Annotated in this window: 50 protein-coding genes and 4 tRNA genes (1 of these 54 only partly in view); 30 read left to right on the top strand and 24 right to left on the bottom strand. The window is 66.8% G+C overall.

Annotation, left to right across the window (positions count from 1 at the left end; genetic code table 11):
• On the top strand, positions 1–300 hold the 3' end of the coding sequence (gene msrA / locus ABQZ09_RS11395) for a peptide-methionine (S)-S-oxide reductase MsrA (protein ID WP_184552728.1). Its footprint begins 351 nt before the window's first position; only the last 300 of its 651 coding nucleotides appear in the window; its start codon lies off the left edge, out of view; its stop codon occupies positions 298–300.
• Positions 301–716: 416 nt separating this feature from the next.
• Here the strand turns inward: msrA and ABQZ09_RS11400 are convergent, their stop codons facing one another.
• The 6 genes from ABQZ09_RS11400 to ahpC form a co-directional block, all read right to left on the bottom strand.
• Entirely contained in the window at positions 717–1,286 is a 570-nt protein-coding gene (locus tag ABQZ09_RS11400) for a type 1 glutamine amidotransferase family protein (protein ID WP_184390488.1), read from the bottom strand.
• 350 nt (positions 1,287–1,636) lie between these two features.
• Positions 1,637–2,605 carry a transaldolase gene (gene tal / locus ABQZ09_RS11405; RefSeq protein WP_039410002.1) on the bottom strand — a complete coding sequence of 323 codons (969 nt, stop codon included), beginning with the start codon at positions 2,603–2,605 and terminating at the stop codon, positions 1,637–1,639.
• Between the two features lie 51 nt (positions 2,606–2,656).
• Positions 2,657–3,097: a nucleoside diphosphate kinase regulator gene (rnk, locus tag ABQZ09_RS11410; protein WP_039410079.1), complete on the bottom strand. Its 441-nt coding sequence runs from the start codon at positions 3,095–3,097 to the stop codon at positions 2,657–2,659.
• A gap of 522 nt (positions 3,098–3,619) precedes the next feature.
• Positions 3,620–4,561: a LysR substrate-binding domain-containing protein gene (locus ABQZ09_RS11415; RefSeq protein ID WP_349776912.1), complete on the bottom strand. Its 942-nt coding sequence runs from the start codon at positions 4,559–4,561 to the stop codon at positions 3,620–3,622.
• A 91-nt stretch (positions 4,562–4,652) separates the two neighbouring features.
• Complete coding sequence (gene ahpF / locus ABQZ09_RS11420; protein WP_005988859.1) at positions 4,653–6,245, bottom strand: alkyl hydroperoxide reductase subunit F; 1,593 nt, start codon at positions 6,243–6,245, stop codon at positions 4,653–4,655.
• A 213-nt stretch (positions 6,246–6,458) separates the two neighbouring features.
• Entirely contained in the window at positions 6,459–7,022 is a 564-nt protein-coding gene (ahpC, locus tag ABQZ09_RS11425; protein WP_349776913.1) for an alkyl hydroperoxide reductase subunit C, read from the bottom strand.
• 203 nt (positions 7,023–7,225) lie between these two features.
• On the opposite strand from ahpC, the gene prmC reads away from it, so the two are divergent.
• A complete protein-coding gene (prmC, locus tag ABQZ09_RS11430) occupies positions 7,226–8,080 on the top strand; it encodes a peptide chain release factor N(5)-glutamine methyltransferase (RefSeq protein ID WP_349776914.1) in 855 nt (284 codons plus the stop codon).
• Positions 8,081–8,214: 134 nt separating this feature from the next.
• Positions 8,215–9,156, top strand: a complete 942-nt coding sequence (pip, locus tag ABQZ09_RS11435) for a prolyl aminopeptidase (RefSeq protein WP_184552719.1) — start codon at positions 8,215–8,217, stop codon at positions 9,154–9,156.
• 186 nt (positions 9,157–9,342) lie between these two features.
• On the opposite strand, the gene ABQZ09_RS11440 is transcribed toward pip, so the two are convergent.
• Genes ABQZ09_RS11440 through ABQZ09_RS11455 form a run of 4 tightly spaced genes read right to left on the bottom strand, consistent with a single transcriptional unit; the run spans position 9,343 to position 12,227 of the window.
• Complete coding sequence (locus ABQZ09_RS11440) at positions 9,343–10,140, bottom strand: N-formylglutamate amidohydrolase (protein ID WP_349776915.1); 798 nt, start codon at positions 10,138–10,140, stop codon at positions 9,343–9,345.
• Positions 10,121–10,672, bottom strand: a complete 552-nt coding sequence (locus ABQZ09_RS11445; RefSeq protein WP_166743971.1) for an NUDIX hydrolase — start codon at positions 10,670–10,672, stop codon at positions 10,121–10,123. The genes ABQZ09_RS11440 and ABQZ09_RS11445 overlap by 20 nt, the downstream gene beginning before the upstream one ends.
• Positions 10,669–11,655, bottom strand: coding sequence for a 5'-3' exonuclease (locus tag ABQZ09_RS11450; RefSeq protein WP_349776916.1), 987 nt, complete (start codon positions 11,653–11,655; stop codon positions 10,669–10,671). The genes ABQZ09_RS11445 and ABQZ09_RS11450 overlap by 4 nt, the downstream gene beginning before the upstream one ends.
• Positions 11,652–12,227, bottom strand: a complete 576-nt coding sequence (locus ABQZ09_RS11455; RefSeq protein WP_039410033.1) for a nitroreductase family protein — start codon at positions 12,225–12,227, stop codon at positions 11,652–11,654. The genes ABQZ09_RS11450 and ABQZ09_RS11455 overlap by 4 nt, the downstream gene beginning before the upstream one ends.
• Positions 12,228–12,352: 125 nt before the next feature.
• Between ABQZ09_RS11455 and ABQZ09_RS11460 the strand changes: the two genes are divergently transcribed.
• A complete protein-coding gene (locus tag ABQZ09_RS11460) occupies positions 12,353–12,529 on the top strand; it encodes a hypothetical protein (RefSeq protein WP_184552713.1) in 177 nt (58 codons plus the stop codon).
• A gap of 222 nt (positions 12,530–12,751) precedes the next feature.
• The gene (pacR, locus tag ABQZ09_RS11465) at positions 12,752–15,106 is read left to right on the top strand and encodes a PacR family protein (RefSeq protein WP_228314429.1); all 2,355 of its coding nucleotides are present in this window, start codon (positions 12,752–12,754) and stop codon (positions 15,104–15,106) included.
• 159 nt (positions 15,107–15,265) lie between these two features.
• Here the strand turns inward: pacR and ABQZ09_RS11470 are convergent, their stop codons facing one another.
• On the bottom strand, positions 15,266–16,129 hold the full coding sequence (locus ABQZ09_RS11470; RefSeq protein ID WP_349776917.1) for an alpha/beta hydrolase: 864 nt from the start codon (positions 16,127–16,129) through the stop codon (positions 15,266–15,268).
• 126 nt (positions 16,130–16,255) lie between these two features.
• Between ABQZ09_RS11470 and ABQZ09_RS11475 the strand changes: the two genes are divergently transcribed.
• Positions 16,256–16,855: a TetR/AcrR family transcriptional regulator gene (locus ABQZ09_RS11475; RefSeq protein ID WP_349776918.1), complete on the top strand. Its 600-nt coding sequence runs from the start codon at positions 16,256–16,258 to the stop codon at positions 16,853–16,855.
• A gap of 145 nt (positions 16,856–17,000) precedes the next feature.
• Entirely contained in the window at positions 17,001–18,092 is a 1,092-nt protein-coding gene (locus ABQZ09_RS11480) for an NAD(P) transhydrogenase subunit alpha (RefSeq protein WP_349776919.1), read from the top strand.
• Between the two features lie 187 nt (positions 18,093–18,279).
• On the opposite strand, the gene ABQZ09_RS11485 is transcribed toward ABQZ09_RS11480, so the two are convergent.
• The 3 genes from ABQZ09_RS11485 to ABQZ09_RS11495 are packed head-to-tail and all read right to left on the bottom strand — an operon-like array spanning position 18,280 to position 19,678.
• Positions 18,280–18,765 (bottom strand): DUF3106 domain-containing protein, encoded by a 486-nt coding sequence (locus ABQZ09_RS11485; protein ID WP_039410082.1) that lies wholly within the window; start codon positions 18,763–18,765, stop codon positions 18,280–18,282.
• Positions 18,766–18,770: 5 nt separating this feature from the next.
• Positions 18,771–19,118, bottom strand: coding sequence for a hypothetical protein (locus ABQZ09_RS11490; RefSeq protein WP_349776920.1), 348 nt, complete (start codon positions 19,116–19,118; stop codon positions 18,771–18,773).
• A complete protein-coding gene (locus ABQZ09_RS11495) occupies positions 19,115–19,678 on the bottom strand; it encodes an RNA polymerase sigma factor (RefSeq protein WP_047695354.1) in 564 nt (187 codons plus the stop codon). The genes ABQZ09_RS11490 and ABQZ09_RS11495 overlap by 4 nt, the downstream gene beginning before the upstream one ends.
• Positions 19,679–19,790: 112 nt before the next feature.
• On the opposite strand from ABQZ09_RS11495, the gene ABQZ09_RS11500 reads away from it, so the two are divergent.
• The gene (locus tag ABQZ09_RS11500) at positions 19,791–20,096 is read left to right on the top strand and encodes an NAD(P) transhydrogenase subunit alpha part 2 (RefSeq protein WP_179457004.1); all 306 of its coding nucleotides are present in this window, start codon (positions 19,791–19,793) and stop codon (positions 20,094–20,096) included.
• Positions 20,093–21,550 (top strand): NAD(P)(+) transhydrogenase (Re/Si-specific) subunit beta, encoded by a 1,458-nt coding sequence (locus ABQZ09_RS11505; protein WP_349776921.1) that lies wholly within the window; start codon positions 20,093–20,095, stop codon positions 21,548–21,550. Before ABQZ09_RS11500 ends, ABQZ09_RS11505 begins: the two co-directional genes overlap by 4 nt.
• A gap of 1,072 nt (positions 21,551–22,622) precedes the next feature.
• Here the strand turns inward: ABQZ09_RS11505 and ABQZ09_RS11510 are convergent.
• Positions 22,623–23,042 carry a hypothetical protein gene (locus tag ABQZ09_RS11510; RefSeq protein WP_039410062.1) on the bottom strand — a complete coding sequence of 140 codons (420 nt, stop codon included), beginning with the start codon at positions 23,040–23,042 and terminating at the stop codon, positions 22,623–22,625.
• Positions 23,043–23,226: 184 nt separating this feature from the next.
• On the opposite strand from ABQZ09_RS11510, the gene sufT reads away from it, so the two are divergent.
• From sufT to ABQZ09_RS11535, 5 genes are all read left to right on the top strand, one after another.
• Positions 23,227–23,781, top strand: a complete 555-nt coding sequence (sufT, locus tag ABQZ09_RS11515; protein WP_029219190.1) for a putative Fe-S cluster assembly protein SufT — start codon at positions 23,227–23,229, stop codon at positions 23,779–23,781.
• Between the two features lie 63 nt (positions 23,782–23,844).
• Entirely contained in the window at positions 23,845–24,930 is a 1,086-nt protein-coding gene (locus tag ABQZ09_RS11520; RefSeq protein WP_349776922.1) for a branched-chain amino acid aminotransferase, read from the top strand.
• 314 nt (positions 24,931–25,244) lie between these two features.
• Positions 25,245–26,984, top strand: a complete 1,740-nt coding sequence (locus ABQZ09_RS11525) for a S8 family peptidase (RefSeq protein ID WP_228314435.1) — start codon at positions 25,245–25,247, stop codon at positions 26,982–26,984.
• Between the two features lie 266 nt (positions 26,985–27,250).
• On the top strand, positions 27,251–28,660 hold the full coding sequence (locus ABQZ09_RS11530; RefSeq protein ID WP_228314436.1) for a S8 family peptidase: 1,410 nt from the start codon (positions 27,251–27,253) through the stop codon (positions 28,658–28,660).
• A gap of 328 nt (positions 28,661–28,988) precedes the next feature.
• Positions 28,989–30,686: a S8 family peptidase gene (locus tag ABQZ09_RS11535; protein ID WP_349776923.1), complete on the top strand. Its 1,698-nt coding sequence runs from the start codon at positions 28,989–28,991 to the stop codon at positions 30,684–30,686.
• 215 nt (positions 30,687–30,901) lie between these two features.
• Here ABQZ09_RS11535 and ybaK read toward each other — a convergent pair whose 3' ends face one another.
• The 4 genes from ybaK to wrbA form a co-directional block, all read right to left on the bottom strand.
• Entirely contained in the window at positions 30,902–31,375 is a 474-nt protein-coding gene (gene ybaK, locus ABQZ09_RS11540) for a Cys-tRNA(Pro) deacylase (protein ID WP_349776924.1), read from the bottom strand.
• A 4-nt stretch (positions 31,376–31,379) separates the two neighbouring features.
• Positions 31,380–31,865 (bottom strand): asparaginase domain-containing protein, encoded by a 486-nt coding sequence (locus ABQZ09_RS11545; RefSeq protein WP_039411242.1) that lies wholly within the window; start codon positions 31,863–31,865, stop codon positions 31,380–31,382.
• Between the two features lie 179 nt (positions 31,866–32,044).
• On the bottom strand, positions 32,045–32,389 hold the full coding sequence (locus tag ABQZ09_RS11550; RefSeq protein ID WP_184552696.1) for a DUF2069 domain-containing protein: 345 nt from the start codon (positions 32,387–32,389) through the stop codon (positions 32,045–32,047).
• Positions 32,386–32,982: an NAD(P)H:quinone oxidoreductase gene (wrbA, locus tag ABQZ09_RS11555; RefSeq protein WP_039411246.1), complete on the bottom strand. Its 597-nt coding sequence runs from the start codon at positions 32,980–32,982 to the stop codon at positions 32,386–32,388. Before wrbA ends, ABQZ09_RS11550 begins: the two co-directional genes overlap by 4 nt.
• A 109-nt stretch (positions 32,983–33,091) precedes the next feature.
• On the opposite strand from wrbA, the gene ABQZ09_RS11560 reads away from it, so the two are divergent.
• From ABQZ09_RS11560 to ABQZ09_RS11575, 4 genes are all read left to right on the top strand, one after another.
• Positions 33,092–34,369, top strand: a complete 1,278-nt coding sequence (locus ABQZ09_RS11560; RefSeq protein WP_039411248.1) for a YihY family inner membrane protein — start codon at positions 33,092–33,094, stop codon at positions 34,367–34,369.
• Complete coding sequence (locus ABQZ09_RS11565) at positions 34,366–34,974, top strand: TlpA family protein disulfide reductase (protein WP_349776925.1); 609 nt, start codon at positions 34,366–34,368, stop codon at positions 34,972–34,974. The genes ABQZ09_RS11560 and ABQZ09_RS11565 overlap by 4 nt, the downstream gene beginning before the upstream one ends.
• Entirely contained in the window at positions 34,974–35,240 is a 267-nt protein-coding gene (locus ABQZ09_RS11570) for an acylphosphatase (protein ID WP_349776926.1), read from the top strand. The genes ABQZ09_RS11565 and ABQZ09_RS11570 overlap by 1 nt, the downstream gene beginning before the upstream one ends.
• Positions 35,241–35,324: 84 nt before the next feature.
• Positions 35,325–36,551, top strand: a complete 1,227-nt coding sequence (locus ABQZ09_RS11575; RefSeq protein ID WP_349776927.1) for a hypothetical protein — start codon at positions 35,325–35,327, stop codon at positions 36,549–36,551.
• Here ABQZ09_RS11575 and ppk2 read toward each other — a convergent pair.
• The 5 genes from ppk2 to hemA all read right to left on the bottom strand — a co-directional run bounded on the left by ppk2 (position 36,533) and on the right by hemA (position 42,249).
• Positions 36,533–37,315, bottom strand: a complete 783-nt coding sequence (gene ppk2 / locus ABQZ09_RS11580; protein WP_349776928.1) for a polyphosphate kinase 2 — start codon at positions 37,313–37,315, stop codon at positions 36,533–36,535. The genes ABQZ09_RS11575 and ppk2 overlap by 19 nt on opposite strands.
• Before the next feature lie 30 nt (positions 37,316–37,345).
• Entirely contained in the window at positions 37,346–37,864 is a 519-nt protein-coding gene (gene moaB, locus ABQZ09_RS11585; protein ID WP_349776929.1) for a molybdenum cofactor biosynthesis protein B, read from the bottom strand.
• A 320-nt stretch (positions 37,865–38,184) separates the two neighbouring features.
• Positions 38,185–39,891, bottom strand: coding sequence for an O-linked N-acetylglucosamine transferase, SPINDLY family protein (locus ABQZ09_RS11590; protein ID WP_228314446.1), 1,707 nt, complete (start codon positions 39,889–39,891; stop codon positions 38,185–38,187).
• Positions 39,888–40,973, bottom strand: a complete 1,086-nt coding sequence (gene prfA, locus ABQZ09_RS11595) for a peptide chain release factor 1 (RefSeq protein WP_349776930.1) — start codon at positions 40,971–40,973, stop codon at positions 39,888–39,890. The genes ABQZ09_RS11590 and prfA overlap by 4 nt, the downstream gene beginning before the upstream one ends.
• A complete protein-coding gene (hemA, locus tag ABQZ09_RS11600; protein ID WP_039411265.1) occupies positions 40,951–42,249 on the bottom strand; it encodes a glutamyl-tRNA reductase in 1,299 nt (432 codons plus the stop codon). Before hemA ends, prfA begins: the two co-directional genes overlap by 23 nt.
• 65 nt (positions 42,250–42,314) lie before the next feature.
• On the opposite strand from hemA, the gene ABQZ09_RS11605 reads away from it, so the two are divergent.
• From ABQZ09_RS11605 to ABQZ09_RS11660, 12 genes are all read left to right on the top strand, one after another.
• The gene (locus ABQZ09_RS11605) at positions 42,315–44,003 is read left to right on the top strand and encodes a tetratricopeptide repeat protein (protein ID WP_349776931.1); all 1,689 of its coding nucleotides are present in this window, start codon (positions 42,315–42,317) and stop codon (positions 44,001–44,003) included.
• Positions 44,000–44,653, top strand: a complete 654-nt coding sequence (lolB, locus tag ABQZ09_RS11610) for a lipoprotein insertase outer membrane protein LolB (protein WP_228314447.1) — start codon at positions 44,000–44,002, stop codon at positions 44,651–44,653. The genes ABQZ09_RS11605 and lolB overlap by 4 nt, the downstream gene beginning before the upstream one ends.
• Positions 44,635–45,519, top strand: a complete 885-nt coding sequence (ispE, locus tag ABQZ09_RS11615) for a 4-(cytidine 5'-diphospho)-2-C-methyl-D-erythritol kinase (RefSeq protein ID WP_349776932.1) — start codon at positions 44,635–44,637, stop codon at positions 45,517–45,519. The genes lolB and ispE overlap by 19 nt, the downstream gene beginning before the upstream one ends.
• A 3-nt stretch (positions 45,520–45,522) precedes the next feature.
• Positions 45,523–45,599, top strand: a tRNA-Gln gene (locus ABQZ09_RS11620).
• A 159-nt stretch (positions 45,600–45,758) separates the two neighbouring features.
• Positions 45,759–46,718, top strand: coding sequence for a ribose-phosphate diphosphokinase (locus ABQZ09_RS11625; protein ID WP_039411276.1), 960 nt, complete (start codon positions 45,759–45,761; stop codon positions 46,716–46,718).
• Positions 46,719–46,829: 111 nt separating this feature from the next.
• Complete coding sequence (locus ABQZ09_RS11630) at positions 46,830–47,465, top strand: 50S ribosomal protein L25/general stress protein Ctc (protein WP_039411279.1); 636 nt, start codon at positions 46,830–46,832, stop codon at positions 47,463–47,465.
• Positions 47,466–47,516: 51 nt separating this feature from the next.
• Complete coding sequence (pth, locus tag ABQZ09_RS11635) at positions 47,517–48,101, top strand: aminoacyl-tRNA hydrolase (RefSeq protein ID WP_184390427.1); 585 nt, start codon at positions 47,517–47,519, stop codon at positions 48,099–48,101.
• Between the two features lie 74 nt (positions 48,102–48,175).
• On the top strand, positions 48,176–49,267 hold the full coding sequence (gene ychF, locus ABQZ09_RS11640) for a redox-regulated ATPase YchF (protein WP_184552672.1): 1,092 nt from the start codon (positions 48,176–48,178) through the stop codon (positions 49,265–49,267).
• Between the two features lie 153 nt (positions 49,268–49,420).
• Positions 49,421–49,506, top strand: a tRNA-Tyr gene (locus tag ABQZ09_RS11645).
• 29 nt (positions 49,507–49,535) lie between these two features.
• Positions 49,536–49,609, top strand: a tRNA-Gly gene (locus tag ABQZ09_RS11650).
• A gap of 33 nt (positions 49,610–49,642) precedes the next feature.
• Positions 49,643–49,718 (top strand) — tRNA-Thr (locus ABQZ09_RS11655).
• A 46-nt stretch (positions 49,719–49,764) separates the two neighbouring features.
• The coding region (locus tag ABQZ09_RS11660) for a GTP-binding protein (protein ID WP_234712337.1) at positions 49,765–49,991 on the top strand (227 nt) is incomplete at its 3' end.

Below are 49,991 nucleotides of genomic sequence, written 5' to 3' on the forward strand. Positions count from 1 at the left end.
TGGGAAAGCCACGACCCCACCCAGGGCATGCAGCAAGGCAACGATGTCGGTACGCAATACCGCTCGGCCATCTACTGCACGACGCAGGAGCAATACGACGCGGCACTGGCCAGCCGCGATGCCTACCAGCAGCAACTCACTGCAGCCGGGTATGGCGCGATCACCACGGAGATCCGTTTCCCGGCGCCCACGTTCTATTACGCCGAAGACGATCACCAGCAATATCTCGCCAAGCATCCCAACGGCTATTGCGGGCTTGGCGGAACGGGAGTGAGCTGCCCGATCGGGCTGGATGCCTGACGGAAAGGCGGGCCGGATTGAAGCGCTGTCATCCACGTGATCGTGGCAGTGCGCCGATGGCCGACAGTGACCGGCAGCGTTATCACGATCAGGCAGCGCATGGGAGTGCATGCCAGGCAACTTGAATGGCTACGTCGGAGACGACGTGGCCATCTTTTTTTGGGGGGTATTCGCCAGACAGCTTGGCGATGGCGCCGTGTGTGTAAACGGCGAATCGGCTGACGAAGCTGTGCCGCAATCAGTGTTGGTGAGTTGCTGCGGCGAGCAATGCAGAAAGTGGATGCACTCGCCGCAACGACGCGGTGGCGAATCACTGCTGGTGCATCGCTACAGCCAACCGTGCGCAGACCGGGTTCAGTGCATCGGCATGGCGCGTCGGTGCCAGGCATCAGCTGTGCGCGGCTGGATCCGCTGGATCACACGAATTCGCCGGCAAACATGCCGCGCAACTGCGCCAACGTGTCGGTGCGCTCCGGATGCAGCAAGCGCATGCACGCCAGGGCGAAGCCCACCGGGCTGGTGCCCGGTGCGGTGATGACCCCATCGGCGCTGACGACCTTTTCATGGCGGTAGTGCGCTGCGCCCGCATATGGCACGACGTGTTCCTGCAGGAACGCCAGCGCGTTGCTGGTGTGCGCGCGCTCATCGAGCAGGCCGGCATAGGCCAGGGCAATGGTGGCGCCGCAGATGGCCGCGACCGGGCGCTGTTGCTGCACGCGCTCGACCAGCAGGCCGCTCAGGCCGGGAATCTCGCCGGCTTGCCAGCGTTCGCTGCCGGGCAGAATCCACAGATCGGCCTCAAGCGGCGCCAGATCGGACAGCGCAAATTCCGGAGTGATGCGCAGGCCACCGATGGACTGGACCGGCTGCCCGTCGATGCTGGCGATGGCGATCTGATCGCCGAACCATTCGCGTGCCGCCGGTAGCACCACGCCGATTTCCCAATCGGCGACGCCGTCGACCATCACCACTGCAATGTTTGCCATTGTCCGTTACGCCAGTTGAGGGAATCCGGATTCTAGGCAGTGCGCGCGTGGCGGGTGTAAGCGGCGTGTGGAGAGCAGTGGCGGGCCGTGCTCGGCAATCATGTGGCGCGTTACCCACCGGGCCAGGGCGTATGCAGTGGCCAAGAGCGCAAGGTCGCAGCTGTCGTGGCACTGCCGATACGGGGCTTGAGGCCTGCGCAAATGGCGCGCCGTCGAGGATGGAAGGCGTCATGGTGTCGCATCCATCGCTGGTGCCTCGGTGGCAGGCGATGTTGCTGCCACCTCCACAAACGACAACGCCCGCAGCCATCGGGCTGCAGGCGTCTTATCGCAGAAGCACCCTGCCGCTATCAGCCGGCGAGCTTGTCGGCGATGGTCTTGCGCAGGGCCTGCAGATCCTTGGCAAAGGTGTCGATGCCGCCGGCGAGCTTTTCGGTGGCCATTGCATCGGCGGCCAGATCGGTGGCAAAGCTGTCGCTGTCGATCGGGGTGATCTGCGCGTCATTGGCTTTGGCCGGCGAGAGCTTGCGCGGCAGCTCGCCGTGTTCGGCGTCGAGCTTTTCCAGCAGGTCGGGCGAAATGGTCAGGCGGTCGCAACCGGCCAGCGCTTCGATCTGGGCGGTGGAGCGGAACGAGGCCCCCATCACCACGGTGGACGAGCCGCGCTGCTTGAACTCGTTGTAGACGGTGCGGACGAATACCACGCCCGGATCTTCATCGATCGTGGCCGGGGTCTGGCCCTGGGCGACGTAGTAATCCAGGATCCGGCCCACGAACGGGGAGATCAGGAACACGCCGGCCTCTGCGCAGGCCAGTGCCTGCGAGCGGTTGAAGATCAGCGTCAGGTTGCAGTCGATGCCTTCCTTCTGCAGCTGACGGGCGGCTTCGATGCCTTCCCAGGTCGCGGCGATCTTGATCAGGATCTTGTCCTTGGACACGCCGCGCTCGGCGTACATCGCAATGAACTTGCGCGCCTTGGCGATGGTGGCCTGGGTGTCGTGCGCCAGATCGGCGTCGACTTCGGTGGACACGCGCCCCGGCACCAGTTCGGCCAGCTTGACGCCCACGCCGATGGTCAGGCGGTCGGCGACTTCGTTGACGGTGGCAGTGCGGTCTTCGCCACCGTGCTCGCGGCCCCAGGCCAGCTCGCGTTCGATCAGGTCGGCATAGACCGGCAGGTCCAGCGCCTTCTTGACCAGGGTGGGGTTGGTGGTGCAATCGACCGGCTTCAGGCGCTTGATGGCGTCGTAATCGCCGGTGTCGGCGACAACAACGGACAGCTCACGCAGTTGGGCAAGCTTGGAGGGGGATGCAGTCATGCGGGTTCTCTCGAATCGTGGAACGGGTCGGGGATGACGCAGCGCGCTACGTTAGCGCGCCGCGCGCTGGAAGTCGCCCGCAACGGCGGGTTGATCGTGCACGGCGGTCACGCGCAGGCGCAGGTTGCGCCCGTCGGGCGTGCGCCAGTCGATGCTCTGGCCGACCGACAGGCCAAGCAGGGCACTGCCGACCGGCGCAAGCACCGAGATGCGGCTGTGCTGGACATCGGCCTCGTGCGGGTACACCAGGGTGAGCGTATGTCGTTCGCCATGCAGCTCATCTTCGCAGTCGATGCGGGAGTGCATGGTGACGACATCGCCGGGAATCTGATCGGGCGGCAGCACACGGGCGCGGCCCAGTTCGTCGCTCAGCGCGGTGGCGGCGGGATGCTTGTGGAAGGCGGGCGAATCGAGCAACGCCTCAAGCCGGGCGAGGTCGTGGCTGGACACAAGGATGGACGGCGGCAAGCCGCTGTGGTGTTGCGAAGTCATGGCGATCTCCTGACAGAAACGGCTCGCCGTCATGGCAAGCGGCACTGACAAGATGAGGGCGTCGGCGGCTGATCGCAATGCATGGACGTGTTGCGACCCCAAGCACCGGCACGTGCCGCCAGGCAGGCGCTGCAGGCCTGGTGCAGCGAGCAAGTGTTCCAGATGAACTAGCCGCAGGGGCAGGGCATGACAGCTGCTGTTGGACGAGCCCGCTCTGCCGACGCATGCTGCAAACGCCGCGCTCCGAGGCCCAAGCAAACGAATCAAGACGCCGTTTGCAAATCGCGGGGGTGGGCTGGCCGGGCTGCCGGCTCCAGCCAGCCCAGCACTCAGCGGCGAGTTGATGCGCAGCTAACCGTCAGGCAAGAGTGCTGCGCACACAGGCAAACAAAAAGCGACGCTCGCGCGCCGCCCAATTCAAACCTCCACCCGGCGATAAAAGCGACCGCAACCGCGCTACGCTTTCCCGATTCCCGATTCCCGATTCCCGAATCCCGAATCCCGAATCCCGAATCCCCGCCATCAGGCGGCCACTGCCTTCGGCCCTGTCGCAGGCTGATCCAGCGCAAACAGGGTGTCGGGCAGTTCCTTGAACAACTGCGACAGTTGCTCCAGAAACCCGGTCATGGCCGAGCTACGGCGCCATGCCATCGCAATCCGGCGGCTGGGCTGCTTGTCTTCGCGAAAGCGGATCAGACGGATGTTGTCCGAACGCGCCACCGGCGGCTTGACCGCCAGCAGTGGCAGCAAGGTCACGCCGACATTGGCCGCCACCATCTGGCGCAGGGTTTCCAGGCTGGTGGCCTGGAATTCGGATTTCTCCAGCGCGCCGGCCAGGTGGCAGACATCCAGTGCCTGCTCGCGCAGGCAATGGCCGTCTTCCAAAAGCAACAGGCGCTGCTCGGACAGATCGTCCAGGGTCATGCTGTCATGGCGCGACAGCGGGTGGCCTTCCGGCACGGCCAGTACGAAGGGTTCTTCGAACAGGAATTCGGCATGCAGCTGGTCGTCCTGCAATGGCAGCGCCAGCAAGGCAGCGTCCAGCCGCCCTTCGCGCAGCTGATGCGTCAGTTGATCGCTTTTCTCTTCGATCAACAGCAGTTCCAGGCGCGGGAACCGCTCGCGGATGCGCGGCACCACATGCGGCAACAGGTACGGTGCCAGGGTGGGAAAGATGCCCAGCCGCACGGTGCCCGCTTCCGGGTCCTGGCTGCGCCGTGCGGCTTCCTTCATCTGTTCCACTTCGGCGACGATGCTGCGCGCACGCACGGCAGCTTCGCGGCCGGCCGGGGTCAGCATGACCCTGCGCGGCGCGCGTTCCACCAGCGACACGCCGAGCTCGTCTTCGAGTTTCTTGATCTGGGTGGACAGCGTCGGCTGGCTGACGAAACATGCCGTCGCAGCACGACCGAAGTGCTTGTGGTCGGCCAGGGCTACCAGATATTTCAGGTCACGCAGATTCATGTGCAGCAGCCCTCATGGCGTTGACGATGGACGACGGACGCGTACAGCCAGCTTAGCGCCCGGCCGGGCCGGGCGTTGGCGGTCGCTGCGCTTATGCGGCCTGCGCGACGTTCTCGGGGCTGACCGGGGCGCTGGAGCGGATCAGGTAATCAAATGCGCTCAGGGCGGCCTTGGAACCTTCGCCCATCGCGATCACGATCTGCTTGTACGGCACCGTGGTGGCGTCGCCGGCGGCGAACACGCCCGGCACGCTGGTCTGGCCACGGTCATCGACGATGATCTCGCCGCGCGGAGACAGCTCCACCGTGCCACGCAGGAACTCGGTGTTGGGCAGCAGGCCGATCTGCACGAACACGCCTTCCAGTTCCACATGCTGGCTGTCGCCGCCGGTGCGGTCGGTGTAGACCAGTCCGGTGACCTTCTGCCCGTCGCCCAGCACTTCGGTGGTCTGCGCACTGGTGATGATGCGCACGTTGTGCAGGCTGCGCAGCTTGCGTTGCAGCACCTCGTCGGCGCGCAGCTTGTCGTCGAATTCCATCAGCGTGACATGCGCCACGATGCCGGCCAGATCGATCGCCGCTTCCACACCGGAGTTGCCGCCGCCGATCACCGCCACGCGCTTGCCCTTGAACAGCGGGCCGTCGCAATGCGGGCAATAGGCCACGCCCTTGTTCTTGTACTGGTCCTCGCCCGGCACGTTCATCTGCCTCCAGCGCGCACCGGTGGACAGGATCACGGTCTTGCTCTTGAGCGAGGCGCCATTGGCCAGCTTGATTTCGATCAGGCCATCGGCACCGGCCGGCACCAATTGCTCGGCACGCTGCAGGTTCATGATGTCCACGTCGTACTGGCGCACGTGCTGCTCCAGCGCGGCGGCCATCTTCGGGCCTTCGGTTTCCGGCACGGAGATGAAGTTTTCGATCGACATGGTGTCCAGCACCTGCCCGCCGAAGCGTTCGGCGGCCACGCCGGTGCGGATGCCCTTGCGTGCGGCATACACTGCCGCTGCCGAGCCGGCCGGGCCACCGCCCACCACCAGCACGTCGAAGGCATCCTTGGCGGCGATTTTTGCGGCATCGCGCTTGGCGGCATTGGTATCGAGCTTGGCGACGATCTGCTCCAGCGTCATGCGGCCCTGGTCGAACAGTTCGCCGTTCAAGTACACCGTCGGCACCGACATGATCTGGCGGGTTTCGACCTCATCCTGGAACAGCGCGCCATCGATGGCGACATGCTTGATGCGGGGATTGAGCACGGCGGCCAGGTTCAGCGCCTGCACCACGTCCGGGCAGTTCTGGCACGACAGCGAGAAATAGGTTTCGAACTGGTAATCGCCGTCCAGGTGCTGCACCTGCTCGATCAGCTCGGCAGTGGCCTTGGACGGGTGGCCGCCCACCTGCAGCAGCGCCAGCACCAGCGAGGTGAACTCGTGGCCCATCGGCAGGCCGGCAAAGCGCAGCGAGATGTCCTGGCCCGGCGTGGTCAGCGCGAACGACGGCTTGCGCTGGTTGTCGTCGCGGTGGACGTCCAGGCTGATCTTGTCCGAGAGCAGCACCAGGTCTTCGAGCAGGTCGAGCATCTCGCGCGCAGCCGGGCTGTCGTCGATGGACGCATTGATCTGGATCGGCCGCGTGACCCGTTCCAGGTAGGCGGTCAGCTGGGTCTTGAGGTTGGCATCCAACATGGAGAACTCCTGGGAATGGGCAAGGGGAGGGCGTGGCGTCGCTGCGCTGAGGCAGGTCGCCGGGAGAGGAAGGAGGTGAACCGCAGCCGGCGCAAGGTCGGAGTGCGTGCTGGCGATGGCTGGCGGGCAGCCCGGCACCGGCTCCGGTTCACCTCCGGCCCGTGCGGGCCGGAGATGCTCCGGCCTGATGACAGGTCGGAGGTGACAGCCGGCTTAGATCTTGCCGACCAGGTCCAGCGACGGAGCCAGGGTCTTGGCGCCTTCCTTCCACTTGGCCGGGCAGACCTGGCCAGGATTGTTGGCCACGAACTGCGCTGCGGTGAGCTTGCGCAGCGTCTCGGTGACGTCGCGGGCGATGGAGTTGTCGTGGATTTCCAGGGTCTTGATCACGCCTTCCGGATTGATGATGAAGGTGCCACGCAGGGCCAGGCCTTCTTCTTCAATGTGCACGCCGAAGGCGCGGGTCAGCTTGTGGGTCGGGTCGCCGATCAACGGGAACTGCGCCTTGCCCACGGCCGGGGAGGTTTCGTGCCACACCTTGTGCGAGAAGTGCGTGTCGGTGGTGACGATGTAGACCTCGGCGCCTGCCTTCTGGAAGGCGGCATAGTTATCGGCTGCGTCTTCCACTTCGGTCGGGCAGTTGAAGGTGAACGCGGCCGGCATGAAGATCAGCACCGACCACTTGCCCTTCAGGCTGGCCTCGGAGACTTCGATGAAGTTGCCGTTGTGGTACGCATTCGCCTTGAACGGCTGGACCTGAGTGTTGATGAGAGACATTGAGTTTCCTCGTGCGATGAAAGGGGGGCGGGGGATGGAACAGTCGCCATGGTAGGCAGGATCGATAGATTCCTCAAATCGATTGATGGAATTAGATAGATAGTTTTTGGCTATCGATTTTGCAGACGGCATCTGGTGCTGCAGCGGCGATGCTCCATCTCCGATAATGGTCAGCCGATGTTTCGCATGAGTGAACGATCCGTATGAGCCACGATCCTGCCGCCCTGTCCGGCGAACAGCTGCTGCGGCTGGCGGCGGCGCGGATCGAGCGCGGCGATGCCGAACCCCTGCTGCTGCACGCGCTGGGCCGCGACCGCGTCTGGCTCTTCGCCCATGGCCGCGACCCGGTGCCCAGCGCCGTCGCCGCTGCCTTCGACGCACTGGTGCAGCGGCGTCAGGCCGGTGAACCGGTGGCGTATCTGACCGGCTCGCGCGGGTTCTGGACGCTGGATCTGGAAGTCTCGCCGGCGACGCTGATCCCGCGCGCCGACACCGAGACCCTGGTGGAGCTGGCGCTGGAACGGCTGGACCACACGCCCGGCCGCCGCGTCGCCGACCTGGGCACCGGCAGCGGTGCCATCGCGCTGGCGATTGCCAGCGAGCGGCCGCAGGCCGCGGTGGTCGCCACCGATGCCAGTGCGGCCGCGCTCGTCATCGCCCGGCGCAATGCCGACAGGCATCGCCTATCGAATGTGCACTGCCGACACGGCAGCTGGTTTGCGCCGCTGGCCGGCGAGCAGTTCGACCTGATCGCCAGCAACCCGCCGTACATCGCGGCCGGCGACCCGCATCTGGAACGGGGCGACCTGCGCCATGAACCGGCCAGCGCACTGGCCTCCGGCAAGGACGGGCTGGATGACATCCGGTTGATTGTGGCGCAGGCGCCCGGCCATCTGCGTACCGGCGGCTGGCTGCTGCTCGAGCATGGCTGGGACCAGGGCGCGGCGGTGGGCGAGCTGCTGCGCGTGCAGGGATTTGCGCAGGTGGCCACGCATCAGGACCTGGAACAGCGCAACCGGGTGACCCTGGGCCGCTGGGAGGCAGCGGCCACGCGCTGAGCCGCGTTGCCGCCACAGGTGCTCAACACCGGCCGCTCGGCGCCGGCATGCGCAGCGGTGCTGCGCCACAGAAGGGGCAGGCGGCAGCGGTGCCGCCGGTCGATACACTATGCGTTTTCGCCCAGGACCGACGCATGCGCACGCTCTATCCCGAGATCACGCCCTACGAGCAGGGCAGCCTGAAGGTCGATGACCGCCACACGCTGTATTTCGAGCAGTGCGGCAACCCGCAGGGCAAGCCGGTGGTCATGCTGCACGGCGGCCCGGGTGGCGGCTGCAACGCCAAGATGCGTCGCTTCCATGACCCGGCCAAGTACCGCATCGTGCTGTTCGACCAGCGTGGCTCGGGGCGCTCCACCCCGCATGCAGACCTCACCGACAACACCACCTGGGATCTGGTCGCCGACATCGAGCGCCTGCGCACGCACCTGGGCATCGACCGCTGGCAGGTGTTCGGCGGCAGCTGGGGCTCGACGCTGGCGCTGGCCTATGCGCAGACCCATCCGCAGCAGGTCACCGAGCTGGTGCTGCGCGGCATCTTCCTGCTGCGCCGCTTCGAGCTGGAATGGTTCTACCAGGAAGGCGCCAGCCGCCTGTTCCCGGACGCCTGGGAGCACTACATCGATGCGATCCCGACCGCAGAGCGCGGCGATCTGATCGCGGCCTTCCATCGCCGCCTGACCAGCGACGACGAAGCCACGCGCCTGGCCGCGGCCAAGGCCTGGAGCGTGTGGGAAGGCGCCACCAGCTTCCTGCATGTGGACGAGGACTTCGTCACCGGGCACGAAGACGCCCACTTTGCGCTGGCGTTCGCGCGCATCGAGAACCACTACTTCGTCAACAACGGCTTCTTCGAGGTCGAAGGCCAGCTGCTGCGCGATGCGCACCGCATCGCCGACATCCCCGGCGTGATCGTGCACGGCCGCTACGACGTGGTCTGCCCGTTGCAAAGCGCCTGGGACCTGCACAAGGTCTGGCCGAAGGCGCAGCTGCAGATCAGCCCGGCCTCCGGGCATTCGGCATTCGAGCCGGAAAACGTCGATGCGCTGGTGCGTGCCACCGATGGGTTTGCCTGAGCCACGACGTCAGGGCAGCCGGGTCATGCCTTCGCATGATCCGTAGGAGCGCGCTTGCGCAATGAGGCGTTACCGTTAAAGCCTCAATACCCGTAGGAGCGCGCTCGCGCGCGATGGAGCGTTATCGGTAACGCCTCATCGCGCGCAAGCGCGCTCCTACTGTAATTGCCGACAGTGATGCCGGTTTCAGGGCAGCAGCAATGCCTGTGCCAGTGGCGGCAGGATGCGTGCCAGGCGCTGTGCCCATGCGTGTTGCCCAGCCGCATCGACGATCAGGTCCTGGCGGATCTCCAGCTCCACATGCAGCAGGCCGCGGCCTTCGCCATACACCGGAATCGCATAGTCGCTGGCATCGCTGACCGCATAGGGTTGGTTGTCGCCGACCACCAGATCCGGTTCGGCACGCAACGCCTGCAACAGGCGATGCGCCAGCCGGGTGTCGCGGTTGTACAGCACCCCGGCATGCCAGGGCCGCGCATGGCCGGCCATGATCGGGGTGAAGCTGTGCATCGACACCAGTAAGGTCGGTTGCTGGCGCTGCGCACGGGTCTCCAGCTCCGCTGCGATACGTGCGTGGTACGGCGCGAAGATCTCGTCGATGCGCTGCCGCCGCGCCTCGGCCGACAGCTGCAGATTGCCGGGAATCGATGTGCCGTCGCTCACCTCGGGCATCAGGGTGGCGGACGCGTGCGGGCGGTTGCAGTCGACCACCAGCCGCGAATAGGTCTGGGCGATGGCAACGGCGTCCAGCGCATCGGCCAACAGCTGCGTGACCTGCGCAATGCCGATATCCCAGCCGATATGGCGGTCCAGCTCAACCTGCGGCAGGCCCAGATTGGCCAGCCGTGCCGGCACGCGCTGGCCGGCGTGGTCGGCGATCAACAGCCATGGCGAGGCCGCCTGCGCGTTGTGCACGGTAAACGGTGCCGGATCGTCGGGGCCAAGCAAGGGAGCGACGACAGCGTCAGCCACGCGGCGTGCCATCCAGTGCGTGATCGACCAGGTACAGGCCTGCCCACAGCTTGGGGTCCATCTGATAGCCCTCGGCCATCTTCTGCACCAGCCAGGTGCCAACCTGCGCACGCGGAATCTCGTGCACGGTGATGTCTTCGCTGTCGTCGCCGCCGCCGGCGCCGACCCTGCTCAGCCCGGTGGCGCGCACGAAGGCGATCTTCTCGCTGCTGGCACCGGCCGAGGTGGGGCCGATCATCAGCACTTCGGCATGCTCGGCGGTCCAGCCGGTTTCTTCTTCCAGTTCGCGGATCGCCGACAGCTCGATCGACTCGCCCGCATGCACATCGCCTACCAGCCCGGCCGGCATTTCGATCGTGCGCGCCTGCAACGGCACGCGGAATTGTTCGACGAACAACATCGCATCGTCCGGCGTCACCGCCACGATGATCGCGGCCAGGCCGCCGGCATGCACGCGCTCGGAATATTCCCAGGTGCCACGCACGACCATGCGCTGGTACTTGCCTTCGTAAACCACGGTGGGCGGGGTGTCGTGTCGGTTCATGGGGAGATGCCTTGAGACAGGGAGGCGGGAGGAGGGGGCAGTGCGGCGCCGTCGCACACGGCCAGCAGGCGCCGGCGTGTGAGCGGGCCGAAGCGCAGGCTGTCGCACAGCCCGATCAGCATGTCCGCGTCGGCGTGCGCGCGCGTGAAACCGGTGTCGGTCAGGTCAAGCGGCGCGTCCAGCGCGATGGTGGTGAGCTGGCGCCACAGCAATGCGTGCTCGCGCTGTTCGCGCAACCGCACCGCCATCTGCGCGGCGCCGCGCAAGCGCAGGAACGGGATCTCGTCGATGCGCTCCAGCAGTGCATCCAGGCTGCCGAAATGCGCCAGCAGCACGGCGGCCGATTTGGCGCCGATCCCGGTGATGCCGGGGATGTTGTCGATCGCGTCGCCGCACAGCGCCAGGTAGTCGGCGATCTGGTGCGCATGCACGCCATGCCGTGCCTTGACCCCGTCCATGCCCCAACGCAGGTTGCGTGCGTAATCCCACTGTTCGTCGTGTTCGAACAGCAATTGCGACAGATCCTTGTCGGCCGACACGATGACACCGCGCAGCCCCTGTGTGCGTACGCTGTGCAGGGCGCTGCCGATCAGATCGTCGGCCTCGTAGTCGCGGTGCGCCAGCACGCTCAGGCCCAGTGCGGCGCATAGCGCCTTGCAATGCGCAAACTGGCGACGCAACGCATCCGGCGCCGGCTCGCGGTTGCCCTTGTAGGCCGGGTAGATCGCATGCCGGAAGCAGCTGTCCAAGGCCTCGTCGAAGGCGATGGTGATGTGGAGCGGGCGCTCGCGTTCGAGCAGGTCCAGCAAGAAACGCGCAAACCCGTGCACCGCGTTGGTCGGCCAGCCTTGTGTATCCTGAAATTCGTCCGGGATCGAATGCCAGGCGCGAAAGACGTACAGGCTGGCATCGATCAGGTACAGCGGCTGCGGACGTGGCCTGCCCGGCAGCGCCGCGGCAATCGCACCGGGCAGGCTGCTCATGGGGTCCAGTCGCGCAGCAAGGTGCGCGGGTCCGGGCGCTCGCGCTCGGGCACCTGCATGCGTGGCGTGCCGATATGGATGAAACCGGCAACGCGTTCGTGTTGTTCCAGGCCGAGATAGCCGATGACCGCTGGGTCGTAGGCCATCCAGCCGCTCAGCCACTGTGCGCCGAAGCCGTGTGCCTGCGCAGCCTGCAGCAGCGCGAAACACACGCAGCCGGCGGTCAGCAGTTGTTCCTGCTCGGGGACCTTGTGCCCGGGACGCAGGGCGGCAATCACCACGATCACCAGCGGAGCGTCGCTGAAGCGGTTGCGGTCCTTCTCCACCACCGCCGGCGGCGCCAGCGGATCGGCGGCCTGGGTGCGCTCGGCCAGGAAGTCGCCCAGCGCTTGCCGTGCCTCGCCACTGATGCGCAGGAAACGGAACGGCACCAGCTTGCCGTGGTCGGGCACGCGCACGGCCGATGTCAGCATGCGCAGCAAGGTGTCTTCATCCGGCCCGGGCTCACCCAGCTGTTTGGACGGGACCGAGCGACGCGCGTCCAGCGCCTGTAGCGAATACGGTGCGTGCATAAGTTGCGGTTCTGGTCGACGGGCAGGCGATTATAGACGGGCCCTTCCCAGCGCCCGCCGCATGCTGGCCGGCCGGGTCAATGCCCGTCGCGTGGTCACCTCATGCCTCCCTCTTGGGTGGTTGGATGACCCGGTTCGCTGCCACCGGCCCGCGGCCCAGACGCAACCCGCACCTGCTCGATCAGGTCTGCGACATCGTGCTGATCCCGCTGGCCGAGGCATTTATCGAGGACGACGCCTTCTGCAGTGTGGTGCAGGGCGTGATCGACGGTCTGGACGCGTCCGTCAAGCTGAAGCCTTAACCCCCGCAGGCGTATAACGGGTGACGGCAGGCTCCACCGCAGCGTTGCGGGCTAGGATGTCGGCTTGACACGCAAACCCTGGGCGGTCACGAGTAAAGTGAGAATGGCGTCACATTTAACAAACGAGCGAAACGCCTACCATGCGGGGGCGGAATTTGGGGCCGCGTCTGTTTTTCCTCGTTTGGATATTTTCGCGCCTGCAGAGGCGGGGAGCCTTTGCGCATGACTTTTCAGCCCAGTCCGTCGGGACACCCGGGCCGTGACCCACGCTTGCTCGAACAGGCGCACGACGTGTTCGTGCCCGCGCTCGTGCAGGTGTTTGCAGCTGCAGTTGCACATTTCGATGATGTCCTGTTCGATCGCGCCGAGTCTGCGGGCACGTCACAGTTGCTGTTTCTCGATGGCATGCGCGAGCTGCGCCGCAGGCGCGAGGACGTGGCCACGCAATTCCGCCAGCAGCTGGAAGACGGCTGGCAGGCGCTGGTACTGGGTACGCCGTTGTCGGCCGAAGTGGTACTGGCCGGCGACATGGGCACCGGCCCGCTGAGTCTGGTGCCCGAGCACGTGCTCGAATCGCGGCTGGCGGTCCGCAATCTGGCGACCGTGCTGCTGCGCGATTTCAAGCAGGTGCTGTCGCGGGTGGACCGCCGGTTGGGCTGGATCGCCGGCGGCCTGGAACTGGTGGCCGACACCAACCCGATCGGTCCCGAACACCTGGGCGTGGCGATCCACGAGGCCTTTGCCACCTGCGATCTGGCGCCGGAAGTGCGTCTGGTCCTGATCAAGCTGTGCGAACGCGACCTGGCCGAGCCGATCGGCAAGCTGTACGCCCGCCTGGACGAGACGCTGGCCAAGGCCGGCGTGATGCCGGAAATGTCCCAGCCCAAACGCCCGCCGCCGCGCATGCCGTCACGCGGCGAGACCCCGGAAGAGCGCGCGCAGGCCGAGGCGCAGGGCGGTAATGTCGAGATGGGCGGCGACGATCAGAACGACCAGTACGCGCCCGCCTGGGCCAACCGCTTCCTGGACCGCTGGGCGCATAGCCGCGGTCGCATGCAGGCGGCCGCACAGCGTGGCCATGCCGACGGTGCCGGCGGTGGCATGGAGGGCGATAGCGATCATCCCGGCGGCAGCCAGGGCATGCTGCTGGATGCGTTGCACGAGTTGTTGCAGCAGACCCGCAACGTGCGCGACAACGCCGCCTCCGCCGCGTCGGTGGCGGTAGGCCAGCAACGGCCGTTGAGCCAGCGCGAAATGATGTCGGTGCTGTCGTTGCTGCAGGCGACGCCGAGCGCGACGCTGCAGGCAGCGATCGGCGACGACAACGAGTCGCTCGCGCAGCGGTTGAAGAACGAGGTGCTCAACAGCGCCACGCGGCTGGGCGTGGACCCGGCCACCGCAAAACTTGACCCGATGGACGAGGATGCGATCGATCTGGTCGGCATGCTGTTCGACGTGATGCTGGACGAGCGCGATCTGGAAAGCCGCTCGCGCGAAATGATCGGCCGCCTGGTGGTGCCGTTCGTCAAGGTGGCGCTGCTGGACCGCAAGATGTTCGTGCAGAAGACCCACCCGGCGCGGCGCCTGCTCAATTCGCTGGCCGAGGCCTGCGAAGGCAACAACGGCGACAGCGCCGCCGAACGCGTGCTGATGGGCAAGGTCGAAGAAATCGTCGACCGCCTGGTGGCCGAGTTCAACGAGAACCTGGCGATCTTCCTGACCCTGGAAGAAGAATTCCGCGATTTCCTGTCGCAGCATCGGCGCCGTGTGGAAATTGCCGAGCGCCGCGCCACCGAGACCCAGCGCGGGCAGGAAAAACTCGAGCTGGCGCGTACCCGCGCGCTGGCGGAAATGGAGCAGCGCGTGCAGGCCGGTGCGCCGTTGCCCAAGGCACTGGAAGACTTCCTGCGCCAGCCGTGGCTGCACCATCTGACCATGGCGATCCTGCGCGACGGCGACGAAGGTCCCGGCACCGTGGAGGCGCTGGCGCTGGCCGACGGCGTGCTGGAAGAATTGGGCGAGGCGCGCCGGCACATCATCGGCAAGCCCTGGCTGCAGGTCTGGCAACCGGCCCTGCACCGCGTCTTCGCCAGCGTGGGTCTGCATGGCGATGCAGTGGTGGTGGCCATCACCGCGCTGCACGACACCTTGCAGGCAATCGCCGAAGCGCGCCCGGAGCTGGAAAAGGCCTTGCCGGAACTGCCGCAGGTCAATCTGCCGCCACCGGCGGCCGAGAGTGTCAGCGTGGTACTTGGTGCCGATGCCGTGGCCCAGAGCATCGACAGTGCCGATGCCGAGCGCTTCCGTGCGATGGATATCGGGACCTGGCTGGATTTCGTCGACAAGGACGGCAAGGTGCAGGCCGGCAAGCTGTCCTGGGTAAGCCCGATTTCGCAGCGGTTGCTGTTCGTCAACCGGCGTGGCGTGCGCTTCTGCGTTGCCTCGCCGGAAGAACTGGCGGTGATGGTGCGGCTGGGCCGCCTGCGCGAGCACATCAACGATGGCGCGTTCGACAGCGCGATGCAGGGCGTGATCGACCGGCTGGATCCGCTGCATAACAACAGCACGGTGCACTGAGCGGCGCTCTTCGCGTCGCTGCGTCAGTGTGGTGGACCAGAACGGGCGTGGGTGCGTTGCTTGCAGGCCCGCGCGGTGCGCGCAAGCGGTGTGTCATTGCGCAACAGTGGCACTCATGGCACCGGCGACGCGAGTGCGTACAGCGCACGGCCGGCGCGCTTACCGCGCTGCCGGCCCGATGAACTCCAATGCCCGCGCCATCACCGAGGCATGATCGACCAGACGGTTGTGGCCCAGGCCTTCGGTACTGAACAGCTGCGCGCCCGGCCACAGGGCGGCAAAGCGCGCGCCTTCGTTCCAGGGCGTTTCGCGATCGCGGCGGTCGTGGATGACCAGTGCCGGGCGATCGAGCTGCGGCAGATGCAGGCTCGCGTCGAGATCGGCAAAACGCAGGCCGGTGAGCTGGCAAAGCCAATTTTCGAACGGTGCAAATGCCGCAGGCGCGATCGCGGAGGCGCGGAACTGACGATGCGCACTACCACCGGGTTCGACCAGCGGCGCGATCAGCACGTAGCGCTCGGGCTGCCATGCCGGCTCGTTGGCAAACACTGCCGCTGCCGCGCCGATCGAGTGCCCGATGAAGACGGCAGGACGACCGAAGCGGCTGCCGATCTGGCGCAGCACCTGCACGAAATGCGGCATGTTGCTGATCTTGCCGCTGCTCAGCCCATGCGCGGCCTGATCGAACGCCAGCACCGCATAGCCGAGCGCGCGCAGCTGCGGCACCCATGCGGCAAAGCGCAGCCCGTAACTGGACCAGCCGTGCGACAGCAGCACATACGGCTGTTGGCGCAGGTCGCCCCACTGGTACACCGCGATGTCGAACCCGTCGATCTGCAGCGTCTGGCGGTGCACGTCGGTCAAGGTCGCCGCAATGGCCTCCGCCTGCCGGCGCCCTGCGTTGGCAGGTGTCACGAAGCGGCGCGCCAGATAGCGCCCGGTCGGGCCGGGGGCCAGGCGGCTGGCACCAGCCAGCACACCGCGAAGCATGCGTAGACGCAGTTTGGCAATGGGCGCGCGCATGGGCGGGATCCTTGTGGAGTCGGGCGGATTGCATCTTGTCGATGCCAAGATGCAGCGAGTCTGCGGTCGTATCTTGTCAGCGTCAAGATGATCTGCTCCACTGGAATCCCGAAAAGCGAAGCCGCCATGTCGCGCACCGACGCTCCTGCTGCCTATCACCATGGCGATCTGCCGGCTGCATTGCGCCGGGCCGGCTGGGAACTGCTGGGCGAATCCGGTGTGCGGGGGCTGACCCTGCGCGAATGCGCACGCCGCGCCGGTGTCTCGCACGCGGCACCGGCGCATCACTTCGGTTCGCTGGACGGGTTGCTGGCGGAGCTGGCGGCCGACGGCTATGAGCGCATGCTCGCCTGCATCCTCACCGCTCAGCGGGAACTGGCCGACCCGTTGCTGGGCTGTGGGTTGGGCTATGTGCGCTTCGCGCTCGACTACCCGCAGCAGTTTCGGCTGATGCTTGGGCTGGAGGTGTGTTCGCGCAGCCTGCCGCGGCTGGTGCAGGCCAGCGACGCGGCGATGGCGAGCCTGCGCGAGACGGTGCGGACGCAGTGGATCGCCCGCCACGGCCGCGCCCCGGCCACCGACGTGCTGCAGCAACGCACGCTGCTGGCCTGGAGCGCGGTGCACGGCTATGCCTCGCTGGCGATCGACCGCAAGCACACGGCGTTGCTGGCCTTTGCGCCCGAGGTGGTGTTTGCGCCGCTGCTGCACGCCGTGCTCGAACCCTGACGACGCGCTCGACCGCTCGACCACTCGACCGCTCGGGCGGCGTGCCCGGGCATGGCTGCATCCGCCGCGTATCGGTTGGCACGGCCGGCGGCGGTGCCGCGCTCTGCTAGCATCGCCCCGACTGGGCGCAAGACCGGAGCAACCCATGGCTGTGCAGGTGCTGGTGCTGAAAGAACGGGCCGCTGGCGAACGCCGCGTGGCCGCAACGCCCGAAACGGTCAGGAAGCTGGTCGCGCTTGGCGCCGGCGTGTGGATCGAGCCGGATGCCGGCCGCGCCAGCAGCATGGACGATGCGGCGTATCTGCGGGCCGGTGCGCAGCTGGCCAACGCGCACACGCTCGGCCAGGCGGATGTCGTGGTGTGCGTACAGGCGCCGCCGACCGATGTCCTGCTGCAATGCAAACCGCACACGGTGCTGATCGGCATGCTCTCACCCGATGCCGACCCCGCACGCGCGCAGGCCCTTTCCGAGCGCGAGGTGATCGCATTTCCGCTGGAACGCCTGCCGCGCACCACGCGCGCGCAATCGATGGACGTGTTGAGCTCGCAGGCCGGCATGGCCGGCTACAAGGCGGTGTTGATCGCCGCGCAACTGGCGCCGCGTTTCTTTCCGATGCTGACCACCGCGGCCGGCACCATGCGGCCGTGCAAGGTGCTGGTGATCGGTGCGGGGGTGGCCGGCTTGCAGGTGATCGCAACGGCCAAGCGGCTGGGCGCGCAGGTGGAAGGGTTCGATGTCCGCCCGGAAACGCGCGAGCAGATCGCCTCGCTGGGCGCACGCTTCCTGGATCTGGGCGTCAGCGCCGCCGGCGAGGGTGGCTATGCGCGTCAGCTCACCGACGACGAACGCGCCGAACAGCAGCGCCGTCTGGCCGAGCATCTGAAGGGCGTGGACGTGGTGGTCTGCACGGCCGCCGTGCCCGGGCGCCCGGCGCCGAAAATCCTGACCATGGATATGGCACGCGACATGCGCGCCGGTAGCGTGATCGTGGATCTGGCCGCGGAAACCGGCGGCAATTGCGCGGCCACCCGTCCGGGCGACACCTATGATCTCGACGGGGTGGTCATCGCCGGCCCGCTCGATCTGGCCAGCCAGGGCGCAGTGCATGCCAGCGAGATGTTCGCGCGCAACGTGTATGCCTTCGCCGCACTGCTGATCAAGGATGGCGCGCTGTCGTTCGATTGGGACGACGAACTGCTGGCCAGGACACGCTGGTCGGCGACATCGACTGCATAGCCCCGCCGAGTCCATGCGCCTTGTGCGTCGGCGGTTCCGGATAGGAGCGCGCTGGCGCGCGATGGAGCTTCATCGGTAACGCTCCATCGCGCGCCAGCGCGCTCCTACGGTGGCCGCACGCACGTCCACCTGCGCCCGGGATGCACCCGTGCGATGGCGTGCGGCGCTCGCCGCGGCGGCGCTGCCGTCAGTCGTCGGTTGGCGGGTGCTCGCGCAGCCAGGTACTGCGTTCGGCCGGGCTCATCTTCTGCCAGCGCTGTTGCAGCGCGTCGCGTTGTTGCGGGTTGAGCGTGCGCATGCGGTCGAACAAGGCCTTGGCTTCGCGGCGCTGCTCCGGACTCATGTTGCGGAAGCGGTCCATGCCGGCCTTGGCCTGCTTGCGCTGCTCGGGCGTCATGTCCAGCCAGCGTCGGGCGTGCCGGTACATGCGCGGGCGTTCTTCGGGCACGTCGTTCCAGCGCTCGCGCAGCGCATCGATCAATACCTGGCGCTGCTGCTGGGTCAGGCGGTCCCATTCGGGCATCGGGGTCTCGTCGCGCGGGCCCTGGCCGCGGGGGCCTGGCCCGTCCATGGGCGGGCCAGGCGGTCCCGGTGGGCGGTCCTGGGCCAGCGCCAGGGCGCACGGCCCGGCGCACAGCAACAGGGTCAACAACAGGCGGGTCGTGCGGGTCATCGTGCTCATTCCATGGCCAGGGCGGTGTCGGACCCGAGCCAGACGTACAGGTCGGGGTTCTGGGTCAGCAGGTCGTCGGTGTCGGTGCTGGCGGTGTTGCCGGCTACCGCCTGGGTTGGCGCCGCGCCTGCCGGGGCGGTGTCGCTGGGCCGCATCTGCAGGCCGATGCCGACAGCCAGCAAGGCCGAACAGGCGGTGGCCAGCAACCAATGGCCACGGCGCATGCGCGCGGCCGGCGCCTGGCGTGCCTGGCGCAGGCGCGCCAGGGTCTGCGGCGGCAGCTGGGCGAGCGCTGTGGCGTGCAGTTGGCGCAGCCGCGCATCCAACTGGGCCGGATCGTGGGAGCGGTTCACAGGAAATCCTCGAACTGTTTTTGCAACGCGTCGCGGGCACGCGACAGGTGGGTTTTGACCGAGCCTTCGGAGCAGCCCATGGCCTTGGCGGTGGTGGCCACGTCCAGGTCTTCCAGTACGCGCAGCGTGAACGCTTCGCGCTGGCGTGCCGGCAGCGAGCGCAGCGCATCGACCAAGCGCTGGTAGGCCTGCTGGTGTTGTTGCTCGCCGACCGGGCCGATGCCCGGGTCGGCCCAGTCGATGGGGCCTTCGTCATCGGCGCGCTCGGCCGGTGCCCAGAACTTCAGGCGGAACGTGCGGCGGCGCTGCAGGTCGATGATGCGGCTGCGCAGGATGCTCCAGAACAACGGCGTCCATTCTTCTGCGGGCCGCTCGCGGTAGCCGAGCAGCTTCACCATGGCGTCCTGCACGGCATCCAGCGCGTCTTCGCGGTGACGCAAACCGGCCTCGGCAAAGCGGAACGCGCGCGGGCCGATGCCGGCCAGAAATGCATCCAGCGACACGGGGACGGCAGCGGCCGGTGCAACAGGCTGCGGATCGAAAGGGGTTCCCACCAGCACAGCGTAGCTTCCGCGAAGACGATACGACGTCAACGGCCGGGCGCCGATTCGGTTGACACGCCGATGCATGGGTATGATCGGCGGGCCGCACCGGCCAGTGGAGCGAAAGACCATGAGCGACGGGTTCGTAGCGCTGTACATCTTCATGCTGGCGGCCATCGCCGGCCACGTGATCATCGCGCGGGTGCCGGTGATCCTGCATACGCCACTGATGTCGGGGTCCAACTTCATCCACGGCATCGTGCTGATCGGGGCGATGGTGGTGCTGGGCCATGCCGATACCACGCTGGAAAAGGCGCTGGGGTTTGTCGCCGTGGTGCTGGGCGCGGGCAATGCGGCCGGCGGCTACGTGGTGACCGAGCGGATGCTGGACATGTTCAGGGCCAGCAAGAAGCCGGCGGCTAGGGAGGAGCCATGACCGTCACCACTGCCGAGCTGCTGGACTGGCTGGTCAAGTCCAGCTATCTGATTGCCGCCACGCTGTTTCTGCTCGGCCTGCAGCGCATGGCCTCGCCAGTGACCGCACGCAGCGGCATCCGCTGGGCCGGGCTGGGCATGCTGATCGCCACCGTGGCCACGTTCTTCCTTCCTGAACTGCACAACGTGCCGCTGATCCTGGCGGCACTGGCGATCGGCACCGGGGTGGCGTGGTGGTCGGCCAAGAAGGTGGCCATCACCGACATGCCGCAGATGGTGGCGCTGTACAACGGCATGGGCGGCGGCTCGGCGGCGGCGATCGGCGCAGTGGAGCTGCTGCGGTTTTCCTTCCTTGCCAACCGCGACACTGCGCACTGGAGCGCGCAGGCCATTGCCGAGCTGGCGGCGCGGCGGCCTGACGCCACCACCGTGGCGCTGGCGGTAGTTGGCTCGGCGATCGGGGCGGTGTCGCTGTCCGGCTCGATCATCGCCTGGGCCAAGCTGGACGGCCGGCTCGACCGGCGGGTGACCTTCCCCGGCCAGCAGGCATTTAATCTGCTGATGGCAGTGGCAGTGCTGGCGCTCGGCATCTGGGCAGCGAGCAGCCTGCAGCCGCTGGCGATCATCGCCTTCTTCGTGCTGGCGCTGGCGCTGGGCGTGCTGATGACCCTGCCGATCGGCGGTGCCGACATGCCGGTGGTGATCTCGCTCTATAACGCCTTCACCGGGCTGGCGGTGGCCTTCGAGGGCTATGTACTGGGCAACGAGGCGTTGATCATCGCCGGCATGATGGTGGGTGCGGCCGGCATCCTGCTGACGCGCCTGATGGCCAAGGCGATGAACCGGCCAATCAGTGGTGTGCTGTTTTCCAACTTCGGTGGCGGCGGGCAGGCGCAGGAGATCAGCGGCGCACAGAAGCCGATCGAGGCCGGCGATGTGGCCGCGATGATGGCGTTCGCCGAGCGGGTGGTGATCGTGCCCGGCTACGGCATGGCAGTGGCGCAGGCGCAGCACAAGATCTGGGAGCTGGCGCAGCGCCTGATCGCACGCGGGGTCAAGGTGAAGTTCGCGATCCATCCGGTCGCCGGGCGCATGCCCGGGCACATGAACGTGCTGCTGGCCGAAGCCGGCGTGCCGTACGACCTGATCGCCGATATGGACGACATCAATCCGGAATTCGCCAGCACCGATGTGGCGTTGGTGATCGGCGCCAACGACGTGGTCAATCCGGTCGCAAAGACCGACCCGGCCAGCCCGATCTACGGCATGCCGATCCTGGACGTGGTCAATTCGAAGAACACGGTGGTCATCAAGCGCGGCAGGGGCACGGGCTTTGCCGGTATCGAGAATGCGCTGTTCTACGCCGACAACACGCGCATGTTGTACGGCGATGGGGCAGAAGCGGCCGGCGCGCTAGTCAGCGAGTTGAAGGCGCTGGATGGCGGCGGGCATTGAGGGCGTGGGTCTTGTCAGCCTCTCTTTAACTGGTTGGTGAGGGCGGGTGTGTTCGTGCGCGATGACGAATCACTGCACCGCAGAGTTGGTTGTTTTTTGAAGAACGAAGGCATCACGTCGCTGATTGCTTTTGGAAAGCTTTACGCACCGACCACCGTCGAGTGCGCGGTGCCCTCACCGCTCGCGGGACACGCCGTTAACCCGTCCATAGGGGCTCGTTGGCGGCATCCATGCCGCGCAATCGGTAAGGTCACCGCGCCAGACAGTTGGCCGGCAGCTAACCGAAAGCGGCCACACCACATGCCGCGTGGGCGTGCTGCTACGGCGCTGGCGTAGGACAACGAGGAAAGCAATCGAATTACCTGATTAGCAACGCGCTTCAAGCATTGCTCTCACTTGCACACCGACCATCTTGACTGGTCCTTGCCCGCTCACCGTCGCGGGACCTTGAGCGGCATGGATGCCGCGCCAGAGCTTACACGGACGTACTTGCAGCGTGTCCTGCGATGGTGAGCGGGCAAGGGCCCTGCAAAAGACGCGAAGACGTCGAGGGCGCGGCGCCCTCACCGCTCGCGGGACACGCCTTCAACCCGTCCATGGGGCTCGGTGGCGGCATCCATACCGCCGCACGGTCACGCAATCGGCGAGGGCACCGCGCCAGAGAGTTGGCTGGTTTTTAAGAGCTAAAGAGACTGTGTCGGCAGCTTGCTAGTCGCTGTTGATATCCATGCGGACCGACCATCTCGACTGGTCCTTGCCCGCCCACCGTCGCGGGACCCTTGGCGACATGGATGCCGCCACGGAGCTACACGGACGTACTTGCAGCGTGTCCCGCGATGGTGGGCGGGCAAGGGCCCTGCAGCAGAGGCGCAGACCATCCGCTCTGCGCCTGATCTGTCCGTCATGAGCAATCAGGTCGAACGCCCACAATGTCGAATGCGCGATGAGGACACCGCAACAGAAAGTTTGCTGGTGGTTTTATTGAAGAGCCAGAACAACGCGCCAGGGCGTTGATCGTGGGCAGTGTTGAAAACCCTGCGTACCAACCATCCCTACGCCAAACGCGCCCGATTCAGCGCGCTGCCCACCAGGCCACCAACAGCGCGGCGGCGTAGCACAGCAGGTCGAAGCCGTTGTTGGCCAGCTGCAGCAGGGTCCAGGCCAGGCCGGTGCCCATCTTCTGTGCCGAGGTCCATGGGTCCAGGCCGAGCGGTCCGCCCAGTTGGGCCGAGGCGATCCCCCAGTTGGCGCCGACGATGATCAGTGCTGTCGTAACGACGGCGACGCCGATGCGCAACCGGCCGGCGTGCAAGGTGCCAAGGCGCAGCATCCAGGCGATCTCGAGCGCTGCCACCACCGCCATCCAGCCGGCCTGGTTGCCGAGCGCGAGTGCGATGAGGAGCCAGGCGATGAGGGCGGTGACGCATCCCAGCAGCAGGAGCGGGGGCCAGAGCCAGTGGGCGGTTCTGGCGGACGCGGTGGTGGGCGGCATTGGAGCTCCTGACAGTGCGCACATGATAGAACGCGGGCCGGCCTTTGCGACGCCCCACACCACCACGGTGCGGCGGATGGAATGCAGCGTCGTCGCTGACGGGCGCTGCGTGCGGCGGCGATGCCGTCGCGGTCGGCTAGAATGGCCGACTTGCGCGCGTCCGGCGCGGCCCCATATCCAGCCCATGTATTCCCGTAGCAGCGAACCCGTCCAGTTCGAACGCGATTGCGATGCCGTCATGGTGCCGCAGGGCGATTCGGTGACCCTGCCCGCAGGCAGTTACGGCTATATCACCCAGGCGCTGGGTGGCAGCTATACCGTCTTTGTCGAGGGCAATCTGTTCCGCATTGCCGGCAAGGATGGCGATGCGATCGGCAAGGAGGCCCCGCCCGGGCTGGAATTGCCCGACAACGCCAGCGACGAAGAGGTCGAAGCTCTGGTGTGGCAGCAGCTGCGCACCTGTTTCGACCCGGAAATTCCGTTCAACATCGTCGACCTGGGCCTGGTCTACGAGGCCGTGGTCAGCCATCGCGAAGAAGACGATCAGCGTCGGGTGGACGTCAAGATGACGCTCACCGCGCCCGGTTGCGGCATGGGCGAGATCCTGGTCGACGACGTGCGCAGCAAGGTCGAAATGATCCCGACCATTGCCGAGGCCGATGTCGAGCTGGTGTTCGACCCGCCGTGGGGCCGGCATATGATGTCCGAAGCGGCCCGTCTCGAGACCGGCATGCTCTGATCGTCACGCGCCATGTCCACGATGTGGCGCCGCGTCCTTTCGCCCGCATACAGGAATCTCCCGGTGTCCGTGTCCTTCGCTTCCACCCGTTCTCCGTCGCCGCGCAGCGCCGACGAACTGTCCGTGATCCTGGCCGCGCCCGGTTTCGGGCTGCATTTCACCGACCACATGGTCGCCATTTCCTGGAACAACGAGCAGGGCTGGCATGACGCGCAGGTGCGCGCGTACGGCCCGCTGCAGCTGGATCCGGCGGCGTCGGTGCTGCATTACGGCCAGGAGATCTTCGAGGGCATCAAGGCCTACCGGCATGCCGACGGCTCGATCTGGACCTTCCGCCCGCAGTCCAACGGCGAGCGCCTGCAGCGCTCTGCGCGCCGTCTGGCACTGCCGGAATTGCCGGTGGACCTGTTCGTCGAATCGCTGCGCCAATTGGTGGCGGTGGACGCCGGCTGGGTGCCCTCGGCACCGGAAACCAGCCTGTACTTCCGCCCCTTCATGATCGCCGATGAGGCGTTTTTGGGCGTGCGTGCGGCGCACAAGGCCTCGTACTACGTGATCGCCAGCCCGGCCGGCCCGTACTTCGCCAAGGGCGTGGCGCCGGTGTCGATCTGGTTGTCCACCGACTACGCGCGTGCGGCCAAGGGCGGCACCGGCGCGGCCAAGTGCGGCGGCAACTACGCCGCCTCGCTGCTGCCGCAGCAAAAAGCCTACGCGCAGGGCTGCTCGCAGGTGCTGTTCCTGGACCCGGTGGAAGGCAAGTACATCGAAGAGCTGGGCGGCATGAACGTGTTCCTGGTCTACAAGGACGGCAGCCTGGTGACGCCGGAACTGTCCGGCAGCATCCTGGAAGGCATCACCCGCGACAGCATCCTGCAACTGGCCCGAGACCGCGGCATGCAGGTGATCGAGCGCAAGGTGGCCATCGACGAGTGGAAGCAGGGCGTGGCCTCCGGCGAGATCACCGAGGTGTTCGCTTGCGGCACCGCGGCGGTGGTGACCCCGATCGGCGAGCTCAAGGGTGACGGGTTTGCGGTGGGCGATCTGTCCGCACCGGCGGGCGAGGTCACCATGTCGCTGCGCCAGGAGTTGACCGATATCCAATACGGCCGCGTGCGGGATCGTCACGGTTGGCTGGTGCGTTTGTCATAAGACGCCATACCGCGTCAAAAAAAGGCCCCCGTGTGTCAGCACGGGGGCCTTTTTTTGGCCTGCTCTGCAGCAAATGCGCCGTGACCGGTCAAAAAACTGTGCGAAGCGGACTGAACAGAGCTGATCGTTGTCACAAAACGGATATTTAAGTTTCAAAAGTGTCGATCCTGTATTGTCCAGTCTGGTTGCGCTGGGGTAGGTTCGCTGAACGGATCGATAACAGGGGATCGTTCCGGGGACTCGGTGCTGACCGATGGAAGGCGGCGCCGGATAACACCGCTCAGGCGGTTCTCTTTGATTTGGAAGGGAATTCAATGTCGAACGCGTCCTCTCGCAAGCGTCCTCGCGCACTCATCGTCATGCGCGCAACCGCGCTGACCTCCCTGTTGCTGGCAACGCCTGCGTTCGCCGGCGAGGTCTACCTGGATGGCCTTGCCACCGCCCAGACCCACCAGAAATTCATCGTCACCTACAAGGACGGCAGCACTGCCCTGGCCAGTCCAAGCGTGTTGACCAGTTCCCTGCGCGCCGCCGCCCGTGCGGTACCGGCCAAGGCGGGCAGGGCGCTGGGCCTCAATTCGGTGCGCCGCCTGGCAGTGGGGCCGGAGCTGATCCAGGCCGACCGCGCGCTGGACCGTGCCGAAGCCGAGACGCTGATGCGCCAGCTGGCCGCCGACCCGAACGTGCAGAGCGTGGAAGTGGATCAGATCCTGCACGCCACGCTGACCCCGAACGACACCCGGTTGTCCGAGCAGTGGGCCTTCGGCACGACCAATGCCGGCCTCAATATCCGCTCGGCGTGGGACAAGTCGACCGGAACCAACGTGGTAGTGGCCGTCATCGATACCGGGATCGTCAGCCACCCCGACCTCAACGCGAACATCCTGCCGGGCTACGACTTCATCAGCGATGCCGCCACCGCGCGTGACGGCAATGGCCGCGACAGCAATCCAGCCGACGAAGGCGACTGGAATCCCGGCGGCATCAGCGGTTGCGCGGTGTCCGATTCCAGCTGGCATGGTACTCACGTCGCCGGCACGGTGGCGGCAGTGACCAACAACACCACCGGCGTGGCCGGCACCGCGTTCAACGCCAAAGTGGTGCCGGTGCGTGTGCTAGGCCGCTGCGGCGGGTCGCTGTCGGACATTGCCGACGCCATCGTCTGGTCGTCCGGCGGCAGCGTCAGCGGCGTCCCGGCCAATGCCAATCCAGCCGAAGTGATCAACATGTCGCTCGGTGGCGGCGGTACCTGCTCGACCACGATGCAGAACGCAATCAGCGGTGCGGTCTCGCGCGGGACCACGGTGGTGGTGGCGGCCGGCAACAGCTCGGCCAACGTGTCCGGTTCGCTGCCGGCCAACTGCGCCAACGTGATCGCGGTAGCGGCCACCACCTCGGCCGGCGCCAAGGCCAGCTATTCCAACTTCGGTACCGGCATCGACGTGTCAGCGCCGGGTTCGGCCATCCTGTCCACGCTCAATAGCGGCACTACCACGCCGGGCAGCGCCAGCTACGCGTCCTACAACGGCACCTCGATGGCGTCGCCGCATGTGGCCGGCGTGGTGGCGCTGGTGCAATCGGCGGCGCCGTCGCCGCTGACGCCTGCCGCCGTGGAAACCTTGCTGAAGAATACGGCCCGGGCATTGCCGGGCGCCTGCTCCGGTGGCTGCGGCGCCGGCATCGTCAACGCCGATGCCGCGGTCACGGCCGCGATCAGCGGCAGCAACGGGGGCGGCGGTGGCGGCAGCGGCAACACGCTGACCAATGGCACGCCGGTGACCGGCCTGGGCGCGGCCACCGGTGCAGAGCTGAACTACACCATCGCGGTGCCGGCTGGCAGCGGCACGCTCACCGTGGCGATCAGTGGCGGCAGCGGCGATGCCGACCTGTACGTGCGTGCCGGCAGTGCACCGACCGACACCACCTACACCTGCCGGCCCTACCGCAGTGGCAATGCGGAAACCTGCAGCATCACCGCGCCGTCGGGAACCTATTACGTGCGGGTCAAGGCGTACAGCACGTTCTCCGGCGTGACCCTGAGGGCCAGCTACTAGGGCCCGGTTGTTCGACGCCGCGTTGCGCTGCCGGTCACGTGCCGGCAGCCCCACCGGCGGCGCCTCACCTCATCTGCGATGTCTCGCCCACGTCTGCCAGTTCGGCAGGCGCCGGCGGCGCATTGCCGCTCGGCCGGCAAGGACACCGGTCAGTCGTTTCGACGGGCGTCACCGCCCGTGCGTTCCGGCCCGATCCGCGGTGTGCGGCATGGGGCCGGCCATCTCGCCGCAACCGCGGCACTTCATGAAAAACTGAGGAACGATCGATGTCCAATGTGTCGCAACGTCGTGCACCCGCACGCGCCCTGGTCGTGCTGGGTGTTTCCGCGCTGACCTGTCTGCTGGCCGTGCCGGCGTTCGCCGGTCAGGTCAATCTGTCCGGCTTGGAGTCGCAGCCCACGCTGGACCGGTTCATCGTCAAATACAAGGACGGCTCCAGCGCGGCAGTAAGCCCGACATCGATGCGCGCCTCGCTCAATGCCGTGGCAACCGCGGTGCCGGCACGTGCCGGTCGCGCGCTGGGCCTGAATCATGTGCGCCGCACCGCACTCGGGTCGGAAGTGCTCAAGACCAGCCGTGGCCTGGACCGCGCCGAAGCCGAAACGCTGATGCGCCGCATCGCCGCCGATCCGAGCGTGGATTACGTCGAGGTCGATCAGATCATGTATCCGGTGTTGACCCCGAACGACACCCGCCTGTCCGAGCAGTGGGGCTTTGGCACCAGCGCCTCCAGCATCAACGTGCGCCCGGCCTGGGATACCGCCACCGGCACCGGCGTGGTGGTGGCCGTGATCGACACCGGCATCACCAGCCATCCGGATCTCAACGCCAACGTGCTGCCGGGCTACGACTTCATCAGCGATGCGGCGCGTGCGCGCGACAACAACGGGCGTGACAGCAACCCGGCCGACCAGGGCGACTGGCGCGCGGCCAACCAGTGCGGTACCGGCATTCCCGCCGCCAACTCCAGCTGGCACGGCACCCACGTGGCCGGCACCATCGCGGCGGTGACCAACAACAACAGCGGCGTCGCCGGTACTGCGTTCAATGCGCGCGTGGTCCCGATCCGTGCGCTGGGCCTGTGTGGCGGCGCCACCTCCGACATCGTCGATGCCATCGTCTGGGCGTCGGGCGGCACCGTGTCCGGCGTGCCGGCCAATGCCAACCCGGCCGAGGTGATCAACATGTCGCTGGGCGGCAACGGCACCTGTTCGGCCAGCTACCAGAACGCGATCAACAGCGCGGTGTCGCGCGGCACCACCGTGGTGGTGGCGGCCGGCAACAGCAATGCCAACGTGGCCAACTTCACCCCGGCCAGCTGCGCCAACGTGATCTCGGTGGCCTCGATCACCTCGGCCGGCGCGCGTTCGAGCTTCTCCAACTTCGGCACCACCATCGATATTTCCGGCCCCGGCTCGTCGATCCTGTCCACGCTCAACAGCGGCACCACCACCCCCGGTTCGGCCAGCTACGCCAGCTACAACGGCACCTCGATGGCGGCCCCGCATGTGGCCGGCGTGGTGGCGCTGGTGCAATCGGCGGCCAGCCGTCCGCTGACGCCGGCGGCGGTGGAAACCCTGTTGAAGAACACCGCCCGTCCGCTGCCGGGCGCCTGCTCGGGCGGTTGCGGTGCCGGCATCGTCAACGCCGCCGGCGCGGTCAGCCAGACCCCGTAATGCGGCGACGACTGTGACTGCCGGCATCGACGTCGGGCCAACCCCGACGCAGCTGTCGGTGTTTTGAAACCTGCACTGCCCCGCTTCGGCGGGGCAGTGTGCGTTCGGGCAGCGGCAATTGCCGCGCTGCCAGCGCAGGCCGGCCGTAACGGCTGAATGAAGCGCATGCGGGCGCAACGTGGCCGCTTCAGCGCCACCTGCGGGACGCCGATAGCCACCCCACGTGAGGCATGCGCCATCTGCCTGCCCACGCATCGGGTAAGGCGCATCGCCGTGGCGTTAGCGCGTTGCCATCCGGGTTGCCAGCTCCTTGGGGAGGGATGGATTCATGTCGTATCACTCAGTTGGCGCATTGCGCCGCATTGCACTCGTCTGTGCGTTGTCATGCACGTTTCATGCCGCCGCCGGCGAGGTCAGCCTGCAAGGCTTGAACTCCAGCAGCAGCCATCAGCGCTTCATCGTCAGCTACAAGGACCGCGTCGGCAGCAGCCGGGCGACCGGGTTGTCTGCGCCCTGGCGCGACATCGCCCGCGCGGTGCCGGAAGCGCGCGGACGTGCGCTGGGCTTGTCTGCAACGCGTCGGCTCAGTACCGGTCCGATGCTGTTGGTGGCCGATCGCAAGCTGGACCGTGTGGACTCGGAAAGCCTGATGCGCCGCCTCGCAGCCGACCCGGCGGTCAAGCGCGTGGAAGTGGACGTGCTGATGCGTCCGTTGCTTGTGCCGAACGACCCGGGCGTGCCGCAGCAGTGGGCGATGGGCACGACCAGCGCCGGCCTCAACATCCGCCCGGCCTGGGACCGCACTACCGGCAAGGGCATCGTGGTGGCGGTGATCGATACCGGCATCACCAACCATCCCGACCTGGCAGCGAACGTGCTGCCCGGTTACGACTTCATCATCGATCCAGCGACTGCGCGCGACGGCAGCGCGCGCGATGCCAATGCCGCCGACCAGGGTGACTGGACCGCAGCCAACGAATGCGGCCCCGGTGCGTCCGCGTCCAGCTCCAGCTGGCATGGCACCCATGTCGCCGGCATCGTGGCGGCCGTCGGCAACAACGCGGCGGGTGTGGTCGGCACCGCCTTCAACGCCAAGATCCTGCCCCTGCGGGTATTGGGCCGATGCGGCGGCTACATGTCCGACATCGCCGATGCGATCGTCTGGGCGTCCGGCGGCAAGGTCAATGGCGTGCCGGCCAACCCGAACCCGGCCACGGTGATCAATCTTTCGCTCGGCGGCTACGGCAGTTGTTCCACAACCCTGAGCAATGCCATCACCGCTGCGGTGACGCGCGGCAGCGCGGTGGTGGCGGCGGCCGGCAACAGCAATATGGATGTCTCCACCAGCGTGCCGGCCAACTGCCCGAACGTGATCGCGGTGGCAGCCACCACCTCGGCCGGCGCCAAGGCCAGCTTCTCCAACTTCGGCACGGGTGTGGATATCGCAGCGCCCGGGCAGTCCATCGTATCCACGCTCAATACCGGCACCACGGTTCCCGGCAATGCCGCATACGCGGGCTATAGCGGTACCTCGATGGCGGCGCCGCATGTGGCCGGCGTGGTGGCGCTAATGCAGTCGGTGGCCCTGAATCCACTCGCCCCGGCCACGGTGAAGGCCTTGCTCAAGAGCAGCGCGCGGCCGTTGCCGGTGGCCTGCACGCAGGGCTGCGGGGCAGGGCTGGTGAATGCCGACGGCGCGGTGACGGCGGTGATCGAGTCGACCACCCTGACCAGGAATGTGGCTCGCACCGGGCTGAGCGCAGCGCTTTCCGATTCGCTGTATTACCGGGTCAACGTGCCGGCCGGCACGCGCACGCTCAAGGTCACGCTTGCCGGTGGCAGCGGCAATGCCGATCTCTCGTTACGGGCCGGTGCATTGCCGACCGATGCCGCGTACAGCTGCCGCAGCATGTTGCCGGGCAATGGCGACAGTTGCACGCTGGCTGCGCCCGCAGCCGGCGTGTACTACGTCCGCTTGAAGGCGACGCTGGGCTTCTCTGCAGTCAGCGTCACTGCGGCGTATTGAAGGGTTCCGGCGCGGTACTGCCGCCGCGTCGGGAGACGCTGACGAGTGCCGCGGCGTGGGCAGTCGTCAGCGGTGCGGGGAGCCTGGCGCGACGTCGATTGGAAGTTGGATACCGAGGTCGAAGTCGAGGTTCGACCGAGATGTCGCGTATGAGCCAGGATTCTGAGCGAGGAACGTGCGCACCAGCGGGTGCGTGCGGCAGCGCGCTGATGCGTCTATTCGCACAGCGCACAGGCGCGTGCGGCCAGTGCCTGTAGCAGCTGGGCGCCGGGCAATTCCAGCAGCAAGCCACGCTGGCCAGCGTTGATCCAGAGCGCAGGTGCATCCAGTGCGGTGGTGTCGACCAGCACCGGCGCCTGCCGTTGCTGGCCGAGCGGGCTGATGCCGCCGACCTTGTAGCCGGTGCGGCGTTCGGCATCGGCCACCTCCATCATGCGTGCCGACTTGCCGCCGTACGCGCTGGCGAGTTTCTTCAGCGACACCCGGCGGTCGCAGGGAATCACCACGCAGACGGCGTTGTCATCGGCCCACGCCATCAGCGTCTTCAATACGGCGTGCGGCGGTAGCCCCAGCGCCTGTGCGGCTTGTAATCCCTTCGCATCGGCATCGGCCTGATAGGCGTACGGATGCAACACATAGCCCACGCCGGCCGCGTCCAATGCCTTGGTGGCACGGGTGGCCTTGCTCACCGTGTCAGATCGATTCGAAACGGTTGGCGGCCACGTTCTTGCGCACCTTTTCCGGGTTCCAGATGCGGCCGTTCATGGCGATGTAGACCCCGGCCGGCAGCGATTGCACTGCGCCGACCGCGCAGCCGATATTGAATTCCGCATCCGAGCCGCGGAAGCGCGCCGGGTTCAACGCACCGGTCATCACGATGGTCTTGTCGGCGATTGTCTGCAGCACCTTGCCGGTTTCCACCATCGAGTCGGTGCCGTGGGTGATCAGCACGTGGCGGGTGGGTTGGGCGGCGATGGTGGCGCGGATCAGTTCGCGGTCGGCCTCGGTGATGTGCAGCGAGTCCTTGCGGATGATCGGAATCACCGAGAAGCGGAAGGTCACGCCCAGTTCCTTGAGGATCTGGCCGATCTGCGGGTCGCCGATCTGGTAGTCCGATTTGTCGTCGAAGTAGATCTTGTCGATCGTGCCACCGGTGGTGACGATCAGAAGGTCTTCCATTGCTGCCAATCCTGTAGGGCCAACGCGGTGCAGGCCGCGCGAGGGCCGCCATGATACCGCCCGGCTGCGGTGCTGGCTGCGGCCCGCGGGCGGACAAGCCGGAGACCCACGCTCACCTGGCCAGGTGGCGGTCCGCCACCGGGCCACCAGCGCGGTCAGTCCGCCCGCCGCTGCGCCGGTCAGCGCGCCCTGCGCTTGCTGCCGAACCGGGCCGCCACGCCAGGCCCGCTGACCAGCGCGATCACCAGCAGCGCCAGCAGCAGTTCCAGCCACGCCAGGCCGCGGGCGTGCGGCTGGCTCCAGGCGGCCATCACGCCGTGGCTGAACCATCCCAGCGCGAACACGCCGGCCCAGAACCGTGCGCGGGCGCTGCGTACCGCCAGCACACCGGTCAGCGCGGCCGGCAGCACGAACACGATGAGTGCGGCGATCGGGCGCGCATCGTTGTGGAACCAGGCCACGAACAGCAGCGCCAGCGCCAGCAGCGCCGCCGTCAGCAACCAGTGCGTGGCGCGCAGGCTCACGGGGTCGCCAGCCGCCGCGCGATGTCGGCCACCCGGCGGCCGAGCGCGCGCGCCAACAGGGTCTCGTCCTCGCTCGGTTGCGGGTCGCCGCCGGCACCGGACACATGGCTGGCGCCGTACGGCGTGCCGCCGCTGGTGGTGTGGCTAAGCGCGGGCTCGGTGAACGGAATACCGACGATCAGGCAGCCGTGATGCAGCAAGGGCAGATGCATCGACAGCAGCGTGGATTCCTGCCCGCCATGCATCGAGGCGGTGGAGGTGAACACGCCCGCCGGCTTGCCGGCCAGGGTGCCACTGGCCCATTCGGCGCCCAGGCTGTCGAGGAAGTGCTTCATCGGCGCGGCCATATTGCCGAAGCGGGTGGGGCTGCCCAGCAACAGGCCGCTGCATTCGGCCAGATCGGCGCGGTCCACGTACGGCGCGCCTTCGTCCGGCACCGGCGGGGCGCTGGTCTGGGTGACCGCGGCCACCGGCGGCACCGTGCGCAGCCTCGCGCTCATGCCGGGCACTTCGCCGATGCCGCGCGCGATCTGCCGCGCCAGCCGCGCCACCGAACCGCCACGGCTGTAATACAGCACCAGAATCTCCGCCATCGCATCTACCAACTGTGTGAGTTGCCGCAGTATCGGCCAAGCGGCCGGCCTGCTGCACGCCGCAGGTGCGGCAAGGCCGCGATGACGGCGCATCGGGTACCCTTGCGCGATGTCGCGTGTGAACACCCTCCACCAATGGAAAGAGCGTCTGCGCGACCGCGCGCGGACGGTGAGCTTCGGGCGCTTTCTATGGCACCGCTTTCTGGACGACCGGCTGTTCCAGGCGGCCGCCTCGCTGGCCTACACCACGGTCTTTGCACTGGTGCCGCTGGCCATCGTGGTGTTCGGCGTGTTGTCGGCATTTCCGGCCTTCAACGAATGGAAGGACGCGCTCACCGACTTCATCTTCAACAATTTCGTGCCCGGCGCTGCGCGTTCGGTGCAGAACTATCTCAACCGTTCGCTGGAAGACCTGGGCAAGTTCACCGTGGCCGGTATGGTGGCGCTGGTGGCTTCGTTGCTGATCACCCTGCACAGCATCGAACAGACCTTCAACAGCATCTGGCGGGTCGCCGCCGCGCGCCCCAAGGTGACGCGGTTCCTGATCTATTGGACGGTGCTGACGCTGGGCACCATGCTGGCCGCGGCCTCGATGGCGATGGCCGCCTACGTGTTCGCGCTGCCGCTGTTCCGCACCACCGAAGGCCAGTGGCTGGCCGAATTCGCCTGGCGGCTGGCGCCGATGGCGGTGGAGTTCGTCTGCATCGTGCTGATCTACCGCGTGGTGCCGCAGCACGTGGTGCGGCTGCGGCATGCGCTGCCGGGCGCGCTGCTGGCGGTGATCCTGATGGAAATCGTCAAATGGGGTTTCGGGTTCTATCTCGGTAATTTCCAGACGTATCAGCGCATCTACGGCGCGCTGTCGGCATTGCCGATCCTGTTGTTGTGGATCTACCTGAGCTGGGTGTCGGTGCTGCTGGGCGCCTCGCTGGCCTCGTCGATGTCCGCATTCCGCTACCAGCCCGAAGCGATGCGGCTGCCGCCGGGCTTCGAGATCTACGGGCTGCTGCGGCTGCTGGGGCGTTTCCGCCAGGCGCGCATCCACGGCAACGGCCTGGACGAAGACCGCATCCTGGCGCTGGAACCCATGCTCACCGACACCCTGATGCAGGAGCTGCTGTGCGAGCTCAAACGCATCCGCCTGCTGCGTCGCGACGAGCGCGGGCAATGGCTGCTGGCGCGTGACCTGGATGTAGTGACCTTGGCCGAACTCTACGAAAACTGCCAGCTGCGCGTGCCGATCGAAGACCGCCCCCTGCCTTGTCGCGACGATGCCTATGGTCAGGCCGCCGCCGCGGCGCTGGAACAATTGCGCCAACCGTTGCGCAGCGTGCTGGCGCAACCGGTTGGCGACCTCTACACCCACCTTCCCGGAGATCCTCCATGACTGTGCGCCTTGTGCGCGGCGCGTGCGCGCTGCTGTTGCCGCTGTTAATGCTGACTGCCTGCAAGCCCACCGGCGACGGCGCGCCCGCGGCCGACCATGTGGCGGCCCCCACCGCGCCGGCTCAGCCACCTGCAGCGCCTGCCGCCCCCGATCCGGCCGGCGCTGCCAGCACCTCGGTCGTGCAGCAGACCGCCGAAATGCCCAAGCTCTCGCTGCCGACCGTAACCGGCGAGACCTACGATCTTGCCGCGCATCGCGGCAAGTGGGTGGTGGTCAATTTCTGGGCCACCTGGTGCGCGCCCTGTCTGAAGGAAATGCCGGAACTGTCGGCGCTGCACACCATGCGCGATGCCGTCGAAGTGGTGGGCCTGGCCTATGAAGACATCACCGCTGCGGACATGCAGGCCTTCCTGAAGGACCATCCGGTCTCCTATCCGGTCGCCATCCTCGACCCGTACCAGCCGCCGCAGGACTTCGCCACGCCGCGCGGCCTGCCGATGACCTATCTGATCGGCCCGGACGGCAAGGTGGCCAAGCAATTCCTCGGCCCGGTCACCGCGCGCGATATCGAAGCTGCCGTGGGCATCACCGGCAAGGCCGGTTGATGCAGGCCGCCCGCTTTGTCATCAGCGGCGCGGTGCAAGGCGTCTACTACCGGGCCTCCACCCGCGACCGCGCGCTGGCACTGGGCCTGTGTGGGCACGCCCGCAACCAGGCCGACGGCAGCGTGGAAGTGATCGCCGCCGGCAGCGCGGCCGCCCTGGATGCGCTGGAAGCCTGGCTCTGGCAAGGCCCACCGGCGGCGCGAGTGGCCGCGGTGACACGCGCGCCGTGCCCGGTTCCGACGACTGAAGACTTTGTAACTGGCTGAGCGCCGGCCCGCACGGCGGGGCAACAGAGTTGGGGCGACGCGCCGATAACCTTGTCAACGCGATCAGGCGTTCAGGGGAATGTAATGGCCGCTCCATCTCAGGATCACAACGACGCGCACGATCAACCGGCACGCCGCCGTCGCCAGCTGGCGCAATCCGCGCCATGGCTGTATCTCGGCGCGATGCTGGGCAGCGGCTGGCTGCTGTTCGTGCAGCCGTCCACGCGCGTGCTGCAAACCGGCCAGGCGGCAACCAGCTGGCTGGTAGCCTGGACCTTCGGCGGCATCGTGATCGGTGCCCTGCTGTGGAGCCTGCGACTGGCGCGCCGTGGCCTGGCGCAGCCCTCGGCAAGCTACCCGCTGTCGGCACGCCTGCCTGAATCCTGGGCCGATGCCTACGCCGCATTGCTGCGTCCCGCGCCGCCGGCCCCGGTTGCCGTCTCCCGGTTGGACCCGGCCCACACCCAGCGTGGTGCGGCCTGGCATCGCTTCGGCGGCGGCATGCTCAGTGCGGAAACCTTCGACCCGGACGATGCCACCCGCGCGCCGTGGGATGGGCTCGATGCCCAGACCTGCATCGCGCGGCTGGACGAAGTGCGCACCGCCTGGCAGAACGCCTCGGCCAACCGCGCGCTGCAACAGGAACGCCGCTACTGGCTGGACGTGGTGCTGTCGCTGCTCGACCACGGTGTCATGCGGCCGTTGCAGGACGGCTACCTGCCCGACACCGCCGCGCTGCGGACCGAGCGGTTCCTGCTCGGCGCCGATGCCGGCCCGGTGGTACTGGCCGAGGTGCCGGCCCTGTTCGCACGTCGCCTGGCACTGGCCATCGACGCCATGCCGCCCGCCCAACGCGGCGCGGCCGAGGCGCAGTGGCGGCTGCTGCAGCAGCTGCACGCCCTGGTGGCCGAAGGCCGCATGCTGGACGAGCGTTCGCAGGTGATCCAGGTGCTGGCCTGGAACCCGGACGTGGACCTGGACCAGGTCGAAGTGGCCTACATCCTGGCTGCCGAATACCGCGAAGGCATGCGCGACTGGCTGCGCCGCGCCGCCCTGGTGCGCCTGCCCGACAGCGCGCTGCGCCTGGACGAAGTGCTGCTGTCCTCGTGCAGCCCGCTCGGCGCGCAAGCCGATGACGTGGACTACATGGAAGCGATGCGACCGCTGCACCGCGGTTTCGTGCAGCTGTTCAGTCAGCGCCTGAGCCAGCTGGTGCTGCAGGCCGAGCAGGCCGAACGTCATGCCGGCCTGCACCCGCTGCCGCGCGCTACCGCGGCCAGCGATGAAGTCTCTCAGGACTGGCCGGCGTAATCGTCGATCGGCTCCAGCACGCCGTAATGTTCCTTGTGCGGCTTGCCGTGCAAGGGCGGCAACGCGAATTGCGCTTCGGGCACCGATGTGTCCGGGAGCCGATCCAGTAGATCGCGGATCAGGCTCAGCCGGCCCCGTTTCTGATCGTTGAAATCCACCAGCGTCCACGGCGCATCGGGCGTGTGGGTCGCTTTGAGCATGCGCTCGCGGGCGGCGGTGTAGTCGTCGTATTTGTCGCGTGACTGCAGATCCACCGGCGACAGTTTCCAGCCCTTGAGCGGGTCTGCGTGACGCTCGGCGAAGCGTTCTTCCTGTTCTGCCTGGTCCACGCACAACCAGTACTTGAACAACAGGATGCCGTCGTCGACCAACATCTGTTCAAAGCGCGGCGCCTGCTCCAGAAACGCGGCGTATTGCGCGTCGGTGCAATAGCCCATGACCCGTTCCACGCCCGCGCGGTTGTACCAGCTGCGATCCATCAGCACCAACTCGCCGCCCGCCGGCAGATGCGTCACATAGCGCTGGAAATACCACTGCGTGCTCTCGCGGTCGCTGGGCTTGGGCAGCGCCACCACCCGGCACTGGCGCGGATTGAGATGGCTGGCGATGGTCTGGATCACGCCGCCCTTGCCGGCGGTGTCGCGGCCTTCCACCAGCACCAGGGCGCGCTGATTGGTGTGGCGCAGCCAGCGCGCCATGCCAACCAGTTCCAATTGCAGCGGTGCCAGCAGTTTCTTGTAGGCCTTGCGTTTGAGATGCGACATGCGCGTTCCAGCCGGTGCAGAGCGCGCAGGCTATTCGCCCAGACGTGGACGCAGTGTCGCCAGATTGCACGGTTTGGTCCGCGCATCCAGCTGCGCACGCACGATATTCTCCCATGCCGTGCGGCAGGCCGAAGTGGAACCGGGCAGGCAGAACACGAAGCTGTGGTTGGCAAGCCCGGCAAACGCGCGCGATTGCAGCGAGGAGGTGCCGATCTCGTCCACGCTGATCGCGCGGAACATCTCGCCGAAGCCGGGCATGACCTTGTCCAGCAACGGCGTGATCGCCTCCGGAGTGCTGTCGCGGCCCGTAAAGCCGGTGCCGCCGGTGATCAGGATGCCGTCGACCTGTGCGTCGGCGATCCAGCCGGACACGATCGCACGCATGCGGTAACGGTCGTCCGGGCACAGCGCACGTTCGTGCAGCACATGACCTTCGTGGGTGAGGGCATCGGCCAGGTAATCGCCGGAACGGTCATCGGCCAGGGTGCGGCTGTCGGACACGGTCAGCACGCACAGGCGCAGCGGAATGAAGTCGAGAGTGGAAGGCATGCGCGCAGCCTAGCGAGCCGGGACGGCCGGGTACAGCGTTGTGGTGTGAAGTCGTACGAAGCGGCTGCCTATCAGGCGTTAGCTAACGCGTCGCTCTAGGCCCCTCTCACTGCGGGAGAGGGGTTGGGGTAAGGGTACGGTTAACCAGTGTCACGGCCGCAGCCGCACCCTCATCCGGCGCTACGCGCCACCTTCTACCGAAGGGAGAAGCATCCATGCCTGACTGTCGCTCGTATGGCAGCGCCAGCAAAAGATTCCGCGCCTCAAGCACCACGCCATCTCGCATGCCAACCCAGAAGCGCAACATCCGGCAACCGACGCTAACCTCCCAACCACCCACTGCGCCGCGCAATGCCACGCAGCAGCGCAGCCAGATCATCCGCGAATCCGTCCATATCGAAAACGCCACTGCGCAGGCGTTGTTCCGCCAATCGCACGCGCACACCACGCAAGGCATCCGCATCGCTCGCCAGTTCGATCGCCTTGGCGACAAACGCAGCGTCATCGGCCACATTCATCTCATCCAGCCCCAGATGCTGATTCAGGCTGCCAGCCACGCGCGCGGCGAACGTCTCGCCCGGCGTGGTCAGTACCGGGCAGCCTGCCCATAGCGCGTCGGAGGCCGTGGTGTGGGCGTTGTACGGGTGCGTGTCCAGAAACAGATCCGCATGCCGATAGCGCGCCAGATACTGCGGATGCGGCAACTTCGGCATGAACACCAGCCGCTGCGGGTCCACGCCCTGTGCCTGCGCCACCGCGCGCAGTCGCGCATCGGCCCGGCCCGGCCCGGACAGCAGCCACAACACACTGCCGGGCACCGCGCGCAACACCGCCACCATGCGCGCCATGCTGCGTGGAGTGAGTTTGTAGCTGTTGTTGAAGCAGCACAGCACCACACCCTGCTCCGGCAAGCCGCACTCCGCACGCGGTGGCGGTTGCGCGACCGTGCGCGAGGTGTCCGACGGTTGAAACACGCGTGGCAGGCGCAGCACCTGTTCGCTGTAAAACGGCTCCAGTGGCGGCGGCAGTGCAAACGCATCGCCCAGCACATGGTCCATCCAGGGCGCGCCGGAAGTGCCCGGATACGCCAGCCAGTTGATTTGCACCGGCGCTGGCCGCAGTGCGAACACTTCCGGGCGCCCGCCACCGCCCCAGCCGCGCAGATCGAACAGCAGATCGATGCCCTGGTCCCGGATGTGCTGCGCGGTCGCCAGATGCCCCAGTGCGGTGACGTCATGCAGGCGCGTCGCCTGCGCCAGGCGCGCACGAATCTCGCTGCCATCGTCATGGCTGGTCGCGAACAGGTGCACCTGCATGTCCGGCTGACGTCGCTGCAGCGCTTCGAACAAGGCCACGGTCAGCAAGCCGGTGGGGTGCGCGCCAAAGCCGTTGGACACGAAGCCGAGCCGCAGCGCACCGCGGCTGCGCACCGTGACTGCAGGCAGCGGGCGTAAAGACGAGGCAATCGCCTGCGCACGGGTGCGGGCACACGCCAGTTGCTCGGCCGCGCTGGCGTCCTCGCTCAGGAAAGCGAACGGCTCCACTGCCGCCTCACCTCGCGCCACGGCGGCACGCACGTGCGCAGCCAGTGGTTCCAGTTCGCGCCAATCGCACAGGCGGCGTCGCCAATTGAGCAACTGCGCGGTGATATAGGGTTCGTCGGGCAGCAACTGATGCGCACGCGCATACGCGTCAGCCGCCTGCTCCGGTTGACCGGCATCTTCCAGTGCGTGTCCAAGCCACAACGCGATACCTGGATGCTGCGGTACCAGGCCCGAGGCCTGTTGCAGCAACGTGGCGGCGTCTGCATGGCGCTGCTGCGCCCAGCGTACCCGGCCCAGCCGTGCAATCGCCTCCGGGTGACCCGGATGCATGGCCAGGGCGTGTTGCACCGCCACCTCGCCGGCGGTGCTGTCGCCCATGCCCAGCTCGGCATCGGCCAACATCAACCAGGCGACAAAGTCCCCCGGTTGGCGCCGCACCGCCTCGCGCAGCTGCAGCAGCTCGCGCGGGACGTTGGCACTCACGGGCTGTCGCTCAACCGCGCCAGTTCGTCGGCCTGATGCTCGTGCAGCAAGCGCGCGATCAGGGCATCCAGATCGCCTTCGATGATGTTGGGCAGGTCGTACAGCGTCAGCCCTTCCACACGATGGTCGGTGATGCGTCCCTGCGGAAAACTGTAGGTGCGGATGCGCTGGCTGCGATCGCCGCTGCCCACCTGCAGCTTGCGTGTCTGCGCTTCGGCGGCGGCGGCCTTGCTGCGTTCGGTGTCCAGCAACTGCGCCTTCAGGCGCTTCATCGCCTTGTCGCGATTGGCGTGCTGGCTGCGTTCGGTCTGGCATTCCACCACCACGCCGGTCGGCACATGGGTGATGCGGATCGCCGATTCGGTCTTGTTGACGTGCTGTCCGCCCGCACCGGACGAGCGGAAGGTATCCACTTTCAGATCGGCCGGATTGATCGCGATCTCTTCCACGTCATCGGCCTCGGGAATGATCGCCACCGTCGCCGCCGAGGTGTGGATGCGGCCCTGCGACTCGGTCGCGGGCACGCGCTGCACGCGGTGCGTGCCGGATTCGAACTTCAGCCGCGAATACGCGCCACGCCCGACCACCCGCGCCACCACTTCCTTGTAGCCGCCATGCTCGCCGGGGCTGTCGGATTCGATTTCGACCTTCCAGCCCTGGCGCTCGGCATAGCGCGCGTACATGCGGAACAGGTCGCCGGCAAAGATGGCCGCTTCGTCGCCGCCGGTGCCGGCGCGCACTTCCAGGAACAGGTTGCCGTCATCGCGCGGGTCGCGCGGCACCAGCAGCAGCGCCAGTTGCGCATCCAGCTCGTCCAGGCGTGCCTGCGCGGCGGCGATTTCCTCGTCGGCCAGCTCGCGCATTTCCGGGTCGCTGCGCAAGGCCTCGGCCGCGCTCAGGTCGGCCTTGGTGCGCGCTTCGTCTTCCAGCGCCACTGCCACCGGCTCCAGCTGCGACAGTTCGCGCGACAAGGTGCGGAACTTGTCGTTGTTGCCGACCACATCCGGGTCGGACAACAGGTGCTGCAGTTCTTCGCGGCGCTCGGCCAGCGCTTCGAGCTTACGGCGCAGGGTCGGCGTCATCAGTCCTCACGATCGGGGTAGCTACAGGGGGATGTTGGTAACCGGGCTTTTCCGGAAACAGCCGGTCGGCCGCACTGGTCAGTTCCAGGTCGTTGTTCAGTGCCGCATCGCGCAGCGCAGCGGTGGGCGGATGCAGCAGACGGTTGGTCAGCGCATGCGCCAGCTGTTCCAGCACTTCGTCGGCCGGCTTGCCGTTGCTCAATTGCTGGCGTGCCTTGGCCAGCAACTCGTCACGGGTGCTGTCGCCGAATGCGCGCAGACGCTTGAGCGGCGCCTGGCGTGCGTTGGCCTGCACGGTCTCGACGTAGCGTGCCACCTGCAGGTCGATGATGGCTTCGGCCTGATCGGCGGCCTCGCGGCGGCTGCGACGGTTGTCTTCGACCGCGCGCTCCAGATCGTCCACCGTGTACAGGTAGGCATCGCCCAGCTGCGCCACCGAGGCCTCGATGTCGCGCGGCACCGCCAGGTCGAACAGCAGCATCGGCTTGCGCTTGCGTGCGCGCAGCGCCTGTTCGACCTGGGCGCGCGTTACCACCGGCTCGCGCGCGGCGGTGGCCGAGAACACCACATCGGCCTCGGCCAGGTGGCGTTCCAGATCGGTCAACGGCAGCGCATAGCCGCCATGCTGGCTGGCCAGCGTCTGCGCATGGGCGAGGGTGCGGTTGGCGATCAGCAGGCGCCGCACGCGACCCTCGCTCAGATGCTTGGCCGCCAGCTCGATGGTCTCGCCGGCACCGACCAGCAACACGGTCGATTCGTTGAGCCGGGCGAACGATTCCTGCGCCAGCCGCACCGCCGTGGACGCCACCGACACCGGATTGGCACCGACCCGGGTATCGGTGCGTGCGCGCTTGGCCACCGAAAAGGTCTGCTGGAACAGCCGATCCAGGCCGCTGCCCAACGCGCCGTGGGCCCGCGCCACCGCCCAGGCATCCTTCACCTGGCCCAGGATCTGCGGCTCGCCCAGTACCATCGAATCCAGCCCCGTGGCCACCCGGAACAGGTGACGTACCGCATCGGCATCCTGGTGTTGATACAAATACCCGCTCAGCCCGGGGGCGTGTGCGTCCAGCCAGCCGGCCAGCGTCTGCGCGTCGTCGGCCATCGCATACAGCTCGGTACGATTGCAGGTGGACAACAGCGCCGCCTCGCGCACCTGCGGCAACGTACGCAACGATTCGAGCGCACGCGGCAGTGCCTCACCGGCGAACGCTGCACGTTCGCGCAGGTCCACAGGAGCGGTCTGGTGATTCAGTCCGAGCACCCACAACGTCATTGTTCAGTTGCTTGCGATAAGCTGGCGGCCATTCAGGGCCCCATTTTACGGCCCGGTTGCCCCCGATGCCTGTACCGATTCGCATCCTGAGTGTTCTTTTGCTGGTCGCAGTCTCCACCAGTGCCACTGCAGCACCCAAGAAAGCACCGCCCGCGCCACCCGCCAAGGCTGCCAGCGCCACCTCGCTGGAACCCGTGCTCGCTGGCGAATTCGCCTTGCAGGCCGGGCAGCTGGACGATGCCGCCCGTGCCTACCTGGACGCCGCCAAAGCCGAAGCCGGCGACGCCGGGCTGGCCGAACGGGCCGCCCGCATCGCCATGCTGGCCAACGACGACCCGCGCGCCATCGAGGCGATGGCGCTGTGGCGCGCCCGCGCGCCATCGTCGATGTCGATGCGCAGCACCGAGGCGTCGCTGGCCCTGCGCCGCAACGACCTGCGCACCGCCCGCCGCGATCTGCTCGGCCTGCTCAAGGAACCCGACCCGCGCGGCTGGCGTTTTGCGTTGATCGCCCTGGCCAATGGCGGCCGCGAGCCTGAAGCCTCTGCCGACGTGCTCGAAGACCTCGTCAAGGCGGGCGCCATCCCCAACCAGATCGAGGCCTGGCAGGAGTTCGGCCGGCTCGCGCTGCGCATGGAGCGCCCGGCGCTGGCCAAGCGCATCGTCGATGAAGTGGTGCGCCGCTTCCCCGAAGAGCCGCGCGTGGCCTTGCTGCATGCCACCCAGCTGCAGCAGGAAGGCAAGAACGACGAGGCATTGGCCTTGCTGAAGGCGATCGAGCCGCAGGCGGTGAAGGACTCCGAACTGCGCGGCGCGCTGGCCTTCGCCTACGACGCCATGGGCCAGACCGAAGCGGCCGCACGCGTGCTCTCCACCGGGCCGCAGGACACCCAGACCTACGGGTTGCGGGCCTCCATGCTGGCCAAGGAGAAGGACCGCAGCGCGCTCGAAGCGCTGTACGGCGAGCTCAAGAGCAATGCCGCCAAGCCGGATCCGGATCGCCGCCTGCTGCTGGGCAAGATCGCCGAATTCCTCAAGCGTTACGACGAGGCGGTGGAGTGGTACCGCGGCGTGCCGGGCGGCCCGCAGCTGAGCGAGGCGCGCTTGCGCGCGGCCAGCGCGTTGTACGAACTGGGTCGCAAGCCCGAGGCGCTGGCCGAAGTGCGTGCCCTGCAGGGCGATGCCAGTGCCGACGACGATGCTCGTCGCGATGCGTACGTGCTGGAGGCCGAGCTTCACCAGCGCGCCGAGGATGCCCCCGGCGAGCTGGACGCCTTCGAACGCGGCCTGGCCGCCTATCCGGACGACAGTGCACTGCTGTATGCCCGTGGCCTTGCGTGGGAGCGTCGCGACGACGTGCCGCGGGCCGAGGCCGACCTGCGCAAGATCCTGGTGGCCGAGCCGGAAAACGTCGCCGCGCTCAACGCGCTGGGCTACACCCTGGCCGATCGCACCACACGCTACAAGGAAGCGCTGGCGCTGATCGACCGCGCCCGCACCGCCGACCCGGACAACCCGGCCATCGTCGACAGCTACGGCTGGGTGCTGTACCGCATGGGGCGCAACAAGGAGGCCCTGGTGCAACTGCGCCGTGCCTGGGCGCTGGTCAAGGACCCGGAAATCGCCGCCCACGTGGGCGAGGTGCTGTGGGTCAGCGGCAAGCAGGACGAGGCGCGGCGTTATTTCGATGAAGCGCGCCGGCTGGACCCGGACAATCGCGCGCTGCAGCGCGCCGTGGAAAAGTTCGGCCTATGAATCGCGGGATCCGCACGCTGGCCCTGAGCGGGCTGGTGCTGGCTGCGCTGTCCGGCTGCGTGAGCGTGCCGCGCGGGCAGGGCGGCGGAGCAGCGGTGGTCGAACAGGTGTCCGACCAGGCCCGCCAGGCCGAAGCCACGCGCCAGGCCTGGCTGCAGGCCCACCCCACCTGGTCGTTCCAGGGCCGGGTGGCGATCAGCAAGGACCGTGACGGCGGCAGCGGCCGCATCGACTGGCAGCAGGATGGCCCGCAATACCGCGTGCAGCTCAGTGCGCCAGTGACCCGGCAGAGCTGGGTGCTCACCGGCGACAGCGCCACCGGCGCCGGCCGGATCGAAGGGCTGGATGGCGGCCCGCGCAGTGGGCCGGACGCAGAGCAGGTCCTGCTCGAGGCGACCGGATGGACCATTCCGGTCAACCGGATGGCGGACTGGGTGCGCGCGCTGCGCATTGCCGACACCGCTGCGCAGCGCGTGGACCTGGATGCCGCCGGGCGCCCGCGCACTGTGCAACAGGGCGGCTGGACCATCGAGTTCCTGGCCTGGGCTCCTGCCGGTGACGGCCAGCCCGAGCTGCCGCAACGCATCGAAGCCCACAACGGCAGCGCCAAGGTGCGCCTGCTGGTCGATCAATGGACGGTCTCGCCCTGATGTCGGCGCAGGAAGGGTGGTCAGCATGGCCCGCGCCGGCCAAGCTGAACCTGTTTCTACAGATCGTCGGGCGCCGCGCCGACGGCTACCACCTGCTACAGACCGTGTTCCGGCTGCTGGACTGGGGGGACACCATTCATCTTCGTTTGCGCGGCGATGGCCTGATCCGGCGTATCGGCGAGAGTCTGCCCGGCGTTACCGAAGACGACGATCTGGTGATTCGCGCCGCGCGGCTGCTGCAATCGGCCGCTGGCGCGGACGCGGGTGCCGAGATCCGGGTCGACAAACGCATCCCCGCCGGTGGCGGTTTCGGTGGCGGCTCCTCGGATGCGGCAACCGTCCTGGTGGCGCTCAATGTCTTGTGGAGCCTGGGTTTGCCGGTCGATGCGCTGGCCGGGCTGGGCCTGCAACTGGGTGCGGACGTGCCGGTGTTCGTGCGCGGGCACAACGCCTGGGCCGAGGGCGTCGGCGAGCAATTGACCCCCATCACACTCCCGGACGCGGCCTATGTGCTGGTTGATCCAGGTGTTCACGTGCCCACGCCGGCCTTATTTCAATCACAGGAATTGACGCGGGATGCCGCGCCCGCGAAAATAGCGGACTTCGCTTCCGGTTCTCTGCTCGACAATGCATTCGAGCCGGTCCTGCGGCGCCGTGAACCCGCTGTCGAGGCCGTGTTCCTGGCGCTGTCCAGGATCGGAACGCCGCGTTTGACCGGGTCGGGAAGTGGGTGCTTCGTCGAATTCGCCACGCGCGCTGCTGCAGAGCAGGCCATGGCGCAGTTGCCGGGCAGCCTGCGGGCGTGGGTTGTGAAGGGTGCAGCGCACTCGCCATTGCTCGACGCACTGGACGCGAGACAAGTTTGATGCAGGGGCGTCGCCAAGAGGCCCAAGGCACCAGGTTTTGATCCTGGCATTCGTAGGTTCGAATCCTACCGCCCCTGCCAATGTGTTGATGTGGGTCGCTCTGCAAGAGGTGCAGATGCAGATTCGTCTGCAGGCTCCCGCAGCTTCATGTGCGCAGATCGAGGTACGGCCGGGCAACGGCGTGGCTCCTCTGCTCTTCCGCCGACCCGCACGCTCTTCGCCGCCGCCCGAGAGATCCCATGCAAGATCAACGTAACCTGCTGGTGTTCTCCGGCAATGCCAACAAGCCGCTTGCCCAGAGCATCTGCAAGGAGCTCGGCGTGCGCATGGGCAAGGCGCTGGTCACGCGCTTCTCCGATGGGGAGGTGCAGGTCGAAATCGAAGAAAGCGTGCGCCGGCAGGAAGTGTTCGTCATCCAGCCGACCTGCGCGCCGAGCGCCGAGAACCTGATGGAGCTGCTGGTGCTGATCGACGCGCTCAAGCGCGCCAGCGCCCAGTCCGTCACCGCGGTGATCCCGTATTTCGGTTATTCGCGCCAGGACCGTCGCATGCGCTCCTCGCGCGTGCCGATCACCGCCAAGGTCGCCGCCAAGATGATCTGCGCGATGGAGGCCGACCGCGTGCTGACGGTCGACCTGCATGCCGACCAGATCCAGGGCTTCTTCGATGTGCCGGTGGACAACGTCTATGCCTCGCCGCTGCTGCTGGCCGATATCTGGCGCGCCTACGGCACCGACAACCTGATCGTGGTGTCGCCGGACGTGGGTGGCGTGGTGCGTGCGCGCGCCGTCGCAAAGCGCCTGGATGACGCTGATCTGGCCATCATCGACAAGCGCCGTCCGCGCGCCAACGTCGCCACCGTGATGAACATCATCGGCGACGTACAGGGCAAGACCTGCGTGCTGGTGGACGACCTGGTCGATACCGCCGGCACCCTGTGTGCGGCTGCCGCTGCGCTCAAGCAGCGCGGTGCGCTCAAGGTGGTGGCCTACATCACCCACCCGGTGCTATCCGGCCCGGCGGTGGACAACATCAACAATTCGCAGCTCGACGAGCTGGTGGTCACCGACACGATCCCGTTGAACGAAGCGGCGCGGACCTGCCCCAAGATTCGTCAGCTGAGCGTGGCCGAGCTGCTGGCCGAGACCATTCGCCGCATCGCCTTCGGCGAGTCGGTCAGCTCGCTCTACGTCGACTGATCTCCGATTCGGTGCCCGGATCTCCCGGGTGCCGGTACCACGTCTCTCCTGGTCGCGGGTGAGACGCTTCATCGCCGCGAGGCGGTATTCCAAACTAGGTAGTGAAACAACATGGCAAAGACTCACGAAATCAAGGTCGAGCGCCGCGCAGACGAGGGGAAGGGTGCGAGCCGCCGCCTGCGTCACGCTGGCGTCATTCCGGCCATCGTCTACGGTGGCGAACTCGAGCCGGTCAGCATCCAGCTCAACCATGAGCAGATCTGGCTCGCCCAGCAGAACGAGTGGTTCTACTCGTCGATCCTGGACCTGAACCTCAATGGCGACGTGCAGCAGGTGCTGCTGCGTGACATGCAGCGCCATCCGTTCAAGCAGCTGATCATGCACATCGACTTCCAGCGCGTCAGCGCCAACGAGAAGCTCAGCGCCGCTGTGCCGCTGCACTTCGTCAACGAAGCAACCTCGCCGGCTGGCAAGTCCAGCGAAGTGGTCGTGACCCACGAGCTCAACGAAGTCCAGGTGGTCTGCCTGCCGAAGGACCTGCCGGAGTTCATCGAAGTCGACCTCGGTGGCCTGGAAGTGGGCAACGTGATCCACCTGTCCGAAATCAAGCTGCCGGCCGGTGTTGAAATTCCGGAACTGAAGCTGGGCAAGGAGCACGACGTCGCCGTGGTCGCGGCCAAGCACGTGCGCGTCGAGGAAGAAGACGCTGCCGGTGAAGAAGGCAGCGAAGGCGCAGAGACCAAGTAATCCGTTGGCCGATTCCTCGCAGCATGCGGGGAATCGGCTGCGGTCACTGGCATGTCTGCACTTCGTCTGATCGTCGGGCTGGGTAATCCCGGTCCCGAACACGCGCAAACCCGGCATAACGCCGGGTTTCGTTTCGTCGATGCCCTCGTCGAGCGCAGTGGCGCCCGCTGGGGCCTGGACAGCAAGTTGTTCGGCGAGACGGCCAGGGTCGATATCGCCGGGCAGCCCGTCTGGCTGCTCAAGCCGGCGACGTTCATGAATCTCAGTGGTAAATCGATCACCGCCGCCTTGCGGTTCTGGAAGATCGAGCCGGAACAGATGCTCGTCGCCCACGACGAACTGGATCTGTCACCCGGCACGGCACGGCTCAAGTTCGACGGCGGGCATGGCGGCCAGAACGGTCTGCGTGACACCATCCGCCTGCTCGGCCATGGCAAATTTCACCGCTTGCGCGTCGGCATCGGTCATCCCGGTCACAAGGACCGCGTGGTGCCCTGGGTGCTGGGACGGGCAGGGCGCGAGGATGATGTGGCGATTGGTCAGGCAATAGATGCGGCCATCGACGTGCTGCCGCTGGCAATGGATGGCAATTTCAACGAGGCGATGAAGCGCCTGCATACAAGCAGGGATGCGTGATTGGGGATTGGGGATTCGTGGCCATGTGGCATGACGAATCTCCAATCCCGAATCCCAAATCCCGGATGTGACCCATGGGTATCAAATGCGGCATCGTCGGCCTGCCCAACGTCGGCAAGTCGACCCTGTTCAACGCGCTGACCAAGGCGGGCATCGCTGCGGCCAATTTTCCGTTCTGCACCATCGAGCCCAACGTTGGCATCGTGCCGGTGCCCGATCCGCGCCTCAACCAGCTGGCCGAGATCGTCAAGCCGCAGAAGCTGATTCCGACCGCGGTCGAGTTCGTCGACATCGCCGGCCTGGTGGCCGGTGCGGCGAGCGGTGAGGGCCTGGGCAACAAGTTCCTGGCGCACATCCGCGAAGTGGATGCGATCACCCACGTGGTGCGTTGCTTCGAGAACGACGACGTCATCCACGTCAACAACAAGGTCGACCCCATCTCCGACATCGAAACCATCGATACCGAGCTGGCGCTGGCCGACCTGGACAGCGTGGAAAAGGCGCTCAATCGCGCCGAGCGCAGTGCCAAGGGCGGCGACAAGGAGGCTGCGGCACGCAAGCCGGTGCTGGCCAAGCTGCAGGCGGCGCTGTCTGATGGAAAGTCGGGGCGTGCGGCCGGCCTGGATGAGGAAGAGAAGGCGCTGGTGCGCGATCTGTTCCTGCTCACGCTCAAGCCGGTGATGTACATCGCCAACGTGCTGGAAGACGGTTTCGAGAACAATCCGCACCTGGATGCCGTGCGCGCGCACGCTGCAGGCGAAGGTGCAGAAGTGGTGCCGGTCTCGGCCGCGATCGAAGAAGAACTGTCCCAGCTGGACGACGAGGACCGCGATACCTTCCTGGCCGACCTCGGGCTGAGCGAACCTGGCTTGAATCGCGTCATTCGCGCCGCTTACACGCTGCTCGGCCTGCAGACCTACTTCACCGCAGGCGTCAAGGAAGTGCGCGCCTGGACGGTCAGGGCTGGCTCCACCGCGCCGCAGGCGGCGGCCGTCATTCACACCGATTTCGAGAAGGGCTTCATCCGCGCCGAGACCATCGGTTTCGATGATTTCATCAAGTATCGCGGCGAAGCCGGTGCGCGCGACGCGGGCCGCCTGCGTCTGGAAGGCAAGGAATATCGCGTCCAGGAAGGCGACGTGCTGCACTTCCGTTTCAACGTCTGATCCGATGCGTGCGGCGTCGTTCGCCGCGCGCTGTCGGGTGTGACGAATAGTTCAAAATTTTTGTTGACACCGGGTGCGTCCCACAACAAAATAACGGGCTGCTTCACCCCGAACCGATTCGCTTCACCGCGCAACGGTCCGGTAGTAAAAGCTGGAGGGATACCCAAGCGGCCAACGGGGGCAGACTGTAAATCTGCTGGCTTACGCCTTCGGTGGTTCGAATCCACCTCCCTCCACCAGTTTCACGTTGTGGCATGCAGTTCCCGGCGCGGGAGTAGTTCAACGGTAGAACCTCAGCCTTCCAAGCTGATGGTGCGGGTTCGATTCCCGTCTCCCGCTCCATTGAACGCAAATGCATGGCATAATGCAAAACTCGCTCACGTAGCTCAGTCGGTAGAGCACCTCCTTGGTAAGGAGGAGGTCGAAGGTTCGATTCCTTTCGTGAGCACCATTACTCAATCGTCTTAACTCCAAACGATTACCGAGAACTTGCACCCATGGCAAAAGCTAAATTCGAGCGCACCAAGCCGCACGTGAACGTCGGCACCATCGGTCACGTCGACCATGGCAAGACCACGTTGACCGCCGCGCTGACCAAGATCGGTGCAGAGCGTTTCGGTGGCGAGTTCAAGGCGTATGACGCGATCGACGCAGCGCCGGAAGAAAAGGCGCGCGGCATCACGATTTCGACCGCGCACGTCGAATACGAATCCCCGACCCGCCA

It is taken from the genome of Xanthomonas sp. WHRI 6106, assembly GCF_040202405.1.
GTDB lineage: Bacteria > Pseudomonadota > Gammaproteobacteria > Xanthomonadales > Xanthomonadaceae > Xanthomonas > Xanthomonas cannabis.

Coding starts and splice junctions, on each gene's coding strand:
- ABQZ09_RS11400 (WP_184390488.1), bottom strand. CDS start 1,286: ATGGCAAACATTGCAGTGGTGATGGTCGACGGCGTCGCCGATTGGGAA.
- tal (WP_039410002.1), bottom strand. CDS start 2,605: ATGACTGCATCCCCCTCCAAGCTTGCCCAACTGCGTGAGCTGTCCGTT.
- rnk (WP_039410079.1), bottom strand. CDS start 3,097: ATGACTTCGCAACACCACAGCGGCTTGCCGCCGTCCATCCTTGTGTCC.
- ABQZ09_RS11415 (WP_349776912.1), bottom strand. CDS start 4,561: ATGAATCTGCGTGACCTGAAATATCTGGTAGCCCTGGCCGACCACAAG.
- ahpF (WP_005988859.1), bottom strand. CDS start 6,245: ATGTTGGATGCCAACCTCAAGACCCAGCTGACCGCCTACCTGGAACGG.
- ahpC (WP_349776913.1), bottom strand. CDS start 7,022: ATGTCTCTCATCAACACTCAGGTCCAGCCGTTCAAGGCGAATGCGTAC.
- prmC (WP_349776914.1), top strand. CDS start 7,226: ATGAGCCACGATCCTGCCGCCCTGTCCGGCGAACAGCTGCTGCGGCTG.
- pip (WP_184552719.1), top strand. CDS start 8,215: ATGCGCACGCTCTATCCCGAGATCACGCCCTACGAGCAGGGCAGCCTG.
- ABQZ09_RS11440 (WP_349776915.1), bottom strand. CDS start 10,140: ATGGCACGCCGCGTGGCTGACGCTGTCGTCGCTCCCTTGCTTGGCCCC.
- ABQZ09_RS11445 (WP_166743971.1), bottom strand. CDS start 10,672: ATGAACCGACACGACACCCCGCCCACCGTGGTTTACGAAGGCAAGTAC.
- ABQZ09_RS11450 (WP_349776916.1), bottom strand. CDS start 11,655: ATGAGCAGCCTGCCCGGTGCGATTGCCGCGGCGCTGCCGGGCAGGCCA.
- ABQZ09_RS11455 (WP_039410033.1), bottom strand. CDS start 12,227: ATGCACGCACCGTATTCGCTACAGGCGCTGGACGCGCGTCGCTCGGTC.
- ABQZ09_RS11460 (WP_184552713.1), top strand. CDS start 12,353: ATGACCCGGTTCGCTGCCACCGGCCCGCGGCCCAGACGCAACCCGCAC.
- pacR (WP_228314429.1), top strand. CDS start 12,752: ATGACTTTTCAGCCCAGTCCGTCGGGACACCCGGGCCGTGACCCACGC.
- ABQZ09_RS11470 (WP_349776917.1), bottom strand. CDS start 16,129: ATGCGCGCGCCCATTGCCAAACTGCGTCTACGCATGCTTCGCGGTGTG.
- ABQZ09_RS11475 (WP_349776918.1), top strand. CDS start 16,256: ATGTCGCGCACCGACGCTCCTGCTGCCTATCACCATGGCGATCTGCCG.
- ABQZ09_RS11480 (WP_349776919.1), top strand. CDS start 17,001: ATGGCTGTGCAGGTGCTGGTGCTGAAAGAACGGGCCGCTGGCGAACGC.
- ABQZ09_RS11485 (WP_039410082.1), bottom strand. CDS start 18,765: ATGACCCGCACGACCCGCCTGTTGTTGACCCTGTTGCTGTGCGCCGGG.
- ABQZ09_RS11500 (WP_179457004.1), top strand. CDS start 19,791: ATGAGCGACGGGTTCGTAGCGCTGTACATCTTCATGCTGGCGGCCATC.
- ABQZ09_RS11505 (WP_349776921.1), top strand. CDS start 20,093: ATGACCGTCACCACTGCCGAGCTGCTGGACTGGCTGGTCAAGTCCAGC.
- ABQZ09_RS11510 (WP_039410062.1), bottom strand. CDS start 23,042: ATGCCGCCCACCACCGCGTCCGCCAGAACCGCCCACTGGCTCTGGCCC.
- sufT (WP_029219190.1), top strand. CDS start 23,227: ATGTATTCCCGTAGCAGCGAACCCGTCCAGTTCGAACGCGATTGCGAT.
- ABQZ09_RS11525 (WP_228314435.1), top strand. CDS start 25,245: ATGTCGAACGCGTCCTCTCGCAAGCGTCCTCGCGCACTCATCGTCATG.
- ABQZ09_RS11530 (WP_228314436.1), top strand. CDS start 27,251: ATGTCCAATGTGTCGCAACGTCGTGCACCCGCACGCGCCCTGGTCGTG.
- ABQZ09_RS11535 (WP_349776923.1), top strand. CDS start 28,989: ATGTCGTATCACTCAGTTGGCGCATTGCGCCGCATTGCACTCGTCTGT.
- ABQZ09_RS11545 (WP_039411242.1), bottom strand. CDS start 31,865: ATGGAAGACCTTCTGATCGTCACCACCGGTGGCACGATCGACAAGATC.
- wrbA (WP_039411246.1), bottom strand. CDS start 32,982: ATGGCGGAGATTCTGGTGCTGTATTACAGCCGTGGCGGTTCGGTGGCG.
- ABQZ09_RS11560 (WP_039411248.1), top strand. CDS start 33,092: ATGTCGCGTGTGAACACCCTCCACCAATGGAAAGAGCGTCTGCGCGAC.
- ABQZ09_RS11565 (WP_349776925.1), top strand. CDS start 34,366: ATGACTGTGCGCCTTGTGCGCGGCGCGTGCGCGCTGCTGTTGCCGCTG.
- ABQZ09_RS11570 (WP_349776926.1), top strand. CDS start 34,974: ATGCAGGCCGCCCGCTTTGTCATCAGCGGCGCGGTGCAAGGCGTCTAC.
- ABQZ09_RS11575 (WP_349776927.1), top strand. CDS start 35,325: ATGGCCGCTCCATCTCAGGATCACAACGACGCGCACGATCAACCGGCA.
- ppk2 (WP_349776928.1), bottom strand. CDS start 37,315: ATGTCGCATCTCAAACGCAAGGCCTACAAGAAACTGCTGGCACCGCTG.
- moaB (WP_349776929.1), bottom strand. CDS start 37,864: ATGCCTTCCACTCTCGACTTCATTCCGCTGCGCCTGTGCGTGCTGACC.
- prfA (WP_349776930.1), bottom strand. CDS start 40,973: ATGACGCCGACCCTGCGCCGTAAGCTCGAAGCGCTGGCCGAGCGCCGC.
- hemA (WP_039411265.1), bottom strand. CDS start 42,249: ATGACGTTGTGGGTGCTCGGACTGAATCACCAGACCGCTCCTGTGGAC.
- ABQZ09_RS11605 (WP_349776931.1), top strand. CDS start 42,315: ATGCCTGTACCGATTCGCATCCTGAGTGTTCTTTTGCTGGTCGCAGTC.
- lolB (WP_228314447.1), top strand. CDS start 44,000: ATGAATCGCGGGATCCGCACGCTGGCCCTGAGCGGGCTGGTGCTGGCT.
- ispE (WP_349776932.1), top strand. CDS start 44,635: ATGGACGGTCTCGCCCTGATGTCGGCGCAGGAAGGGTGGTCAGCATGG.
- ABQZ09_RS11625 (WP_039411276.1), top strand. CDS start 45,759: ATGCAAGATCAACGTAACCTGCTGGTGTTCTCCGGCAATGCCAACAAG.
- ABQZ09_RS11630 (WP_039411279.1), top strand. CDS start 46,830: ATGGCAAAGACTCACGAAATCAAGGTCGAGCGCCGCGCAGACGAGGGG.
- pth (WP_184390427.1), top strand. CDS start 47,517: ATGTCTGCACTTCGTCTGATCGTCGGGCTGGGTAATCCCGGTCCCGAA.
- ychF (WP_184552672.1), top strand. CDS start 48,176: ATGGGTATCAAATGCGGCATCGTCGGCCTGCCCAACGTCGGCAAGTCG.